This window comes from Acinetobacter sp. NIPH 542 (assembly GCF_000369825.1).
Taxonomy (GTDB): domain Bacteria; phylum Pseudomonadota; class Gammaproteobacteria; order Pseudomonadales; family Moraxellaceae; genus Acinetobacter; species Acinetobacter oleivorans.
In genome coordinates, this window is the sequence record NZ_KB850206.1 from 154,693 (window position 1) to 211,900 (window position 57,208).

The following is a 57,208-nucleotide window of genomic DNA, read 5'->3' on the forward strand; positions in this document are numbered from 1 at the left end:
TATTAGAAGGTTTACAAATGCTTGAACAATTAAATCTGGTAAGTAACGTAAAAAACTATCTGGGACCACAGCTTCATCTGTTTGCCGAGCAAGATAATGTCATTCCTTGCAAAATTATGGAAAATTTTAAAGATATAGCGACAAAAAACATGAGTTACAAGCTTCTAAAAGATGCTACACATGCTTTTCCCTACCTACAGGTCGAAAGAACAATTGAAGAAATCTGCCAATTTTTAACAATTCATCAGCAAAGTTAATAAGCTTTGATTGATATCGCAATTTTCTTTCATTCTTAACAGGTTTAACATGTGTTCAATGAAAGATTTGAACGCTGTAAAAGGGTAAATAGGATGACCGATAATTTTGATTTAGAACATATTTGGCATCCTTATACTTCAATGACCCAACCCTTACCCACATTTAAAGTGAAACGTGCCTATGGGGCAACGATTGAACTCGACGATGGTAAAACTTTAATTGATGGTATGTCGTCTTGGTGGTGTGCAATTCACGGCTATAACCACCCTGAACTCAATCAGGCAGTGACAGATCAACTACAGAACATGTCACATATCATGTTTGGCGGGCTAACCCATGATCCTGCGATTGAACTTGGTAAAATTCTTTTAAAAATTACACCGCCAAGTCTCGATAAAATTTTTTATGCAGATTCAGGATCGGTTGCCGTTGAAGTTGCTTTGAAAATGGCTGTGCAATTTTGGACAGCACAAGGCCAACCACAAAAAACAAATTTTATTACTACGCGTTCTGGTTATCACGGTGATACATGGAATGCGATGTCTGTCTGTGATCCTGTTACAGGTATGCATCAGATTTTTGGTACCAGCTTACCAAACCGCCTTTTTGTGGCGGCACCACAAACCAAATTCCATGAAGAATGGAATCCTCAAGATATTGCCGAGTTAGAACAAGCCATCCAGCAAAATCATGAAAAACTTGCCGCACTCATTATTGAACCAATTGTTCAAGGTGCAGGGGGCATGCGTTTTTATCATCCTGAATATTTACGTCAGGCTAAAGCGCTTTGTGAGAAATATCATCTGTTATTAATTTTTGATGAAATCGCTACTGGTTTTGGCCGTACAGGTAAGCTCTTTGCGTGGGAACATGCACAAGTTGAGCCAGACATTATGTGCATAGGTAAAGGATTAACAGGCGGCTATATGACTTTGTCTGCGACTTTAACTACAAAGCATGTTGCAGAAACGATTAGTCGCGGTGAGGCTGGGGTATTTATGCACGGTCCAACCTTTATGGCCAATCCACTTGCTTGTGCTGTTGCCTTGAGAAGTACGCAATTGCTAATTGAACAAGATTGGCAAGCCAATATTAAGCGAATTGAACAACAGCTTAGCCAATATTTAACGCCTTTAAGTCAGCTTGATTATGTTGCTGATGTACGAGTGCTGGGTGCAATTGGTGTCGTAGAACTTACCTTTAATGTCGATATGAAAACTTTACAGCAACAATTTGTAGACCGTGGAATCTGGATTCGTCCTTTTGGCAAACTGGTTTATGTGATGCCACCGTATGTCATCACTCAACAAGAGCTAAGCGATTTGCTTGAACAATTGGTTGACGTTGTTAAAACGTTACAGGGAGCACATTAAGATGTCATTGCTTGATCATTTTGCTAACGAGCTAGATGAGTTAAAACAACAAGGTAATTTCAGACAATTTACCCAAAATGTGCAACATGGCCGTTTTATTACAATTCAAAATAAAACAATGCTCAACTTAGCTTCAAATGATTATCTTGGACTGGCGGCTGATCTAAATCTTCGCCAAGAGTTTTTAGATAGCTTGCCGTTAGAGCGGAGCTATTTTAGTTCTTCATCGGCCCGTTTATTGACGGGTAATTTTGATGAATATGAACAGTTGGAAAATAGCCTAAGTAATGCATTTGGTGGTCGGTCGGCTCTACTATTTAATAGTGGCTATCACATGAATATTGGCATTTTGCCTGCTGTTGCTGATAGTAAAACTTTAATTTTGGCAGATAAGTTAGTCCATGCGAGCATGATTGACGGTATACGTTTATCTGGTGCGCAGTATGTGCGTTATCGACATAATGATTTACAGCACTTAGAACAACTTCTGCAAAAGTATCATGATGATGACAAGATTGAACGAATCATTGTGGTCACAGAAAGTATTTTTAGTATGGATGGTGATGAAACGGATTTAGCTGCATTAGTCCAGCTTAAAAAACGTTTTGCTAAAACCATGCTATATGTCGATGAAGCACACTCAATTGGTGCTCGTGGTCAGCAAGGCTTAGGATGTGCTGAACAATATAATGTCATTCAAGAAATTGATTTTCTAGTTGGTACCTTCGGTAAAGCATTAGCAGCAGTCGGTGGTTACATTATTTGCGATCCAATTCTTAAAGACTATCTTATTAATAAAATGCGCCCGCTTATTTTTACGACCTCTCAACCTCCTATTATTGTAGCTTGGGTAAACTTTATATTCCAAAAAGTATTGGTTGCTCAACCTCAGCGTGAACACCTAAAAAATATTAGCCAATATCTTCAACAAGCCATTGTACAAAAGGGTTATGTAAGCCCGTCGACTAGTCATATTGTTCCAGTTATTGTTGGAGAAAGTCAGGCTGCGATCGATAAGGCAAAACACGTTCAAGAAAGCGGTTTTTATGCCATGCCTGTACGCCCACCAACAGTACCTAAAAATAGTGCACGTTTGCGTATTTCTTTAACGTCAATGGTGCAGCAACATGAGCTTGAAGAACTGGTGAGTTTTCTGTGAGTTTGAATAAAAACTTGGTTGCCCAGCGTTTTGCCAAAGCTGGGCAAAGCTATTCAGAGCATGCAATAGTTCAAAAACAAATTTGCCAAAATTTAGCGGGCTTACTAAAGCAGTTTTGCCCAAGTACGATGTCACGTGTCTTTGAAATCGGTTGTGGTTCTGGCAATTTAACACGTCTTATTACCGCATCTTTTCAGATTGAAGACTTAATTTTGAATGATCTGTATGCAGATGTGCAGCAGCACTTCAATCATCAAGAAAATTTGAAATGGTTGATTGGGGACATTGAAAATTTAGAGTTTCCCCAGCAGCTCAATATGATTGTTTCAGGTTCTGCTTTGCAATGGATGCAGGATTTGCCGCTTTTGCTTAAGCGTTGTAATGAGGCTTTAGTTGATCAAGGCTGGTTATGCTTTTCAACATTTGGCTCTCAGAATTTAAGAGAAATTAAAGAGCTAACCGGACAAGGTTTAAGTTATTGGTCAGTTGAAAATTGGAATAGTGCCTTAACTCAGGCTGGTTTTGAGATTTTGCATTTGTCAGAGTCAGAAACTCAGCTCTATTTTGATTCGCCTAAAGCCGTGTTACAGCATTTAAAAGCAACAGGAGTAACGGCAACTGCTCAGCACCGTTGGACTAAGCAAGCTTTACAACAGTTTTATCAAGATTATGATCGGTTTAAGTACGCTGAGGGGTATTCCTTAACATATCATCCGATTTATTGTATTGCCCGGAGAGTGAAGTAAATGAGTGGCCAGATCTATTTTGTGAGTGGGATTGATACCGACATTGGTAAAACCTACGCTACAGGCTTTTTAGCAAAATTATGGACTGAGCAGGGTAAAAAAGTAATTACCCAAAAACTCATTCAGACGGGTAATGCTGATATTTCTGAAGATATTGAAAAGCATCGTGAAATTATGGGGCAGGGCTGGTTTCAAGAAGATCATGATAAGCTCACCATGCCTGAAATTTTTAGCTATCCTGCTTCGCCTCATCTTGCAACACGCCTAGATAACCGAGAAATTGATTTTCAAAAAATTGAAAATGCGACGCAAACATTGGCAGAGCGTTTTGAAATTGTATTGTTAGAAGGTGCGGGCGGCTTAATGGTGCCACTAACCACCAGTCTGCTTAGCATTGATTATGTTGCTCAGCACCAGTTTCCAGTTATTTTAGTAACATCAGGTCGTTTAGGAAGTATTAACCATACTTTACTTAGTCTTGAAGCACTTAAGTCTCGTGGACTGAAATTAAAAGCTTTGGTTTATAACTTAAAAGATGAATCAAAAGATCCATTAATTTCTCAAGATACTTCAAATTATCTGAAAGACTATTTAGCCGTTCATTTCCCTGAAGCTGAATGGATTGAACTGGAAAAAATGAATTAAGTTAAAAAGCTATAAAAAACCGCTCTGATTTGAGCGGTTTTTATATCATTAAATCTTAGAATTTCTTTGAGCCACGGTTAAAACCAGTCGATTTACGTTGGTTACCCGTGTTAGCCGGAGCTTCTTTTTCTTCATCACGACGTTGTTGGCGTAAGTAACCACCACGACGAGCAGCCATTGGCTTTTCAGTCATACGGTCAGTACGACGTTTTGCCATACCAAATAAACCTGTACCTTGACGTGGTTTTAACTCAACAGATTTTGCTAGATTATCGATGTCAGTTTTATCGAGTTCCATCCAGCGGCCAGTACGTAATTCACGTGGTAAAATAACTGTACCGTAGCGCGTACGCAATAAGCGACTTACTTTAAGTTCTTGTGATTCAAAAATACGACGAACCTCACGGTTACGGCCTTCTTTCACCACAACTTGGTACCAGCGGTTAATACCTTCGCCACCAATTTCTGAGAAAGACTCAAATTTAGCAGGGCCATCTTCAAGTTCTACGCCATTTATCATGTTTTGGCGTATTTTAGGTGTTACTTCACCCATAACTCGAACAGCATATTCACGTTCAACTTCATTTGATGGGTGCATTAAGCGGTTAGCAAGCTCACCATCATTTGTAAATAGTAATAAACCAGTACTGTTAATATCTAGACGACCTACCATTACCCAGCGGTCATTCGCAATTTGTGGCAAATGATCAAATACAGTCGGGCGTTTTTCAGGATCATTACGTGAACAGATTTCGCCTTCTGGCTTATAGTAAATCAATACACGGCGACGAATTTCGTCTTCAATTTGAAACTGAACTTTACGGCCATCAATGCGTAATTCATCGCCTGGTTCAATGCGCTCACCCACTTGGGCAACACGACCGTTTACACTCACGCGTCCTGCGGCAATAACCTCTTCCATATATCGGCGGGAACCTAATCCGATTCGCGCTAATACTTTTTGCAATTTTTCACTCATGACAGCACAACCTTAGACATAATGATCAACAGTCCACCTCTTTATGATTTCGGTGCATTTGCATCGAGAGCCATAAAGGCTTCCTTGGCGTTCTGTAGGGGAGGCAATTGGCCTAGCGATGCTAGACCAAAAGCATTCAGAAACTGAGGCGTTGTAATTAGCAACGCGGGTCTTCCGGGTAAATCTCTAAAACCGGCTTCTTTAATCCAGTTCCAGTCAAATAGTGTTCTAAGAATCTGACTATTATTAGACACACCACGAATTTGTTCAATATCAGCGCGGGTAACCGGTTGATGATAAGCAATGACAGCCAGGGTTTCTAGTAATGAAGGCGACAGTTTTGTTGGTCGCTCTGGCCAAATTTGAGCAATAATACTACGATATTTAGATCGTACCTGAAAGCGAAACCCTTGCGCTGTTTCAATCAATTCAATAGATCGGCCATGTTGTAATAGCGCGAGCTGTTGTAAAAGTTGACGAAGCTGTTGTTTATTATATTGATTATTAAATGCTTCTTTTAAACGGGCAATTGAAACGGGCGCTTCACTAGCAAAAATAATAGCTTCAAGTTGTAATAAGACTTCGTGGTGAATGTCAGCTAATGACAAATCCGTATTATTTTGTTCAAAGCTCATATTGAAGATCCTTGAATTGCTAACGGAGCTTCAATACCTGAGGCAATAATTTTAATTCGCTGTTGTCGGGTTAACTCTAAAACAGCCATAAATGTCACAACCATTCCCATGCGACCTTGCAGAGGATTGAGTAATTCTTTAAAACTTAACACGTCACCAGACTCTAATTTCTCTTCAATATATGCAATGCGTTCTTCGAGTAAGACAGGCTCTTGAGCCACAACATGTGTAATAGGTTCTGGACGGTTAAACACACAGAACAATGCGTCATGCAATGCTGAAATATCATAGCCTTCATAAACAGGAGCAATATGACCTAAGCTCACATTTGCACTGAATGTATCACGCTCAAGAATTGGCATTTGACCCAAACGTTCAGCCGCTTGCTTGATACGTAGATAGGTTTCAAGTCGATCAATAAGTTCTTGTTTAGGGTCTTTTTCAATACTGATGATTGTTGGCTTTGGTAAAAGTAGGCGAGACTTTAAATCTGCCAATAAAGCGGCCATCACCATATAATCAGCGGTTAGCTCAATATTTAAGGATTTCATACTATCCATATAAGTTAAATATTGAGTTGCGATAGGCGCAATATCGACGTGAATTAAATCAAAACCGTTTTTTTGAATCAGATAAATTAAAAAATCTAGTGGACCTTCAAACTGTTCGAGCAAAATCTCAAATGCAGCAGGAGGGATATAGAGATCTTCAGGAATCTTATCATGCCACTCATCTAAAACACGGATGTGTGGAGCGTCTTCCATGGATTGATGAAGTGATTGATTCATTACGATTATAAGCCACGCGAATTTTCAAAAGCATGAGACTTGTTATTCAAGTCAAAGAGAGCTGTAAACAGAAGAACAGCAGATAGTGAAAATCATTCTAAATGAATTGTGCCTTTTAATAAATTACTTAACGACTAAAGTGTAAAAAAAATCCAAAATAAATAAAGAGTATTTTTTTGAGTGATAATACTTTTTTTTAAACTATTGGTAAAAATTGTAAGTGCTTATTCAAAAGCACTTACATCGCCAATACCACGACGGATAATTTCAGGATGTTCACCCGATAAGTCGACAATACTTGTGCTTGTTAAAGTACCGAAACCACCGTCAATAAATACATCGATTCGTTTATCCAGCTGATTTTCTATATCATAAGGATCATCTAGAGGGTCTTCTTGGCCCGGTAAAATTAATGTACTCGTAAGTAGGGGCTCACCAAGCTCTTGTAATAAAGCCTGACAAATTGGATTACTTGGAATACGTAAGCCAATCGTTTTCTTTTTAGGATGCATTAACCTACGAGGAACTTCACTTGTTGCAGGTAAAATGAATGTCGTTATAGCAGGGGTATTCGCTTTCAATAAACGATATGTTGCATTATCAACTTTTGCATACGTTGCAATATCTGATAAGTCACAGCACATAATGGCATATTGATGTTTAGGTCCTAAACCGCGAATCTGTGCAATACGTTCCATGGCATTTTTATTACCGATTTGGCAGCCAATTGCGTAGGCTGCATCGGTAGGATAAACCACAACATCTCCGGCACGAATGCGTTCAACCGCTTGGCTAATAAGGCGTTGCTGTGGATTTTCAGGATGTACATGTAAATGCATCATATTTTAGAGACTCCATCACGCCAGTGTTAAAATAATTATTAGGCTTTTTAAATAACCTATGCAAGTAATTAACGTGGTTTTTTTGTCAATTAATCAAGGAGTTCACGTTTAAATTCATTTAATTGTAATGCTAGGCCTGAACGTGTACATTGGCAAATAAAACCAATAAATGCTGCTGCATCACGTGGCAACTTGGCTTCACCTGAAAAGTAACGTTGTACTTGAGCATAGACATTATCTTTAAATATTTTGCCATCTCCACTATCACCTGTCAGATTATCAAGCGAGACTCTAAATTTTCTACCAAAAGACTGTGCAAACAACCATTCAATTGCCTGAGGCTTAACTTCGACTTGTTCAAATAGACTTTGTTGTTCTTGCGTACGGCCATCGGGAGCGTACCAATATCCTAGATCAGGTAATAGGCGGCGTTTTTCGCCTGCAATAGACCAATGACTAATTTCATGCAAGGCACTATTAAAGAAACCATGGGCAAATTGAATCTTGGCAGGTTCTATATTTGTTGCAGGGAAATATTCTGGTTCAAAATCTCCACGAACTAATGTCACATTATGGTGGGAAAACCAGTGATTAAAGTGTAAAATAAGCCAATCGACTTGCTCAGACTCCGGTTTTGAGCTTGACCATGGTGAGAGTTGCACTATGTCAGGTACAAGAGTGTTCTGATGAGTTGAATGGGTGCAAACGAGTAATGAAGTGTTAACTTCAGGTTGCGGCTGCAACAGGTGCATTGCTTAATTTACCCCGAGTTCTGTCTAAAGAAGTGCAAAATTGTATCTTAATCTTTGACAGAGTACCGATGAATTTGTAGAATTGCCGCCTTAATTATGTCAGCAAATACCTTTCCGGCACAGATTGAGCCGTTTAAATGGGCTGAACAAGGCTTTACATGGTCAGGTCAACTGCCCTTGTCTCGCTTTGCTCGTATCGCTCGTGAAGCTGTTGGATCAATTGATAATCAATTGATCAACATAGACTGTAAGCTATCAATGGATGCATATCATCGCATTGTGTGGATGGATGGTCATATGGACACGATAGTTCCAATGGAGTGCCAACGTTGTTTGGAACCTGTTGAAATGCCTCTTGTCTTAGACTTTCATATTGCATTAGTGGATGATGAGTCACTGATAGAGCGCTTGGATGAGGATGCTGATTTCATCGTTTTAGGTGAAAGTGAGTCTTCGACGAAAGGCGATTATGATACGCCAGCCTCGATTAACTTGCTCGCATTACTAGAAGATGAACTGTTATTGTTGATGCCTTTATCTCCCAAGCATGATGCTTGTGAAAATAAACATCAACCTACCATTCAAAATGTTGTTGAAGAAAAACGGGATAACCCGTTTGATGTTTTGGCAGGTTTGAAGGGTAAACTTAACTCATAATTTGTGATATAATTGTGAGATAAGACAACTGAATTTGTTCTGATCCATTTTTTCGATCTTTGTAAGGAGCCATCATGGCCGTTCAGCAAAACCGTAAAAGTCGCTCTCGCCGTGACATGCGCCGTTCACATGACGCTTTAACCGAGAATGCATTAACAGTAGACCAAGCAACTGGTGAAACTCATCGTCGTCACCACGTGACTAAAGACGGTTTCTACCGTGGTCGTCAATTATTCGCTAAAGCAGCTGATGCTGAATAATTGTATGATATGCATTAAGCGTGATGCTTAAGTATAGAAAAAATGGGAGCGAAAGCTCCCTTTTTTTGTTGTTTTTCGCAATTATAAAAATATAAATAACATGTTAAATTTCCGCTCCAGAAATGAGTGAAAACCCAAAAAAGGATTTCTTATGTCTGCTAAACGTCTTGAACAAGTAGCTTTAGCCACAAAAACTGCGTTTGTGTTTCCAGGTCAAGGTTCACAAAAAGTCGGTATGCTTGCTGAACTAGCAGAACAGTTTAGTGGGGTTGGGCAAACCTTTGCGGAAGCTTCAGATGCGCTTGGATTTGATCTGTGGCATATTGCGCAAAGTGGTGAAGGTCTCAACCAAACAGAAAATACCCAACCTGTGTTATTAACTGCCAGTATCGCTTTATGGCGTGTATGGCTTGATTTAGGTGGTCTGGCACCTAAGTACCTTGCAGGACATTCTCTAGGTGAATACAGCGCTTTGGTTGCTGCAGGATCTATGAGTTTGGCAGATGCAGTGAAACTCGTGAATTTGCGTGGCAAACTCATGCAAAGCGCTGTTCCTCAAGGGGAAGGAGCTATGGCTGCAATCCTTGGTTTGGCTGATGAAAAAGTGGTTGAACTTTGCCAAATCGTGAATGCAGAAGGTCAAGGCTCAGTAGAAGCTGCAAACTATAATTCACAAGGCCAAGTCGTAATTGCCGGAAGTACAGCATCTGTACAACAAGTAATGGCTTTGGCAAAAGAGCAATCTGCTAAGGCAATTGCTTTACCTGTGTCAGTTCCTTCACATTGTTCATTGATGAAGCCTGCTGCTGAAAAATTTGCAGAAGCTTTGGAACAAACTGCCATTGAGCTGCCTACCATACCTGTAATACAAAATGTCAACGCGGGAATAGCTACCGATGTTGCTCAATTGCGTCAGGCGTTGACTGCTCAATTGTACCAATCTGTACAATGGACAGACACGATGCAGTTCTTACAAGACCAAGGTATTCACTACGTTGTTGAGTGTGGCCCTGGTACAGTATTGAGTAATCTCGCGAAGCGTTTACCAAATATAGAAAAAGCTTTTGCGATTGATAGCAAGAGTAAAATGGAAGATGCCCTAAATGCTGTTTTAGTGGCAGAAGGAAAAATTGCATGACACAAGAACGCAAAGTTGCATTAGTAACGGGCGCGAGTCGGGGCATTGGCGCTGCAATTGCCCAGCAACTTATTCAAGACGGTTATTTTGTTGTAGGTACTGCGACATCTGAATCTGGTGCACAAAAGTTAAGTGAAAGCTTTGGTGAGCAAGGTGCAGGTTTAGCTCTCGATGTGCGTAATCTCGATGAGATTGAAGCAGTCGTTTCTCATATTGAACAGAACTATGGCCCTGTGCTTGTTTTGGTTAATAATGCGGGTATCACGAAAGACAATCTATTGCTACGCATGTCAGAAGATGATTGGGATGACATTCTCAACATTCACCTTAAAGCTGTATATCGTTTATCTAAACGTGTGCTTAAAGGTATGACAAAAGCGCGCTTTGGCCGCATTATTAATATTAGTTCTGTTGTTGCGCACTTTGCAAACCCAGGCCAAGCGAACTACTCTGCTGCAAAAGCAGGTATTGAAGCTTTTAGCCGTAGTCTTGCAAAAGAGATGGGTAGCCGTCAAATCACTGTGAACAGTGTGGCACCAGGTTTCATCGCAACAGAAATGACAGATGCACTTAGTGAAGACATTCGCAAAAAAATGAGTGATCAAGTGGCTTTAAATCGCTTAGGTGAGCCACAAGATATCGCAAATGCGGTGAGTTTCCTTGCAAGTGATAAAGCAGGTTACATTACCGGTACGGTATTACATGTAAATGGTGGTTTATACATGGCCTAAGGCTGATGTATAAACTTTTAAAAATTTTTATATTCAATTAAACTAGTGGCAAATCAAACGCCACAAGCAATGAGGAGAATTCCTGTGAGCGATATCGAACTACGCGTTAAACAAGCGGTTGCAGAACAACTTGGTCTTAAAGCTGAAGAGATTAAAAACGAAGCATCTTTTATGGATGACTTAGGTGCTGACTCTTTAGATTTAGTTGAGCTTGTAATGTCTTTCGAAAATGACTTCGACATCACTATCCCTGATGAAGATTCTAACGAAATCACTACAGTTCAATCTGCAATTGACTATGTAACTAAAAAACTTGGTTAATTCGCATATTGCTGAATAAAAAGAAGGCCACCGTAAGGTGGCTTTTTTTATTTGATAAAAAAATTAAGAGATACATATTTTTACAAGATCAACCTCAATTGATAGCAGAGGCATAACTTTTTTGAAGTATAACAATAAAGGTCAGTTTAATGACTTTACTATAAACAATAATATGAGGACTAAAAGATGGGTCTTTTTGATTTTGTAAAAGGTATTGGTAAGAAAAATACCGCTCCTGCAGAACCACAACCAGCTCCGGCAACACCAGCAGAACCTTCTGCACAAGAAGTTGCAAATAAATTATTAGGTTTAATTAAAAGTTTAGGCTTAGGGGTAGAGGGCTTATCTGTAACCTATAATGGTGCTACAGATACTGCAATTATTAAAGGACAGGTAAAAAGCCAAGCAGATAAAGAGAAAATTATTCTTATTGTTGGAAACATTGATCATGTGGCGCAAGTAGATGACCAGATGACTGTTGCGACTCCTGAACCAGAAAGTAAGTTTTATACAGTGAAATCTGGTGACAACCTTTCAAAAATTGCGAAAGAGTTTTACGGTGATGCAAATCAGTATCCAAAAATCTTTGAAGCAAATAAACCAATGCTAAAAGATCCAGATGAGATCTTCCCTGGACAGGTTTTACGTATTCCTCAATAATTGAGGGTAATAAAAAAGGCGCTTTTGGCGCCTTTTTTTCTTTTTAAAATCTTTTTGGTATTTTTTGCCCATTTGGCACTGGAGTGTCAGCATTCTTTAAAACACCGAATAACCATGTTTCAGCATGCTGAACTGCAATTTTCAAAGAATCACCTAAAGCTAAACGACCAGCAATAAAACTAGCTAAAGAACAACCTGATCCATGATATTCGCCTTCAAGACGGGGACAGCTACTACTCGCTGCAAGTTCACCATTAATATATAAACTATTTTTAATATGATCTGGTGTATCTTCGTGTCCACCTTTAACTAATACAGCTTTAGCACCCATTTCAAAAAGTTTTTTGGTTGCTTGGTCTAAGTCATCAGTACCTGTTAATGCACGTAATTCGACCGTGTTGGGAGTAATAATGGTGGCTAGGGGAATAAGCTCAACAAATGCTTTAACAAGAGTCGCTTGATCACCTAAAGAACCACCGCTGTTTGCCACTAAAACAGGATCAAGTACATATTGATAGTCAGGGTGCGCGCGAAGAAATTCAGCTAGAGCAGCAATATTATCTGTAGTGCCAAGCATGCCTGACTTAACGCATTTAATTGGTAAATCACCAACAACGGCATTGGCTTGAGCTAATAATAATTCTTTTGAGGTTGCTTCGAAGCCAAATACTTGTTGTGAGTTCTGAATGGTAAGTGCTGTACATGCAATTGCTGCATGAGAACCACTTTGTCCAATCGCTTCAATATCAGCTTGTAAACCTGCACCACCTGAAGGGTCTAAACCCGAGAAACAAAGTACGGTTGGACGCACGGTTATTTCCTTTTCAATTTAAATTTACGTTAGTATAAGAGAGTTTGATTAAACTCTCGACCAATTGAATTAAATACTTTACTGGGTTAGTGATTGAATGGCTATAAAACATATTTTGATTGATTTAGATGGAACCCTAACAGACCCAAAGGTTGGTATCCATACTTCAATTCGCTATGCAATGGAAAAACTAGGCTATCCATTGGCTGCCGATTTAAATATTGACTGGACCATTGGCCCGCCCTTAAAACCTTCACTCGCAAAATTGTTGGCTACCCAAGATGATGCGTTAGCGGAACAAGCTTTAATGGCTTATCGTGAGCGTTTCTCAGTAATTGGTTTATTTGAAAATGAAGTATATCCTTCTGTTGTGCAGACACTTAAAGCGTTAAAAGAAGAAGGGTATCGTTTATTTGTTGCCACTGCCAAACCAACGATTTATGCAAAACGTATTTTAGATCATTTTGAATTAAGCCAATATTTTGTGCATATTTATGGTAGTGAATTGACAGGTGAGCGCACCAATAAAGCTGAACTCATTCATTATATTCTTGAACATGAGCAACTAAGCCCAGAAGAATGCTTAATGGTAGGTGACCGTCAATATGATGTTTTAGGTGCACGTCATAACGGTATTGAGGCAGTCGCAGTAACTTATGGCTATGGAACAGCAGAGGAACTTGCTCAAGCACAACCAAAAGTAATGATTAATCAATTCTCTGAACTCTTGGACTATGTTGAAGAAGTGGCAGCACAAAAGAAAGTTTCTTAAATATAAATAAGTTTTAATTTAAAGGTTTGGCTTTGATATAAAGCCAAACCTTTTTTTATTTAAACACCGTGTTGTTGACGGTATTGAACAAGTTCTTCAATTGTAATCACAGTTAAGTGATGCGTTTGGGCATATGCTAAAACTTGAATGCCTGATGCCATAGTGCCATCTGGGTTAGTCAATTCACATAACACACCAGCAGGTTTTAAACCGGCTAGTCGTGCGAGATCAATTGTTCCTTCAGTATGACCACGTCGAGTAAGCACGCCACCATTACGTGCACGTAATGGAAAAACGTGGCCTGGACGATTAAGATCGCTTGGGACAGCACCATCTTTAATTGCAGTTTGAATGGTAGTAACACGGTCTTTAGCAGAAACACCTGTAGTAACACCTTGAGCAGCTTCAATGGTTACTGTGAAAGCGGTATGAAACTGGCTTGAGTTTTGAGAAACCATTGGTGGTAGTTCTAGATGATCTGCTAGCTCTTCTGTAAGGCATAAACATACGATACCCGAGCCATCACGAATCATGCGTGCCATTGTTTCTACCGTTAACGTTTCGGCTGCAACAATGAGATCAGCTTCATTTTCACGGTCAAAGTCATCCATAACCAAGACAGGTTTGCCTTTACGGATATCTTCTAATGCTTGTTGAATGCGTTGCTCAGCAGGAGAGAGGGCTGAGAAAAAAAGTTCTGGTTGAATTAAGCTAGACATAATGAAACGCTCTCGTAAAAATACGGTTGAACATTTCAGGACTGATGTAAAAACAGGCTGGCACTGAAATAAAACGGATTTATCCCAGTTCGTCGTCTTCTTTCATCCGGACTATACCGTCGGCTTTGGAGTTTCACCAAATCTGCTCAAATTACACAATTTAAGCTCGTGGGCTTGTTAATCTAATCATAAAAATTAACTTTACCACCGGTGGGGAATTACACCCCGCCCTGAAGCGATGGGTTTTATTATAGCGCGCTTGATAAAATTGGCTAGATGCTTTTATAGAATGCTAAGTCTCTTTATGAATAAGTATTTTCATAAACAGAATTAGGCTTTTTAACAAGAGCTTACTTGTTGATATGAAAATGGAATGCTATGTTTTTTATAGAGAATTATAAATAAAATAGGTGTTTCATGCAGATAAGAGACTATTATCCTCTAACAAATAGCTCATTTATTCAGCATCTCCATATTTTCAGTTATGTATTTATGGCGGTAAGTATTCTTTATTTAATTGCTGCTAATTGGTTGATGCTTCCAGATAGCATTCAACTCGCTATCCCGCCCCTTATATTACTTGTGACAGCATGGTTCAGTGTAAAAGATACCTTAACTGAAGGTGTTAGGCAGACCTTACATAGTATTTGTGGCTTGATGATAGGTTTAAGCTTGGCCGTTATCGGACAGGTTTATCAAACTGGTGCAGATAGCTATTTGCTTTTTTTAATTTGGACATTGCTTTTACTACCGTGGCTATATCGACCGAATATTGGAATTTTTAGTCTAATTTGTATTACCAGCCAGCTCACACTTTTTTTATTTTTTAAACAAACTTTTTGGTCAGAAAAATTTCCTTATTTATATCTATTCGCTCTAAATTTATTAAGCCTTATCGAGTTTTGGGTATGTATAAAGAAGTATCGTGCTTTAAGATTTGTTTTTATCGCTTGGTTTGCCGTTATTTCAATCATTGGAATGATCCAATATTTATCGAATGAAAATATTCCTTATCTGATCTCGGCTTTCTTTTCAGGACTCATCGCTTTTTATTATTTCTTCAAAAAAGATGATCAGTTACGTGCCAGTTTAATGGCTGCTGTTCTCGGTGTAACCGCAACAATATGGCTTGTAGATGGGATTAATAACTTATTTAAAGATTCTAATGAGTTCATCTTTTTATTGATTGCGGGCATTATTTTTATTTGGTTTGCACTCATTAGTTATCTTTTAATAAAAATTTTTCGTCAAAGCCGTTTTTATGTCATTCCATTGGCAATTGGTGCTTGGCTTGCAGGTCTAGCACTTGCAGCTTTTACACTAGTGTTTTGGGAGGCTATTTCTTTAGTTATTGGAATTATTTTTGTTGGATTAGCTTTTATTCTTTTAAAGAAATCACAAAGCTATTTCTTTCGACAATTTGCTTATTGTTTATTTATCAGTGGACAGACTGCTTTCTTATTTCATCTTGGTTCAGAAACAGATCAAATTCTATGGGTTTTAATTGCACAGATTTTTATCCTATGTATCAGTTATTTCCTTAAACCGCATTGGTTCTTCATTTTAATTCAAATGCTTGCTACATATGGCATCGCATTTGTCTATTTGCTACAACTAGACCATTCATTGTGGTCAATACATTCTACTCAGACTTATTTAAATTTAACTTTGCTCAGTTACTTAGTTTTTAGTTTGGTGCTGTTGCCTAAGTGCAAATCAATAGCGCTATATGAGCGTAGTATTTTTTTATGTGTGCTTGTCGTAATTTTAGTAGCTTCTTTTTTTGATGCTTTTATGGGTTTAATTCCAGAGAGTCCGATAGATCAGCAGCTATGGGTTTTATATTTGCTACCTAGCATATGGTTGCTATGTTTTAGTATTTTTCATTTATATAGACAACTTCATGGAGTCACTTTTTTTGCCTTTTTAATTTTTGGCATATTGCTTATTACACTTGGTTATTTTGAAATTTTTATCCTGTTCATTATTTTGACGTGGGCATTAAAAAAGAAAGATTATATTGTTTATGGAGTTAGCTTGGCTGTATTAGTTTTAGTGTTCTGGCAGCTCTATTACAACTTACAAATAACTTTTCTATCCAAGAGTGCCTCAATTTTTATTTCTGGTGTTGTTCTCTTGGCTCTGTCATGGTTACTTCATCGTGAAAATAAAGGTGATCTTGTTGAAGGAGAGAAAGAATGAAAAAGTATTTTTCTCTTATTCTTGCATTAGTCACCATATTATTCTTTTTAGGATTAGTGGCAAAAAACGAATCGCATCTGCATCATAGTAAAAGTATTTTTATTGAGCTTAGACCAGTTGATCCTCGTTCAATTTTACAAGGTGACTATATGGCACTGGCTTATGAGTTAAATTTACAATCTCTTAAAGCTCTTGCAGGAAGTGAGAGTGAGGCTCTAGATCCGGTAATTTTTAATCATTCTTCTGTTCCAGCAAAAGTTATTTTGGATTCACAAAATCGAGTAGTTCGTACAATTTTAGATAGTAACAATTCAGTTGCTGGGCAAAGTTTAATTTTAAAAAATCCTGAAAATCGTTTACAGGCTTTATATCCTGCTTCACGAAGTTTCTTGTTTGCTGAAGGTCTAGCTCAATGCTATCAGAAAGCAAAGTATGCTGAATTTAAGGTAAATACAAAAGGAGAGGCGATTCTGTTTGATTTGCGAGGAGAAGGGCTTCAAGCATTAAATTGCAAACAGCACAAAAACTGGTTGAAAGGAACTATTTAGGATATATAAAATTATAAAAGCCCGTCAATGCGGGCTTTTTTATTCTTAGAATAAATTAGGCAACTTGAACAGGAATACAATTCGCTGTGTGGTTGACTGTATTATTTGGATTTGCATAGACCAAACGTGGTTTATGAATATTTGCTTCAGCTTCAGTAAAATCGCCAAATGTAGCAATAATGACTAAATCACCAACGTCTGCTTGATGCGCAGCACCGCCGTTTACTGAAATAATTCCAGAGTTATCTTCACCACGAATAGCATAAGTCGTGAAGCGTTTGCCATTGGTTACATTCCAAACATGAATTTCTTCATATTCACGAATACCAGCTAAGTCCATCAATACGCCATCAATTGCACAAGAACCTTCATAGTGAAGTTCAGCATGGGTTACAACTGCACGGTGAATTTTGCATTTTAATAAACGAGATAGCATGGCTAGCGTCTCCTGAGTAGACCTAAGATGTAGATCTTATGGTGAAATCTTTAGCTTTTGCGGTTGGCAAAGTGGCTGATGCGCATTTTGCTCCTAAAAAAGCAAGATAGCAAGCATGATTGTTCAACAATTTAATTGGGTTTATAAGCATTAATTTGATTCATGGCCTGTGGAACTTGTCCTTGAACAAGTAGTTTCACTTTAGAAAGGGCATGATCAATTGCTGCATCCATCAGACTTTGTTCACTACTTGGTGCTTTTCCAAGTACGTGACCTGAAACTCTTTCTTTTGAGCCAGGATGTCCGATACCAATACGTAAACGATGAAAATTTGGACCAATATGAGGGACAATGTCACGTAAACCGTTATGACCACCATGTCCACCGCCTGTTTTAAGACGAATTACACCAGGGTTCATATCAAGTTCATCATGAGCAATTAAAATTGCTTCGGGAGCAATTTGATAAAATTTTGCAAATGGAACTACACTTTGTCCAGAACGGTTCATAAATGTAGTGGGTAGAAGTAGACGGACATCGTGTCCTTCTATATTACCACGTCCACTGATTCCGTGAAATTTCGGATCATTTTTTAATGTAATGCCATATTTATTAGCAAGCTGTTCAATGAACCAAAAGCCTGCATTATGGCGGGTTTGGGCATATTCTGAACCAGGATTGCCCAAACCAACAATTAGCGAAATATTTGACACTAATCTACGCCTTTCAACACTTATGCGCGTTTGAAGTCAGCGTGCATAGGAGTGTTTTTAGATGGGTGACGTTGTAACGCTTGGATTTTAACGTTTTCAACTTTGTCGCCCACTTTGATTTCTACAACTTCTTCAAAGAAAGCATTGTTTTCTAAAGCTTTTACAAGCTCGCGAAGTTCTAAAGTAATAGCTACAGGCTCAGCATTGCCACCATAAATGATAGCTGGAATTAATGCTTCGTGACGAAGGCGGCGGCTCGCACCTTTCCCTTGTTTGTCTTCAGCACGCGCTTGAGCGTTTAATACGAAGTTTGCCATGAGTAAATCCTCATTAAAGTTTAAATATACTAAACTTGCGACCAGTTTAGTGATAGAAAACCCCAGCCAAGGCCAGGGTTCATAAAAGCTGCGGTATTATAAACTATCGAACATCGCACTGATAGATTCTTCGTTATTAATACGACGAATCGTTTCAGCAACCATGCTAGCAACAGAAACCTGACGGATTTTGCCCAAGGTTAATGCTTCATCAGAAAGAGGAATGGTGTCAGTGACAACCAATTCATCAATAACTGAATTACGTAAGTTTTCAATAGCCTTGCCAGAAAGTACAGGGTGAGTTGCGTATGCAACTACACGACGTGCACCAAATTGCTTAAGCGCATCAGCTGCTTTGCACAATGTACCGGCAGTATCAACCATGTCATCTACGATAACGCAATCACGATCTTTTACGTCACCAATTAAGTGCATAACTTGCGACTCATTGGCTTTTTGACGACGTTTGTCAATAATTGCTAAATCGATGTCACCCATCTGTTTGGCAACGGCACGAGCACGTACTACACCACCAACGTCAGGAGAAACCACCATAAGGTTGTCATGCTGTTGTTGACGTAAGTCAGCAAGCAAAGCAGGAGTACCGTAGATGTTGTCGACTGGAATATCGAAGAAACCCTGAATTTGGTCAGCATGTAAGTCAATCATTACGACACGATCAATACCAACAGTGGTAAGCATGTCTGCAACAACTTTAGCTGTAATCGGTACACGTGCAGAACGTGGACGACGGTCTTGGCGAGCATAACCAAAATAAGGGATAACAGCGGTAATACGACCAGCACTTGCACGACGCAAAGCGTCTGCCATAACCAAGATTTCCATAAGGTTATCATTGGTAGGGGCACAAGTAGGCTGAACGATAAATACGTCTTTACCACGAACATTTTCAGTAATTTCTACTGAAATTTCTCCATCAGAAAAGTGACCGACTGATGCAGCACCTAGAGGGATATGTAAGTGACTTACGACTTTTTGAGCGAACTGTGGATGAGCATTTCCACTAAAAACGACAAGATTGGGCATGAAGCACCCTTGGCGGTTGGTATGTAATTAAATAGATGGCAGGGGCGGCTGGATTCGAACCAACGGATGCCGAGATCAAAACCCGGTGCCTTACCACTTGGCGACGCCCCTAATGCGGCAGAACTTTAATATTTTTGCAATGCAATGTCAAGATTAATCAACAAAAAGCATAGCAATTAAGTCTGTCTTTAAAATAAGAGAATGGCAGGGGCGGCTGGATTCGAACCAACGGATGCCGAGATCAAAACCCGGTGCCTTACCACTTGGCGACGCCCCTAAATTCGATGATATATATGATGGCAGGGGCGGCTGGATTCGAACCAACGGATGCCGAGATCAAAACCCGGTGCCTTACCACTTGGCGACGCCCCTAATATAATCATCATTACAGGTGAGGTTGGCAGGGGCGGCTGGATTCGAACCAACGGATGCCGAGATCAAAACCCGGTGCCTTACCACTTGGCGACGCCCCTAACGTGTAACCTTAAAATGATTAAGAGGAGATTCTTTTAAACTATTTACCAAGTAAGATTTACAAGGCGAATGGTTAAGAATTTCATCAATATCCATTTCATTTGTTACTTCAATAAAAACACAAGCACCTGTACCTGTAAGCTTTGCTTGACCAAACTGGTCTAAAAATCGCATTGCTTCTTCTACTTCAGGGTATAACTGTCGAGCTAATGGCTCAAAGTTATTTCCAAAATTAGAAGGTTCTAACTGATAGGCGCAAAATTTAGTAGTCTTAGAGTCTCTTGTCAATGTTTTTTGTGAAAAAAGCAATTGAGTGCTGATAAAACAATCAGGTTTTAAAATAATGAACTGTTTTTGATCTAAGTCTATGAATGATAAATGTTCACCAATACCTTCAGCCCATGCATTTTTACCATAAATAAAAATAGGAACATCGGCACCAAGCTTCACGCCATAGTCCGCAAGTTGTTCTTGATTTAGTCCACATTCCCATAATTGATTTAACACAATCAGGGTTGTGGCAGCATTGGATGAACCTCCACCCAGACCTGCACCCATTGGAATATTTTTTTCAATTTTGATGTGTAAACCGCAGAATTTTTTTGCATGCGGTCTTAGTATTTGAGCAGCCCGATAAATCAGGTTTTCTTCAGATTTGACTTCACTCAATCCATCAATTTCGATTTGTTCATCCAAAGTCGGCTTAAATACCATCCAGTCATATAAATCAATAAGTTGGAAAATGGTTTGTAACTCATGATAACCATTTTTGCGTCGGCCTGTAATATGCAAAAACAGGTTGAGCTTAGCTGGAGAAGGAACTCGAATCATAGATTTATATAATTAGACTTAGCGGTTTTGGATGACCATTGTAATACGGTTTTCTTTATCTTCAGCAAGAGCTTGCTTTAAAACCAGTTTGTTTGGCAAAGTTTGTTCGCCATCATAGCTAAAATTAACCGTCCAGCCATCTTCAATCAGTTGGTTTACACGATTTTCATTATCTTTACTGATCTGAGCACTTAGAGTTGCGGGTTTGGCCAAAATCCAACTCGTTAAATGAGTAATTGGAGCTTGCCAACCCGTTGCACGCTCTAAAAGCTCTTCTGGAGAGGCAGCAGTAATTAAACCAGTTTTCGCACTATTTAACTTCACTTCACCGGGTTTACCCTGAATTTGGGTTTTTCCTACACCTAAAATACCGCTTAATTCAATATCAAAATTATCTTGTTGTTGAACCCATGTGAAAAAAGCACTACCAGTTTGCTGTGGTGTGCGAACCCCGATTTTACCTTGTAAATTAAAGTGTTTTTCATCTTGAACTTGCTGGGTAACCGCAGGTTTTGGTTGAGTAAAATGCTGACAACCGGTTAGAAATAATACACTTGATCCACAGATCGCTGTGCACAGTTGGGCAAATTTGCTCATATATTTAACTCTTTTTTGCAGATGTAGGTAAAATTAACGCATCAAGCTGTTGTAATTGTGGATCATTGGCATGTTTTTGTTTCAGTTGTTGTAACACAGCGCTAAATTGAGTTAATGATCCTTGCATATACAATGCTTTAGCATAGCGAACGCCAATATTTATATTGTGACTAAGTTCATAGGCTTTGCCTAAAGCCTCTGCCGCAGCTTCATAATCATTCTGCAAAAATGCGATATAGCCCAGCGTATCAAGAATCGAGGCCTGTTCCGGCGCATATTCTAAAGCTTGCTCTGCATATTGACGTGCTTCTTTTAGCCGACGGTTTTGCAGGGCTAATGTATAAGCATATGCATTGAGGTAAGTTGGACTGTTAGGCTCAAGTTGTAATAATTGCTTTAATGTTTTGTCGAGTTTATCTCGGTCAGTATACGGATCAAGTAATAAAACTTCTGCGTAAATGAGTTCCGGATCATCGGGTAAATTCTTTATCGCTTCATCTAATAAATTTAATGCAGCTTTTTTATTGCCCATTTTCTTTAAGATTTCAGCTTGAGCTTGATATAAGAAACTCGCATGTTGGGGATAATTTACGCGTTCTTGCGTGAGGAACCGTAAAGCATCATGTAAATTTTCTTGTTTATCATATATTGCAATTAGATTGCGTCTGGAAACGACGTATAAGCTACCGTCAACTAAACGATAATAGGCTTTTGCAGTTTCATAATGTTGTTTGCGTTCTGCATTAATGGCTAAATAATAATAAGCTTCATTTTGATATTTTGCAGAGTTTCGTAGATCAACAAGATATTGTTCTGCTTTGTCATATTGCTTTAAATCGATACTGGTTAAGCCTGCAATAAATAATGCTTCTTCAGCTTTAGGATTAGCTTCTATAACGTTTTCGAGCTTTTCTAACGCGAGTTGAGATTGATTAATTTGAATGAGATAGCGGATTTCAGCTAAACGAATATCTAAATTTTTCTTATATTTACGGCTGGACTTTGCGTACCATTTAAGTGCACCTTCTTGATCGCTAAGAGCAATGAGTAGGTTAGCTTTCATTAAAATAAAGCTCGTCACTTTAGGACGTCGGCGTAATGCCTTGTTGATGTTGGTTAGAGCTGATTCTAATTGGTCATTTTGGGCTTCTAAGTTGGCGATGAGTGCTAAAATAGAAGGATTATCTTTTTCAGCACTAGAGCGTAAAGCTGTTAATAGTACATCTCGATCTTGAGCATTTTCTGGAGCAATGCTTGCTAAAATTTGTTCTAAATCAGCAGTCGGATCTATTTTTAAAATTTTATCTAATGTTTCAGCGGCAAGCTGGTATTCATGTGTTTTTAAAGCAATATGTGACAAATAGAATAAAGCAGGCACATCTTTGGGCTCTTGAGCTACCCAATGTGTAGCAATATTTAAAGCGGCTTGTAAGTCATTATATTCAAGAGCAACGTCTAAAGCGCGTTGTTTAATTGAGGTAGAGTTGCTTTTAATTGCGAGCACTGTGTAATTGTGCAAAGCGTTAGGAATATCATCATAAGCCAGAGCAAATTCAGCGACCATAGTTTGTTCTAAGGCCTGATCAAATGAATGCACGGTATAGGTCTCTTGCACAGGACGTGCATAGACATGCGAGGACATGCTACCTAACAATAAGAATGTGGTAGAATACTGTCTTATCGAAGCACCGTTAAAATTAATACGGCTATTCATTTGACGCAATTTTTATTGATCCAAAGTAATGCTTTTTATGACACCGATGTTGCACAATAGCATAAATTTAGCGAAATGATGATCTGATATGTCTTTCTTTGCATTGGGTGTCAACCATCAAACAGCTTCTGTCGAACTCCGCGAAAAAATTGCTTTCAATGCAGAGCGATTAAGTCGTTTGCTTGCCGAACAAAACCATCACCAGAACTTAAAGGATTTGGTGGTCGTTTCGACGTGTAACCGCACAGAAGTGTATGCCATGGCAGAAAATGCCGAAAGCCTTCTGAAATGGTTAGCCGATGCCAATAATATTGATGTACAGCACTTAATTCATCATGTTTATCGTTACGAGAACACGCAGGCTATTACACATTTAATGCGAGTAGCGAGTGGTCTTGACTCTCTCATGCTGGGGGAGCCGCAAATTTTAGGGCAGGTTAAAAGTGCTTTAGCATTGTCTAAAGAAGCTCAAACGGTCTCTCCTGAATTAAACAGTGTTTTTGAATATGCTTTTTATGCTGCTAAGCGTGTACGTTCCGAAACTGCGGTAGGAAGTCATGCCGTTTCGATGGGATATGCCGTTGCTCAATTAGCTTTACAGGTCTTTAGTAAGCCCGAAAAACTTACTGTAATGGTTGTTGCAGCAGGTGAAATGAATAGTTTGGTTGCTAAGCACTTGGCTGAAATGGGTGTTGCCAAAATTATTATTTGTAACCGTAGTCGTGAGCGTGCTGACCAATTGGCTCAAGAGATTTCACATCAAGTTGAAGCTGAAATTATTGATTTTTCAGCATTAGCTGAAAATTTATATCGTGCTGATGTTGTGTCGAGTTGTACTGGTAGCTTATATCAAGTTATTGCTTATCCAGATGTTAAGGCTGCATTAAAGAAACGTCGTTATCAACAAATGTTAATGGTTGATTTAGCTGTGCCTCGTGATATAGATCCTAAAGTTGAAGCGCTTGATGGGGTCTATTTGTATGGTGTTGATGATTTACAAAGCGTGATTGATGAAAACCTTGCTCAACGACGTCAGGCCGCTGTTGAAGCAGAAGTCATGGTTAATCAGTTAGCTACCCAGCTTATTACGCATCAAAAAGTTAAAGAGGCTGGCAGCACAATTCATGCTTACCGCCAACATAGTGAAGAAATTAGCCAACAAGAGCTTACGCACGCATTAGAGGCTTTGCATCATGGTGAAAATGCTGAACAAGTATTACAGCAATTCGCACATCGTTTGACGCAAAAGCTTATGCATCCGACATCTATTTTGCTACGCGAAGCTGCCAAGGCAGAAAATCCTGATTATTTAGAATGGCTACAACAGCATTTACAGGACGTCTTTGATCATGAGCGTAAGCCAAAACATTAAGACAACAGTCTTAAGCTAATTTGTTTTGTTAGTTCATTGAGTTGCTGTCTTAGATTTCTTGATTCAATCAGAGAAATCGGTGACTTAAGCTTTTGACGTAAATATCTTTCTTTTAAGCCTAATGCATATTCTTGAGCTAACTTGTCAGCCACTTCAGGTGCTTGAGTTAATGCCTGGATATTGGTTCTTTGCATAATATCTGCAATTTCATGGCAATAACTGCTACATGCACCTAAAACATAATAAGTCGCTAGCTCTTGGTCATCAGGCAACTCATCAAATATACGATTTAAAGTTGCTAATATTTTAGCCAATAACTCATCTTGGGGAATATAAGCACGTAATCCTTCAAAATGAATATAAAGGAATGGATGGTGCATCAAAATTGCGACAGCAAAGTCTTCATCTTTCGTTTGAATATTAAATGATAACGATGCATCGTGACTAATTTGTGGGGTAAAACGCTTACCTAAACCTAATTTTTCACGGAAAGATTGATTAAGTAAATAGCGGAAAGAGCCCTGTTTGGGTAGTAGTTCAGTCAGTTCTCTGAGTTCACCCATGACCAAGCTTTTGCCTTCAGGGGTGCTAATATCGTGTTGACCTGTTAAATGGGCAAACACAAAATCAGACAAAAGAGGGGCCTGTTGTAATAGTTTCTGGAAATTTTCAAGCCCTTCACGACGGATAAGAGAGTCCGGATCGTGGTCATTTGGTAGAACGAAAAATTTGAGTTCACGGCCATCATTGAGAAGTGGTAAAGCAATTTCTAGCGTTCTTCGTGCTGCTTTTTGACCTGCAGCATCGCCGTCAAAAGCAATGGTAATTCGGCTATTTTGTTTAAATAAAATATTAAGATGTTCTGTATTGCTTGCAGTCCCTAATGTTGCGACAGCCCCTGTAATGCCATATTGCTGAAGCGCAATGACATCCATGTAACCTTCAACCATTAACCAGTCGCTAGACTTAAGTTTTCTGCCTTCATAAAGTCCGTAAAGTAGCTGATTCTTGTGAAAGACCTCTGAGTCAGGTGAGTTGATGTATTTAGGTTTGATTTCATCATTTAAGGCACGTCCACCAAAACCAACGACGCGGCCTTTAGGATCTCGAATCGGGAAAATGACACGGTCACGTAATAAGTCAAAATCACGACCACTATCGCTTGAACGAATAAGTCCAAGCTGTTTTAAACCATCAATATCATAAGGAAAAGCTTTTTCTAAGTGTTGCCAGTCTTCTGGTGCATAACCCAAGCGCCAAAACTGAATAGTCTGATTAGTTAAGCCACGTTGTTTAAAGTAGTTTTTTGCCTTTTGACTATTAGGTAATTGGTGCTCATAGAACTGAGCAACATTTTCCAGTAAGTCATATAAATTACCTTCTTGAACTGGTTCATCAAAACTAAAAGGCTGCTCAAATTGAGCAAATGGATCATCAAAAAATACAGGTTCAAGCGTGTTATAACTTTCATCAGTTGGTTGTTGTGGAGTTGGAGTTACAGGCTCCGCCGTATTTGCTTTAGCAACTGGTGGTTTCGTAACCTGACGGGTATAAGACAGCTTTTTATTTTCAGTATTATCTTTCGGTAGTTCGACTCCAGCGCTACTCGATAGCTCCTTCATGACATCTATAAAATTTCGGTTATCAATGTCCATAAGAAAACGGATCGCGTTCCCGTTAGCCTGACAACCAAAGCAGTGATAATACTGCTTGTCGCGATAGACATGGAACGATGGCGTTTTTTCTTGATGAAAAGGGCAACAGCCGGAATATGTACGTCCCGTCTTTTTCAGTTTCACACGTTGACCAATCAGATCGACAATATCTGTTCGATCTAAAATCTGATCAATCGTATGTTGTGGAATTGCCATAATTCAGATAACCGTATTAAAACTGATGAGAGAGTGAGTCAGAATATTCTGACATGATGAGGCAAGATCTACACAATAAATATTTTAATATTTTATAAAAACAAACAGGCAAGTGGTATCACTTGCCTGTTTATTGGTGCTTTTTAAAATTTGTAACTTATTGAGCAGCGTCGCTAGTACCTTGCGTTGCATCATCTGACTGAGTGTCAGTCGATACATCTGTAGAGCTAACAGCAGCTGGAGCAACAGTTGTATTTTCTGCGGGTTGTGGCTCAGGTTTATCTAATAAACCGAAGCTTAAACGATTTGTCCAACTACGCTCTGACTTTGGCGCTTCAACAGTTGTTTTTTCTGGTTCTTCAGTTTCTTCTTTATCTGAATTACCAATTAAACCAAAGCTTACGCGATTGAGGAAACCACGTTTTGGAGCTTCTGCTTCAGCTGTGCTTTCTGGAGTTGCAGCCGTAGATTCACGACCAAAAATACCTAAGGTCGCACGGTTAATCCAGTTACCTTCTTTACGTGCAGCACGCATGTTAACTGTGCCGTCTTTTTTCACCAAGTTAGGGTAATTAAGCTTTAAAACTTCAATATATTGTTGTGAAGTCGCTTTATCGCCTAATTGGTTATAGCTATATGCCAAAGTCGCTAATGCTTCTGGAACTTGAGGAGTTTGTGGATAGTGTTCAATTACCCATTGCGAACGTTCGGCAGCTGCTATCCAAGCTTTACGTTTAACGTTAAAACGCGCAGCAGTCATTTCATTTTCAGCAAGTTCTTGCCCAATGAACTTCATACGCTGAGCAGCATCAACAGAGTATTGGCTACTTGGGAAACGACGAATTAAATCAACAAAGTTCTGATAAGCAACTTTTAAATAACTCACATCACGATGAGATTGTTGCAGAGATGTATAGCGCATCAAACTGTCGTAGTTTTGCTCCATATTCGATACAGCACGAACATAGTAAGCATAATCTACATTTGGATGTTGAGGATTTAAACGAATAAAACGTTCTGCTAAGGCAATCGCGCCTTCATAATCTTTTTGTTTAAATTTTGAATATAGAAGTTCAAGTTGTGCTTGTTGTGCGTATTGGCCAGTCGGATAATAAGTATCGATTGCTTCTAAAGACTTGGTCGCATCAAGATATTGACCACGGTCAAGCGACTTTTGGGCCTTTTCGAAGTAAGCTTGTTCACTAGATTGTGGGCCACTATCGACCACTTCTTTTTTACTTGGATTGCTGCTACAGCCCACAAATGCAGACGCTACACCTAAAGATAAGGCAAGCATCGTAATTTTATAACGTGGTAGCGACATAAAAACTCCTCTGTTATGTTGGGCAATGAGCTACAATTGCGCTATTAAACCACTTTTATCTCAATGATCAAATGACTTCAGCACAATCTTCAAACACAAACTTATCTGAAACCGACTTCAATTTACTTGAAGATTCTGAGGATGCAGATAACCATACTTCTGATACAACTGCAACACGTTTATCGTTGCAAGTTCAGTTAGATGAAACCTATCTGGGACAACGTATCGATCAGGTTGCGGCCTTGGTGTGGAATGAGTTTTCACGTGAAAAGCTTAAACAATGGTTGAAGGATGGCCATCTGTTGGTGAATGGTAACATTGTCAAGCCGAAGCACCGTTGTGAAGGGACAGAGCTGCTTACACTCGAAGTTGAGCTCGAAGCACAGACCACAAGCCAACCTGAAAATATTCCACTTAATATTGTTTATGAAGATGACGATATTTTAGTCATTAATAAACCAGTAGGCATGGTAGTACATCCAGGGGCAGGCAATAGTTCTGGAACTTTAGTGAATGCCTTGCTTTATCATTTCCCAAAATTGTCGGAACTTTCTCGCGCAGGTTTAGTGCATCGTATTGATAAAGATACAAGCGGTTTGTTAGTCGTTGCCAAGAGCCTTGAAGCGCAGTTTTCTTTAAGTAAACAGTTAGCAAATAAATCGGTTTACCGTGTATATGACCTAGTTGTTTATGGAAATATTATTGCTGGCGGTACGATTGATGAACCGATCAAACGTCATCCAGTTGACCGTGTGAAAATGGCGATTTTACCGGGCGGGCGTGATGCTGTGACCCATTACAATGTAAAAGAACGCTTTAAAGATTTTACTCGTGTACAAGCTCGTCTTGAAACAGGCCGAACTCATCAGATTCGTGTCCATTTTAGTTATATCGGCTATGGACTGATCGGTGATCAGATTTATATGAACCGTGTACGTGTACCAGCAGGCGCGTCTGAATTACTCATTGATACTTTGCGTGGTTTTAAGCGCCAAGCATTGCATGCAGCTAAATTGGGCTTAAAACACCCTCGTACTGGTGAAGAAATGCTATTTGAAGCACCGTGGCCTGAAGATTTTACACATTTAGTGGATGTGTTACGTTCAGAAAACGCTGCATATTAAGGACGCGTATATGGAATTTGTTCAAGGTTTACCTCAAGGCGTATGTGTAGGACAGACACGTGTTCAACATCCTTTAGCATTAGCAACGGATCAACATGAGCTGTCTGGCTTTAATCTGGCTTTACATGTTAATGATGAGGCAAAACGTGTTCAGCAACATCGCATGATATTGCTAGATGAGTTTGCCCAGTTTGGTGTTAAAAAAATGACATGGATGACTCAAACACATAGTACGATTTGCCACACAGTAAATGAACAAATTCCTTTTAAGGCTTTAATTGGTGATGGTTTGGTCACTCAAACCAAAGGCCATGCTTTAATGATGATGACTGCTGATTGCTTACCTGTCGTGTTAGGTAACGCCGAAGGTACCGAAGTCGCAAACTTACATGCGGGTTGGCGTGGTTTAGCTGGTGGGATTGTTGAAAACACGATTGCTGCTATGCAGAACCCTCCAGCTTGGGCATGGTTAGGAGCAGCGATTAGCCAACCATGTTTTGAAATTGGGGCTGAAGTAAAAGCTGCTTTTTGTGATAAATATCCTGAGTTGAAAACAGCTTTTGTTGAAGGGGGGGCTCCAAATAAATTTCATGCAGATTTATATGCAATTGCACGTTTTATTTTGCAGAGCCTAGGTGTGAAGCAGGTTTTAGGCGGAGACCAATGTTCATATCAACAGAGCGATGAATATTTTTCTTATCGTCGTGATGCGAAGACTGGGCGTATGGCTACCTTTGTTTTTATCTAAGCTTTATAAACATCATTAAATTCACTCTCTTATTTTGTAGTCATTAAATAAAGTAAGAGAGCGTCTATTTAGCTTAAAAATATTACGATAGTGAATTGTATTGAAACGCTTCTATTTCATATTTATAGATGTAGGTTTAGCAAGCGTTAATAAAATGATAAAATAGAAAAAATCGCTCAAAATTTTAATCTTATGTCTTTGCCTGAAAAACATCTCTCAATTGTTTACCACAGTCCATATGGTCATACCGCCAAGGTGGCCTCTGCTATTGCTGCTGGTGCAGAGGTGATGGGGGTGAAAGTACACTTAATGAATATTGAGCATATTGATTGGGATGCGCTTGATGCATCACAAGGCATTATTTTCGGATCACCTACCTATATGGGAAGTATGACTGCCGATTTTAAAAAATTTATGGACAGTACTTCTAAACGTTGGAAAGAACGTGTGTGGCAAGGCAAACTTGCGGCTGGCTTTGCAAATTCGGGTGGATTAAGTGGCGATAAACTCGCGGTATTACAACAATTAAATATTTTTGCCATGCAACATGGCATGCTTTGGTCAGGTTTGCCTTTAATGACGACAGGGCATAGTGAAAAAGATTTAAACCGATTATCGAGTTGCTTAGGTTTGATGACACAGTCAGATAATGCGCCTGTTGAAATTACTCCTCCACAAGGTGATTTAGATACAGCTAAATGGTTTGGTGAATATATTGCTGGACTTTTATACAGATTAAACTAATGAAATTCACGACATAAAAAAGCCTCTGAAAAGAGGCTTTTATTTTATTACTTATGAAATATACGAGCTTTATCACGTTGCCAGTCACGATCTTTTTCGGTTGCACGTTTGTCATGAAGCTGTTTACCCTTCACAAGTGCAATCTCTAGTTTGACTAAATGACCTTTCCAATAACACGCTAGAGGAACGCATGAGTAGCCTTTTTGGTTAACTGCACCCATTAAGTGTTCAAGCTGACGTCGGGAGAGCAAGAGTTTACGGGTACGTGTTGCCTCAGGTACAACATGGGTCGAAGCCGATAATAAAGGCTGAATTTGTGAACCAAGTAAAAATGCTTCGCCATTTTTGAAAATGACATAACTTTCCGTCAAAGTCATACGCCCAGCACGTAAGGATTTTACTTCCCAACCTTGAAGTGACATGCCTGCTTCAAATTTTTCTTCGATAAAATAATCATGACGGGCACGCTTATTTTGTGCGATTGTTCCGCCATTATGTTTCGTTACTACTGTTGCTTTCGCCATAATTCAAACTTCCACAATTATGCCTATTGTGCCGTAAACTGATGCTAAGGTGAAGTTTTTCCTGCACATGAATATTTCGCCTCATGTATAACTTTTGCTAAAATAGGTTCACAATATAATTAGAGTACTAGCGGATGTCTAAAACGCGTGTAATTTATCCTGGAACATTTGACCCCATCACGAATGGACACGTTGATTTAGTTACTAGAGCATCAAGAATGTTTGATGAGGTTGTAGTAGCAATTGCAATTGGACATCATAAAAACCCTTTGTTCAGTCTAGAAGAAAGAGTTGAACTGGCCCAAAGATCACTAAGCCACCTATCAAATGTTGAATTTGTCGGCTTTGATGGTTTACTGGTTAATTTTTTCAGAGAGCAGAAGGCAACAGCAGTACTTCGTGGTTTAAGAGCGGTTTCTGATTTTGAATATGAATTTCAATTGGCTAATATGAACCGTCAACTTGATCCACATTTTGAAGCGGTGTTTTTAACACCATCTGAGCAGTATTCATTTATTTCTTCGACATTGATTCGGGAAATTGCTCGTTTAAAAGGGGATGTAACCAAGTTTGTTCCGCAAGCTGTGGTTGAGGCCTTTGAACGTAAACATCAACAAGGTTGGTAACGTGTCGTTATATATCACCGATGAATGCATAAACTGTGATGTTTGTGAACCAGTTTGCCCGAATGAAGCAATTTTTATGGGTGAGGTGATTTATGAAATTCATCCAGATTTGTGTACTGAGTGCGTTGGTCATCATGACCAACCGCAATGTCAGTTGTTTTGTCCTGTAGATTGTATTCCTAAAGATCCGCAGCATGAGGAAACAGAAGAACAGCTCTTCGACAAATATAAAAAATTAATTGCTCAAAAAAGCACGAGCAATTAGTAAATAAATTTGTTAATATGCGCCCCTGAGGTGAGCTGGATGGTCGCTGCTGTGGAGGTCTTCGTGACTGAAGCAGGGGAGGAAAGTCCGGGCTTCATAGGGCAGGGTGCCAGGTAACGCCTGGGCGGTGAAAGCCGACGGAAAGTGCAGCAGAGAGTAGACCGCCTCATTCGTGAGGTAAGGGTGAAAGGGTGCGGTAAGAGCGCACCGCGTGTCTGGTAACAGTTCACGGCATGGTAAACCCCACCAGAAGCAAGACCAAATAGGAATCCTGAGGTACGGCCCGTACTGGATTCGGGTAGGTCGCTTGAGCGTATGAGTGATTGTACGCCTAGAGGAATGACCATCCTCGACAGAACCCGGCTTATAGGCTCACTTCACCTAATTTATTTAAAATTTTTCTTGACGTGCATTAAAGAAACTAAGATAATGCGCGCACAGTTTTCGGCTATGTAGCTCAGTTGGTTAGAGCACCGCACTCATAATGCGGGGGTCACAAGTTCAAGTCTCGTCATAGCCACCATTTTATAGACCACGCTCCTGCGTGGTCTTTTTTTATGCTCATTTTTGATTAAACACAGTTTGTAAAGACCGACTTTATAGTTATGGCATTGTTTGTCTACGTCAATTTCTTCATGTTCTTATAACACTTAACAAGGATGTTGAAGACATGAAAAGGTCATTATTATTTTTAGGGATTTTAAGTTTAACAGCGGGAGTTCAAGTTTCTGCGGCTGATTTGAGTTGGGGAGATCCAACTTTAGACTCGGGTCAATTTAAAATTTCTGGTGCGGTACGCTCCCGATATTTGCATAAAGATTATGTGGTTGATGCAAATGAAGGTTCTCAAAATGATGACTGGCGACTAACCGATATTAAATTAGTGTTAGGTTATGAAAATCCAGATTGGATTGCGGGGGCGGATGCCCGTTGTTATCAATATGATCGTTTATGCGATGCAATTTTTCTAAAAAAGGCATGGGTAGGTTATAAGGTATCTGACCAGCAGAGAATCACGGCAGGTTTGCAACCCGTTGATTTTGGTTTTGGCGAATTTTGGGGAAGTAGTTATTACGAAACACTTTTAAATACAGTGGGTTTAGAAGATATCGATAATTTGGGTATCAAATATAAATTTGCAGATGATAAATATAATTTGACCTTGGGTTTCTATCCAACTGATGGTGGAAATTATAAGGGAACTTCAAAAGACTCGAGCCGTTACAGTGGTAATTTTGTTGAAGCTGATGATTTAAGTACAGGTACCCATATTGAAGAAAAAAATATGTGGATTGCGAGAGCATCTAGAAAATTTGAGATTGATGAGATTCAAAAACTTTCGACTGAGTTAGGTGGGTCAGCTTGGTATTCTGATTTAGAAAATAAAAGAACAGATGTGGATGGACACCGTAAATCTTGGAACGTTTTTGCTCAAACGCAATATCAAGCTTGGCAATGGATGTTCTTGGCAGGTAAGCAAGATGTCACCAATAGCGACGATTTATTCCCTAATAGTTCAACGATTGGTGCGTTCGACTATCCATATCAAGTCGCCAATAAAGGTAAGTATTTAGTCAATGAAATTAACTATACCTTTGCTCAGCCATTCCATCAGATTGAAAACATTAAACCTTATATCTCTCATAGTCGCTTTTTTAAAGACGAGGATGGCTATAAAGACTCTGAACGTTTAATTGCAGGAGTTTATTTTAATTACAAAGCCATAGGTATTCAGGGTGAATACATTATGAGTAAAAATGATCCAATGGTGGGCGGTGGGGCCGATGGTCTTGCACAAGGTAGCAGTAATGATTGGGATAAATTATTTTATCTCTCAATTGGATATTATTTCTAAAATTTAAGAGCAATTTATTGCCCTAAGTGAATAGGCTTCACTTAGGGCTTTTTTATAGAAAGACTTTTTCAGGCGGAGGTTCACGTTTGACTGCGGGTGAAATGAGTTGTCCTCGGCTTAAGTTTTGTACATGTTGCAATCGATTAAGTAATTCATTTTGAATGAACAAAATGCAAGTTTGTAATTTAGACGAGCTTTTGAGTCGCGATGGATAAACTGCCCAAACATCCGCGTCTTGCCAATATTCAGGCAAAATATGCTGAAGTTGGCCAGTAATCAATTCGTCTGCAACGTCCCAAATTGATCGGAAAATAATACCGTGGCCTTCTATGGCAAGCTGATGAATAATTTCGCCGTTATTAGAAACAAAGCGTGGTTTGACATGAACCGAGACATCTTCAGAAGTATGTCGAAATTTCCATAGCACAGACGATTGATCACGTTCACTAATGGTCAGACAATCATGTGTTTGCAAGTCTTCAATGCTGTCTGGTACGCCGTGTTTAAGTAAATAGCTCGGTGCTGCACATAAAATTCGAAAATTAGAAGCTAACTTCTTCGCAATCATGTTTGGCGCAATTTCATTACCAATTCTAATATCCAAATCAATACTGTGTTGAATCAAGTCCTTGGTATTGTCGATGGTGTCAAAATGAATCTGAAGCTTTGGATAAAGCATCATTAATTTAGACAGAATTGGTGCGATATGCTTTCTGCCAAAACCAAAACTACTAATAATATCCATACGACCTGTGGGCGTACTAAGCGGGTTATTGACCAGTTCACAGACTTCATCAAATTCTTCAAGAATATTCGAAACTCTTTCAAGAATAAGTTTGCCATCTTCCGTCAGGCTGACATGACGCGTGCTGCGATGAAAAAGTTTGCAGCTCAACGTGTTTTCTAAAATATTAATTCGCTTGCTAATAAAAGCTGGCGATGTCCCAAGTTCCTCAGCAGATTCAACAAAACTTTTTAGTTTGGCGACTGTGCAAAAAACCTTTAAATCCGATAGGTTAGGTAGATTATTCACGATCCGTGTCCATTGGAGTGATAGTTCCGTTATTGATCATTTTTGCTTAAAACATCATGTTTAAGCCATACAAGGATATTAGTTGAAGGTGTGAAGGAAGCTTATGGCAAAAAGATATAAAGTTGCCACGATTGCAGGCGATGGCATTGGTTTAGAAGTTCTACCAGAAGGCATTAAGGTTGTAAAGGCAGCGGCAGAGAAGCATGGCATTGAGCTTCAACTCGATGCTTTCGATTGGGCAAGCTGCGATTACTACCTTGAGCACGGCAAAATGATGCCAGATGACTGGTTTGAAACTTTGCAAGGTTACGATGCAATTTATTTTGGTGCTGTAGGCTGGCCAGATAAAGTGCCCGACCATATTTCACTTTGGGGCTCGCTACTTCAGTTCCGTCGTCGCTTTGACCAATATGTGAACTTACGCCCAGTGCGTTTAATGCCGGGTGTTAAATGTCCCTTAGTAGGTAAAAAACCGGGCGACATCGACTTTTACGTGGTCCGTGAAAACAGTGAAGGTGAATATTCAGCTATTGGTGGTAAAGCTTTTGAGGGAACAGATCGAGAATTTGTTTTACAAGAAGCCGTATTTACGCGTCATGGTGTAGATCGAATTTTGCGTTATGCATTTGAGTTTGCAAATCAGCGTGATGCGAAAAAAATTACTGCAGCGACTAAATCAAATGGTATTGCTGTCAGCATGCCGTACTGGGATGAGCGCGTTGATGCGATGGCAAAACAATATCCACAAATTCAAGCTGATAAACAGCACGTTGATATTTTAGCGGCTCGTTTTGTGTTGCAACCTGAGCGTTTTGATGTGGTTGTGGCATCGAATTTATTTGGCGATATTCTTTCCGATTTAGGCCCTGCATGTACGGGAACCATTGGTTTGGCTGCTTCAGCAAATTTAAACCCAGAAAGAAAATTTCCATCGTTGTTTGAACCTGTACATGGTTCAGCACCAGATATTTACGGTAAACAAATTGCCAATCCAATCGCTGCGATTTGGTCAGGTGCCATGATGTTCGAGTTCTTTGGTGAAGAAGATGAGCGTTGCATTCAAGCAGGTCAGGACATTATGCAGGCGATTGAGAATGTCTTAATTAATGGGCCAAAAACAGCTGATATTGGCGGTCAGGCAAAAACTTATGAGGTAGGAGATGCAATTGCATCGTGTGTAGCCCAAATTAAAATGGACGTGTTCGCTATGGAATAACGCCATCCAAAAATGGATGTATGGATATGGATAATCAAAACACAAAAATTTATACGGATAAAGTTCTTGCCGTAACCAGTTTACTGTTTGTATTTATTTCAGTTGCTGGTTTGGCGATTTATTCGCAAGAGTCGATCAAGATTGCTGCAACATGGATGCAGTGGACGACATCGGTATTTACAACCCCAGTATTACTGTTTGCTTTTTTAGCTATCATTTTTACTTTTGGTCTGGCCTTTAGTAAATACGGCAAAATCAAACTAGGTGAAGGAAAGCCTCAATACACCACGATGTCATGGATTTTTATGTTCATCTTGTCTGGTATTGGATCTTCTACAATGTACTGGGGCTTCTTGGACTGGGCTTACTATTATCAAACTCCGGGTTTGAGCTTACCGCCTGAGTCAGCAGAAGCTTTGAAATATAGCGTGGCTTACTCATTTTTTCATTCTGGTTTAAGTGCTTGGGCAATTTATGCATTGGCATCAATTTCTTTGTGCTACAGCTACCATGTGAGAAAAAACAAAGGTTTAAGTTTGGCTTCTGTGATTGAGGCTGTGACGGGCTTTAAATCAACTGGCGTGGTTGGACGTTTAGTTGACCTTATGTTCTTGCTTTGCATGTTTGGTGCATTGACGATTTCATTAGTACTCACCGCCGTGACATTTACCAATATTTTGTCTCAGCTTACAGGTATTCCAAATACCTTTATGACTAAGGTCATCATTATTTTAGGTGTTTCGGTTCTGTTCGCACTCAGTTCTTATGTGGGCATGGATAAAGGCATGCAGCGTTTAAGTCACATGGTGTGCTTGGGCGTGGTGTTATTTGCGATTTATGTACTTTGCTTTGGTCCAACACAATTCATTTTGAATAATTCATTAATGAGTTTTGGATTAATGGCAACCAACTTTGTTGATATGAGTCTGTTTACCGACCCAATGGGTGATGGCAAATTTACTCGTGAATGGACTGTATTTTACTGGTTGTGGTGGATTTCATATGCACCGGGTGTGGCACTGTTCGTAACGCGTGTTTCGAAAGGCCGTACCATTAAAGAAGTGATCTTTGCCATGGTGATTGGTGGCAGTGTCGGCCTTTGGTTCATCTTTGGTGTGTTTGAAAACTATAGCGTTTATAGCTTTATTCATGGAGCTGTAAATGTACCGCAAATCTTAAGCCAACAAGGTGGTGAGGTTGCGATTGGTCAATTGCTCAGTCTGTTACCTGCCGGAAAACTCATGATGTGGATTTTCCTCGGCATTATGGTGGTGTTCTTAGCTGCACATATGGATGCGGTAGGCTATGCAGTTTCGGCAACATGTACACGTGGTTTAAGTGAAGGACAAGATCCATCGCCAAATGCTCGTTTGTTCTGGTGTGTCATGCTGACTTTAGTTCCAATTGCCATGATCTTTAGTAAGGCACCTTTAGACACCATGAAAACAGCAACCATTGTGACGGCTTTACCATTCATTGTGATTATTCTGATTCAAACCTATGGCTTAGTGAAATGGTTGATTCAGGATTATGCCAAAGTCCCATCGCATTTAATTGAGCAACAAGGTTATGATGAGCAAGAAATTGGTTTAAACCAGTCTCAAGATGAACATGCAAAACGGATGCAGCTTGAGCTTGCAAGCTCAATCAAACTGGACAGAAAAACCAGCTAGAGGGAACGGTAATGACTACACATGAACAGACCACTTATGCCTTAAGTGAAGAAATGCAAAGCCTAGTGTACTGGAGCAGCATTTATTCACCAGCAGATGCAGATATTGAATCAGTCCGTGCGGCCTATGACGCGATGTGTCGACACTACACTTTGCCACGTGATGGCAAGATTGAAGTAGAAGATCGCTTTGTTGCAAATGATGAGCATCAAGTTCCTGTTCGTGTGTATTTACCAAAAACTGATCGACCTGAGTCTGGTTGGCCTTGTGTGTTGTATTTACATGGCGGCGGTTGGATGGTTGGTGGGCTCGATTCACATGAATTTATTACCAGCTATTTGTGTCAGGACTTAAATGCAGTTGTCATTAGCGTAGATTACCGCATGGCACCAGAGCATCGCTTTCCGGCAGCTTATGAAGATTGTTTAGCAGTTTATCAATGGCTTAAAAAGCATGGTTCAACTTGGCAGATCGATAGCGAAAATATCGTTCTAGCAGGGGATAGCGCTGGGGGTAATTTAGCAGCAGCCCTTGCAGTGCATCTACAGCATAGTGGTATGCAAGCTCAAGGACTGGCTTTGGTTTATCCGTGTTTAACTACAGCGCTTGATACACCAGCCGCACAAAAGCATGCCCATGCGCCGTTGTTAACAACGGAAGATATGCATTTTTATTTAAAGGAATATGCTCCTAACTCACAAGATTGGCAGGATTTACGTCTAGCGCCTTTATTGGCAACTGATTTTTCAGATATGCCTACAAGTTTTGTGGCAGTTGCAGAATATGACCCTTTAAGTGATGACGGTTATCTCCTTACTCAAAAATTGGAACAAGCAGGAATTTCGAGTGAGTTCCATTTAGGCAAAGGTTTATTACATGGCAGTTTACGTCTTATGCGTGATTGCCCAGAAGTTCAACAGTTATATCAAAACATGCTGAGTGCGATACGCCGCATGTCGAGCAGTGTCGAAAAGACATCAATTTAATATCGAGTCATTTGGACGAAAAGAATTTAATGGAGTAATAACATGAATGCAGTTGAAAAATTACCTGAAGATTTTTGTGCAAACCCAGATGTTGCATGGACTTTTCCTAAAGTTTTCTATACTTCATCGCAAGTTTTTGAGCATGAGAAAGAAGCAATCTTTGCTAAAAGCTGGATTTGTGTTGCACATGGCAGTGAATTGGCACAACCAAATGACTATATTACCCGTAAAGTAATTGGTGAAAATATTGTCATCATTCGCGGTAAAGATAGCGTTTTACGTGCGTTTTATAATGTCTGTCCGCATCGTGGTCACGAGCTTTTAAGTGGTAGTGGTAAAGCAAAAAATGTAATTACTTGCCCATATCATGCTTGGACTTTTAAGCTAGACGGTAGCTTAGCCTTGGCGCGTAACTGTGACCATGTCGAATCTTTTGACAAAGAAAATTCAAGCATGGTGCCTTTAAAGGTTGAGGAATATGCAGGCTTTGTTTTCATTAATATGGATGAAAATGCGACATGCGTAGAAGACCAACTTCCTGAATTTGCTGAGCGTTTAAATCAAGCATGTAGTGTAATTAAAGATTTAAAATTGGCAGCACGCTTTGTGACAGAAACTCCAGCAAACTGGAAAGTTATTGTCGATAACTACTTAGAATGTTATCACTGTGGGCCTGCACATCCGGGCTTTGCTGACTCTGTACAAGTTGATAAATATTGGCACACAACACATCAAAACTGGACATTACAGTACGGTTTCGCGCGTTCGTCAGAGAAATCATTCAAGCTTGATCCATCAATAACAGATCCTGAGTTTCATGGTTTCTGGACTTGGCCTTGTACTATGTTCAACGTACCACCAGGCAGCAATTTCATGACGGTGATCTATGAGTTCCCCGTGGATGCAGAAACGACTTTGCAGCACTACGATATTTACTTCACGAACGAAGAACTCACTCAAGATCAGAAAGACTTAATTGAGTGGTATCGCAATGTATTCCGCCCTGAAGATTTGAACTTGGTCGAAAGCGTACAACGTGGTTTGAAATCACGTGGTTATCGTGGTCAAGGCCGTATCATGACTGACAAACAACGCTCAGGAATTAGTGAGCATGGTATTGCTTACTTCCAACATCTGGTGGCGCAGCATCACAAATAAAACAAATGGATTTATTCAGGTGTAAAGATGACTTACACCTGATTCTTCAGTTAGGAAGATGATATGTCGAGTTTACAAAGCACAGAATTATTTCAGCAACAAGCCTATATTAACGGGCAATGGTTAGCTGCACAGTCAAATGCATCGGTTCCAGTGACTAACCCAGCAACAGGCGAAGAAATTGGCACAATTCCAAATATGGGAGCGGCTGAGGCGACTCAAGCAGTTGAGGCTGCTTATACGGCTTTACAAAGTTGGAAAGCTTTAACTGCCCAAAACCGTGCAGATATTTTATTGGTTTGGTACAAACTGGTTCTAGAACATACCGATGAACTTGCTTTAATCATGACTATTGAACAAGGTAAACCTTTGGCAGAGGCGAAAGGCGAGGTGCGTTATGCTGCATCATTTATTCAATGGTTTGCCGAAGAAGGTAAGCGTATTTATGGTGATGTGATTCCAACCGTCAATAACCAGCAGCGTTTTATTATTAGTAAAGAACCTGTGGGTGTGGTGGCTGCCATTACGCCGTGGAATTTCCCAATCGCCATGATTACTCGTAAAGCAGCACCAGCTTTAGCAGCTGGATGTACGGTCGTGATTAAGCCAGCGAATGAAACGCCTTATTGTGCTTTAGCGATTGCGAAGCTTGCAGAAAAAGCAGGTATTCCGGCTGGTGTGATTAACGTCGTTACAGGTAAATCACAAGAAATTGGTTCGGTATTTACTTCACATGAAAAAGTGAAAAAATTGACCTTTACTGGCTCAACTCCAGTAGGGCGTTTATTGATGCAGCAGTGCTCAAGTACCATTAAAAAATTAGCGCTTGAGTTGGGCGGAAATGCTCCTCTGATTGTGTTTGATGATGCCGATTTAGATAAAGCTGTACAAGGTGCGATTTTTGCTAAGTTCCGTAATGCAGGCCAGACCTGTGTTTGTGCTAACCGCATTTATGTACACGACAATATTTATCAAGCTTTTGCCGAGAAGTTTGTACAAGAAGTACAAAAGTTTAAAGTTGGTAATGGGCTTGAAGATGGCGTGCAAATTGGCCCATTAATTAATGAAAAAGCTGTGTTAAAAGCACAGCAGTTGATTGATGATGCGGTAAGTAAAGGAGCTAAAGTTGCTTGTGGTGGTAAACAACATGCTTTAGGACAAACCTTTTATGAGCCATCGGTTTTAACTAATGTTGACCGTACGATGGAAATTGTCCAAGAAGAAATTTTTGGTCCCGTTGCACCACTCATTCGCTTTACAGATGAAGCAGACGTCGTGGCTCAGGCAAATGACACCATTTTCGGTTTGGCTGCTTATGTTTATAGCGAAAATATTTCACGTTTATGGCGAGTATCAGAACAGCTTGAATATGGAATGGTCGGTATGAATGCAACAGCAATTTCAAATGAAGTTGTACCATTTGGTGGTGTGAAGCAATCAGGTGTTGGGCGTGAAGGCTCAAAGTATGGTCTTGAAGAGTTCATGACCATTAAATACATGTGTTTAGGGCTTTAAGGATAAGCCCTAGCAATAAGAAAATGCGGTAAAAGAAGGATTCTAATATGGCTAGTCATTATGAAATGTTCCCGGCAGTTGTTACTCATGTGGAGCAGCTTACCCCTTTAATCAAACGGTTTACGTTCAAACGTCAAGATGGGCAGAACTTTCCTCGATTTAGTGGGGGAAGCCATATTATTGTCAAAATGAATGAACAGCTTTCAAATGCCTATTCATTAATGAGCTGTACGCAAGATCTATCGACTTACCAAGTCTGTGTTCGTAAAGACGTGGAAGGTAAGGGCGGTTCGGTTTTTATGCATGATCAATGTAATGAAGGCTGTGAAATTCAGATTTCAGAACCAAAAAATTTATTTCCATTAGCTGAGACAGGCAATAAACATATCTTAATTGCAGGTGGTATTGGCATTACACCATTCTTGCCACAAATGGATGAGCTTGCAGCACGCGGTGCTGAGTTTGAGCTACATTATGCTTATCGTTCACCTGAACACGCTGCTTTGTTAGATGATTTAAAACAGAAACATGCTGAGCATGTGTTTAGTTATGTTGACTCAGAAGGTTGCGCATTAAATTTGGATGAACTGATTTCATCACAACCTAAAGGTACACATGTCTATGTTTGTGGACCGAAACCCATGATTGATGCTGTGATTGATTGCTGTAATAAGCATCGTTACCGCGATGAATATATCCACTGGGAACAATTTGCTTCAACAGTTCCTGAAGATGGTGAAGCGTTTACGGTGGTACTTGCTAAGTCTAATCAGGAAATTGAAGTACAAAGTAATCAAACAATTTTACAAGCCATCGAAACATTAAATATTGATGTGGAATGTTTGTGTCGAGAAGGGGTTTGCGGTACATGTGAAACTGCTATTTTAGAAGGTGAAGCAGAGCATTTCGATCAATACTTAACTGATGCAGAAAAGGCTTCACAAAAGAGCATGATGATTTGTGTATCAAGAGCAAAAGGAAAAAAACTAGTATTAGATCTCTAATATATTTCTTTGGTTGATCAACTGTTTAAAGTGAAAATTTGCTAAAAAATGAACAAATAATGATGATCTGAATCTTATTTGTTCATTTGATGGAATTTAGTGGTTTTGAACTCTTGACCTGCTATACAGAACTATAGATAATGCGCACACAGTTTACGGCTATGTAGCTCAGTTGGTTAGAGCACCGCACTCATAATGCGGGGGTCACAAGTTCAAGTCTCGTCATAGCCACCATTTTAAAAACCATGCTCATGCATGGTTTCTTTTTATCTGCTTTTTACATATTAAAATGTTTTTCAATCGTATCGAGTGTTTTTGAGCTTTGATAAAAAGGAGCTAAAAGCGCTTGTAATAATGGTTCTAAAATACCGTGTTCATTAAAGGCATTCATAACCTTCGGATAAAAACGTAAAGCTTCAGTTTGTAAGTCGCTTTCGGTTAAACCAATCTCACTTAATACTTCAAATAAACTCTGGTCTTTATAAAAGTCATAAAAAACTTCGACACCATACAAAATCAGATCTTGCATAAATTGCGATTGGCGTAATTCTTTCCAGTATTCGTAAATTAAAACAAAAAACTCTTCAACATCGAGAGGAGTGAGCTGCTTCATAAACTCATACATTTTTTTATGTCTAATATCTTCCCACACATGACGCACTAGGCTTTCTAAATCTTCACTCGATAAAAGACTTAATTCTGTGAGTTGTTCATGAATAAAGCTGGCAATCCAGGTTTCAAGTTTATGCTCAAGACGTTGTTGCTGTAGAAAGGAGAATTTTTTGAGTTTGTGTTGCCATTCAAAGTGATAGTCATCAACTCTAGATGTGCTTAGAAATTTTGGTAATTTTTGTTCTAAGGTTGAGGTTGCAATATATTGGCAAAGTTGTTGTACAGAAGGACTACTTCTTAAAAACTGATTGAGATAAAGAGGAATATGTTCCATTTCTAAAAATTTGGAGAGCCACATTTCAAATTGGTGGTCAGATACCAAATCTTGTAGCTGGATTGGAGACTTCATGGCAGATAAATAAATACGCTGCGCAATTTCCCCAATAAACTCAAGTAAACCAGCACCTAACTGCATTTCAAAAGCATAACGTTTCACAACGGCTTGTAGTTGCTCTAAATCAACAACTTCATGAAGTTTTATTTCGTCAGCATGTTGCATAAACAGTTGGATGAACTGCTGGAAATAAATAGGCGAGTTTTCTATAGATAATTGTTTTTTGAAAAATTCCACTTGCTCAAGCAAAAGTGCTCGAGCAAGTGCTGTAGTTTTTGATGAGTTTTCCTGCTCAGTCATTCGCTGTCCAACCGTTGACAATCGGATAACGTCGTTCACGACTAAATGCACGAGAAGTAATTCTCGGCCCAATCGCGCCTTGACGACGTTTATATTCATTACGATCAACTAAACGGATAACTTTTTCAACTACTTCTTTATCAAAACCTTTGGCAATAATATCTGCCTGACTTAAATCTTCTTCAATGTATGCATAAAGAATGGCATCTAATACATCATATGCTGGTAAAGAGTCTTGGTCTTTTTGGTCTGGGCGAAGTTCTGCTGAAGGTGGACGAGTAATAACACGTTCAGGAATAACAGGAGTTTCACTTAAGCTATTACGGTATTTTGCTAATTCAAATACGATAGTTTTATAAACATCTTTTAGAACTGCAAAGCCACCAACCATATCACCGTAAAGTGTACAGTAGCCAACTGAAAGCTCAGACTTGTTGCCAGTAGCGAGTACTAAATTACCAAATTTATTTGATAAGCCCATGAGTAATGTGCCGCGTGCGCGCGCTTGTAAGTTCTCTTCGGTCGCATCTGCTGGTGAGTTGCCAAAGAAAGGATACAAGGTTTGCATAAAGCTATTTACAACTGAATGTATTTCAGCAATACCGAAAGTTACACCCATACGACGAGCCTGTTCTGCTGCATCTTCCACACTAATTTGAGACGTATAAGTATAAGGCATCATTACGGCTTGTACTTTTTCTGCACCAATTGCATCAACAGCAATAGCAAGTGTAAGGGCAGAATCAATACCACCAGATAAACCTAAAATTACACCAGGAAAACCTGAACGCTCTACATAGTCACGTGTTGCCAGAACTAAACCTTGATAGATCTCTGCAAATGTTTCTAAAGGAGGTGCTGATTCCGTGACTTTAAACGCTTTGTTTTTTGGGTCAAATTCAGCGATGTAGAGGTCTTCTTTAAAGCTTGGTGCTTGTAAAGCAATTCCACCATCTTTATTGCTTACAAAACTTGTGCCATCAAAAATTAAATCATCTTGTCCGCCCACTTGGTTAACATACACAATGTTGAGGTGAAGTTGTTTTGCAAGTTCACTTAAGGTTTGTGTACGGTGCTGTGGTTTACCGACTTCGTATGGTGATGCATTTAATACAAGAACAGTATCAACATTTAATTGGCTTAGCTGTTTTACGGTATTAATTGACCAGATATCTTCGCAAATCAATACGCCAAACTTATGTCCAAGATATTCAAACACCAAATGCTGGTGTCCTTTTTGGAAATAACGTTTTTCATCAAAGACGCCATAGTTTGGTAAATTGTGTTTGTTAAAAACACCCAAAACTTGACCGTCTTTCATGACAGCAGCAGAATTATAACGTTGACCATCTTCTGTCTGGTTCACAAATCCGAAAACCATGACAATATCTTTAACTTCGGCAAGTTGAGCAAAAGCCTTTTGCATACGTTTATTTAAATTTGGACGTAGCAATAAGTCTTCAGCTGGATAACCAATAACAGAAAGCTCGGGAAAAATAATCAGGTCAGCGTTTTGTTTTTTCGCCTGATTTACTTGCTCAATCATCTTTTTGGTGTTTGAGTCAATATTGCCAATATGCGGAGAAAACTGAGCAAGGGCAACTTTAAAACTTTTCATTCAAACCTAATCCTAGATCATAACGAATATAGATACACATAGTGTTGATTTTTATAGATATAATTTTTCAACGATGTGTATGATACGATATTAAACAATTAAAATAGTAAACAAAAATGTCAAGATCAATAATATATACCAATCACATATTTTCTGCGTAAAAATAACGAGATTTTCTGTATAGAATAGAAACAGGCTTCATTATTTTTATTGTTTGTATACTGCCTTATCACAAGCCAATTTGGAATAAGGGCGTTATATTTTTTTCAATAATTTGAATTAAATAAGAGTGATTTTATAGCTTAGGTAAGTATTTCTGATTTATAAGAATTCTCATTTACACGAAGCAAGAAATGTTACGTTCAAAGAAGGATTGATTATTTAGTTACAAATGAAGTTGAGGTGAACAGATAATATTTGGGATTTTACCAGAGCAAATGTCACGGGCAATTTCACCTTGTTGTTCAATGTTATAAGAGCTAAAAGCCTTGTGGGGAGAGTAGGTGTATTTATAGGGGTTGTAACTTTTAAAGCTCAGATAATAAGCCGATTGCAGTAAGGCGCCTTTAAGTAGTACATGAATACCTTTTTGATACTGCATGACATGAGTGAGTTCGTGAATAAAAATACCCTGCATAAATTTAGATTCTAGAGCATAATTTTCACTGTAATCGGAAAGATTGACATAAATATTTCCGTTTGGAGCCATAAAAATACCGTAAGACTGCCAGGGAAGGTAGCGAGTAGCAATAATTTTAGGTTGTTCACAATTGAGCATGTCGCCGAAGACCATTTGTGCTAATACTTTTTCTTGAGCAGTCAAATGCCTAATTGGGTAGTTTTTTAAGTGGCGGAAAATAAAAAGCGTAAAAAGAATAAATTGTGTGCGAATTAAGCGTTTAAAGGCATTAAAAAGTAGCATAGCTTTGCCATTAAATGAGTTCATCTATGTCTTTAGCATACTATAGGTTAGATATCGCGAAATAAAGAGGTGTGGTTATTCATTAGTTTTATCGTTCTGTTTTAAAAATATAAAGCTTTAAATAGATCTAGTTTTCTTATTGCTCTGAATAAAAGAGTTCTTGGATAAGAAAAGCAAAAGCCCCAGTTAAAACTGAGGCTTTACGACAACTAAAATCACAACAGCAAATAAAATTAAGGTCGGCATTTCATTAAAGAAGCGCCAGAACTTATGTGATTTATAGTGAGCATTTCCGATAAGTTTTTTACGATAGTAGCCACATACCAAATGGTAGATAACTAATAAAGCAACTAATCCAACTTTAAGGTAAAACCATGTTGCCTGATGATAATGTCGAGTTGCATCGCCCCAATCTACAAGAAAATGAGCAGTAATTAATGTGGCAATCATAGAAGGCCACATAATTCCACGATACAACTTACGTTCCATTACTTCAAAGCGTTGATGACTAGCAGCATCTTTACTCATAGCATGATAAACATATAGACGTGGTAAGTAGAACAAAGCAGCGAACCAACAAACCACGGCAATAATATGTAATGCTTTTACCCACAAAAAAGCATCAGAAGGTGCATCCATCGATAATCCTAGGTGAGATTATGCATCCCACTTCTTGAAAATAAGGCAAGCGTTAACACCGCCAAAGCCAAAACTGTTACTCATTACAGTATTCAATTTTGCATCACGTTTTTCAAGTACGATATCAAAAGGTTTTGCGCCTTCATCAAGTTCAGTTACATTGATGTTTGGTGCAATAAAGTCGTTTTGCATCATTAGAACAGAGTAAATAGCTTCTTGTACACCAGCTGCACCTAAGCTATGACCTGTCATAGATTTAGTTGAGCTAAGAGGAGGCACATTGCCTTCGCCAAATGCACGTTCCATTGCTTTAAGTTCTGTAATGTCACCAGCTGGAGTGGATGTACCATGTGTATTTACATAGTCAATTTTGTCTACGCCATGTTGCTTAGCTTCTTCAAGTGCCATTAACACACAACGTGTAGCACCTTCACCGCTTGGAGCAACCATGTCTGCGCCATCGCTGTTTGCAGCATAACCAACAACTTCAGCTAAAATGTTGGCACCACGTGCTTGAGCGTGTTCAAGTGATTCAAGTACTACGAAACCGCCACCGCCAGCAATAACAAAGCCATCACGGTCTGCTGAATATGGACGAGATGCTGTTTCTGGAGTTTCATTATATTTTGAGCAAAGTGCACCCATTGCATCAAACAATAAACTTTGAGACCAATGATCTTCTTCGCCACCACCAGCAAGCATAAGGTCTTGTTTGCCGAGTTGAATAAGGTTGTACGCATAACCAATTGCGTCAGCAGAAGTTGCGCAAGCACTTGTAATTGTATGAGCAATACCTTGCAGTTTGAATGCAACACCTACGTTTGCAGTAATAGTGTTTGACATGTTACGTGGTACGAAGAAAGGTCCTACTTTACGTGCACCTTTAGTTTCTAAAAGCTCTGTCATTTCAACAACAGATGCAGTTGAACCACCCCCTGAACCGCCTGCGATACCGTAACGTGGATTACCACCGATTTGCTCAGCAGTAAGACCTGCATGTTCAACAGCAGCTACAGCAGCATTGTAAGCGTACATTGCACATACGCCCATAAAGCGTTTTAACTTACGATCAATATGATCAAAATCTTGTTCTGCAGCAGCGCTCACATGACTTTTAAAATTGAGTTCAGCATAAGTTGGGTTAAAACGTGTCCCGGAGATTCCATTTTGAAGTGAATGAGTAACTGCTTCTAAAGAGTTACCGATACATGAGTTAATACCCATACCAGTGATTACAACACGTTTCATCTACAGGTCCCTTTATGGTGATATTAAGAGTCTATGGTGATCAACAGCTACTAAAACGAATAGGAGAATATAGCTGTAAGAAAACAAGACTCATGTTTTTTCGTTGTTAACATGATAGCAGAAAGGATTTTTATTTCTTATGGCAAATCTTTATGACAATTTTACATTTAAAAAAAATAACTAAATACATGGTATGTTGCATTTAGGGTTAACTAAAATACACACATTCAAGTTGAGATAAATCCACATTCCACCTAGTATTTATGTCTAATTAGATAAATTAAAAAATCGAGGTACTTGATGACAAAATTTAATAATAATCAATCTGACAATTTGTTTTCTCAGGTCTTCGGAGTGGCTAAAAAGCTCAGTTCTACAGGATTGAGTATCTTGCAACAGAACCAATCAGGTGACGTTAGTAAGGTAATTGAACCAATTCCAACTGGGAAAACAGTTGAAGGAAAATCGAGAACAAAAAGCCCATTTGAAGTTGAGCAATATGAAAGTCCTCAACAAATGCTACGTGAACAATTGCCGAAAGTAACTCGTCAGGTCTTTGGACGACATTTTACAAAAGTAAATGGTGTAGCTACATTTCTTTCCCCAGATTGGGATGAAAAAATCTCAGGTTATTTATTTGATTGGTTGAATGACTTTAGTTCAAAAAGCACCTTAACTGAAAAAATCCTAGAAGAAGCGGGTGCTAAAGATTTATTTGAGCTCACTAAAGATACGGGCCGTTCTCAACGTTTAAGTCAGGCGCTTATCGAACAAAATAAATTAATTGCAACTGTACAAGGTGCAATTACAGGCGTGTCGGGTGTGGTTGGTGCTGCTGTAGATATTCCTGTTTCACTTGTCTTGGTTTTAAGAACGATTTATCAGACAGGAAGATCACATGGTTTTGATCTTCTGGAAGTTACAGATCAAGACGTTGTCGAGTTTATCTTTAAAGAAGTTGATATTAGTCTGATTGCTGAAAAGCAAACTTTATTGATAGCTTTAAAAACATTACGAAATATGTTGGAAACGCAAGATATTCACCAATTTCAGCAAGTGTTAGGTTCAGCTACCGATTTTGATACTTTAAAGAACTGGCTAGTTGATGAGGATGGAGAGTTTAAATGGGGTTGGTTAAATCGTATTCCTAAACTTTCAGCTTTTGGCAAAGTTACACCTGTTGCTGGTGCTGTTTTAAGCGCCGTATATAGTTGGAAACTACAAGAAGATGTTGGTCATAAAGCACAAGCTATTTTTGGCGCTGCAAGACATTATTTAAATGAACATCCAAGTGAGCATTTATCTCCGCTACAGGCCTATTATGCTGCGGTTACGCTCATCCAGAAGGCGAGTCCTCGTCTTTTAAATGTGGGTGAAGATGGCAATATTCATGCAGCACATCATCATAAAGTAGAAAACCATGATGTCATTTCAAAAGTATCTATTGTCTTAAAGCCTACAGAAAGTAAAAAGAGTGAAGAAAAAATTCAGGAAAATGTTCATCAAGGTATCGAGCAACTTGTTGATAAACATGTAGAGCAACATGAGCATACTGAGCAAAAACCTGCTTTAACTCCTGAGGTAGATGAAGAGGACTTGAATGATAAAAAATACTCTTAACAATACGCTTACAAATAAGAGGTTTAAAAATAAAATTTGAACTCTATTTAGATTTGTAAGTTATCCTGTCAAAGATTGATATGGTCAACATTTGGTAAGTATTGCCGTGTTGACCATTTTTGCATCTTAGCTTACAATTATGTGCCCTTAAAAAGAGGTATTTTCTTTTTAAGGTTTTTTAATAACGGGAGAATTGCCATATGGCAACAACGAATCAGTTGATCCGTAAGGGTCGTACGACTTTGGTTGAAAAATCCAAAGTTCCTGCGTTGAAGGCTTGTCCACAACGTCGTGGTGTTTGTACACGTGTTTATACAACTACACCTAAAAAACCTAACTCAGCTATGCGTAAGGTTTGCCGTGTTCGCTTAACTTCAGGTTTTGAAGTATCTAGCTACATCGGTGGTGAAGGTCATAACCTACAAGAGCACAGTGTTGTTCTTATCCGTGGTGGTCGTGTTAAAGACTTACCAGGTGTACGTTACCATACCGTTCGTGGTTCATTAGACTGTGCTGGTGTTAAAGATCGTAATCAATCACGTTCTAAATACGGTACTAAGCGTCCTAAGAAGTAATTCTAGGAAACTAGTCCAATAAGCCCTTTAGCGTTTCGCTTGTTTGAATTCTTCATAGATTTGTAATTCAAGCGACGTATAGTAAGGCCAGCGTCGTGTACATGACACTTGTACAAACTGCTGGATTATCCTGAAGTGTCATATTATTAGGTGTATTAAAATGCCAAGACGTCGCGTAGTCGCTGCTCGTGAGATCCTTCCAGATCCAAAATTTAGCAGCCAAACAATCGCTAAATTCATGAACCACGTAATGCAAGATGGTAAAAAATCTGTTGCTGAAGGTATCGTTTACGGTGCTTTAGAACGTGTTCAAGAAAAAAACAAAGTAGACCCAGTTGAATTTTTCGAGACTACTCTTGAAAAAGTTCGTCCTATGGTTGAAGTAAAAGCACGCCGTGTTGGTGGTGCTACTTATCAAGTACCTATGGAAGTACGCCCATCCCGTCGTACTGCCTTAGCTATGCGTTGGTTAGTAGATGCTGCTGCTAAGCGTTCTGAAAAAACGATGGCTTTACGTCTTGCTGGTGAGTTGCTTGATGCAGCTGAAGGTAAAGGTGCAGCAATCAAAAAACGTGAAGATGTGCACCGTATGGCTGAAGCTAACAAAGCCTTCTCTCACTACCGTTTCTAAGCGGATAAAACAGGCCTTATTCAGGAGAATATTCATGCGTACAGCAGCTCGATTCAACATTGCTCTTTATCAAAGTGGGAGCTTTGCAGGTATTTAAGTTGCCTGTTTGGATATTCGCGCGCATCAATTTAATTGGTGCGTCCTGTTTTAAATATAACATTTAGGAATGTAGACATCATGGCTCGCCAAACCCCAATTACTCGTTACCGTAACATCGGTATTTCTGCGCACATTGACGCAGGTAAAACAACTACAACTGAACGTATTTTGTTCTACACAGGTGTATCTCACAAAATTGGTGAAGTACACGACGGTGCAGCAACAATGGACTGGATGGAACAAGAGCAAGAGCGTGGTATTACAATTACCTCTGCTGCTACAACTTGTTTCTGGTCTGGTATGGGTAACCAATTCGAACAACACCGTATCAACGTAATTGACACCCCGGGACACGTAGACTTCACAATCGAAGTTGAACGTTCTATGCGTGTTCTTGACGGTGCGTGCATGGTTTACTGTGCTGTAGGTGGTGTACAACCTCAGTCTGAAACTGTATGGCGTCAAGCGAACAAATATAAAGTGCCTCGTTTAGCATTCGTGAACAAGATGGACCGTACTGGTGCAAACTTCTTCCGTGCTGTTGAGCAAGTTAAAACTCGTTTAGGTGGTAATCCTGTTCCTATCGTTGTGCCAATTGGTGCGGAAGATACATTCCAGGGTGTTGTTGACCTTATCGAAATGAAAGCGATTATCTGGGATGAAGCATCTCAAGGTATGAAGTTTGAATATGCTGATATCCCAGCTGACCTAGTTGATACGTCTAACGAATGGCGTACAAAAATGGTTGAAGCTGCGGCTGAAGCTTCTGAAGAATTAATGGACAAGTACCTTGAAGAAGGTGATCTTTCTAAAGAAGAGATCATTGCAGGTTTACGTGCTCGTACATTAGCTTCTGAAATTCAAGTAATGCTTTGTGGTTCAGCGTTCAAAAACAAAGGTGTTCAACGTATGTTGGATGCTGTAATTGAATTCTTACCATCACCTACAGAAGTTAAAGCGATCGAAGGTATCCTTGACGACAAAGACGAAACTAAAGCGTCTCGTGAAGCATCTGACGAAGCTCCGTTCTCTGCACTTGCGTTCAAAATCATGAACGACAAATTCGTAGGTAACTTAACATTCGTACGTGTTTACTCTGGTGTTCTTAAACAAGGTGATCCGGTTTATAACCCAGTTAAATCTAAGCGTGAACGTATCGGTCGTATCGTGCAAATGCATGCGAACGAACGTCAAGATCTTGATGAAATCCGTGCAGGTGATATCGCAGCGTGTGTAGGTCTTAAAGACGTTACTACTGGTGATACATTATGTGATGAGAAAAACATCATTACTCTTGAGCGTATGGAATTCCCAGAGCCAGTAATTTCATTGGCTGTTGAACCAAAAACTAAAGCAGACCAAGAAAAAATGTCTATCGCTTTAGGTCGTTTGGCTAAAGAAGATCCATCGTTCCGCGTTCGTACAGACGAAGAATCTGGTCAAACAATTATTGCTGGTATGGGTGAGCTTCACCTTGACATCATCGTTGACCGTATGAAGCGTGAATTCGGTGTTGAAGCGAACATTGGTAAACCAATGGTTGCTTACCGTGAAACGATCAAAAAGTCTGTTGAACAAGAAGGTAAGTTCGTACGTCAAACTGGTGGTAAAGGTAAGTTTGGTCACGTATATGTACGTCTTGAACCGCTTGATGTTGAAGAAGCTGGTAAAGAATACCAATTCGTTGAAGAAGTTGTTGGTGGTGTAGTACCTAAAGAATTCTTTGGCGCGGTTGACAAAGGTATTCAAGAACGTATGAAGAATGGTGTATTGGCTGGTTACCCTGTTGTGGGTATCAAAGCGACATTATTCGATGGTTCTTACCATGATGTCGACTCTGATGAATTGTCGTTCAAAATGGCTGGTTCATACGCTTTCCGTGACGGTTTCATGAAAGCTGATCCTATCCTTCTTGAACCAATCATGAAAGTTGAAGTAGAAACTCCAGAAGACTACATGGGCGATATCATGGGTGACTTAAACCGTCGTCGTGGTATGGTTCAAGGTATGGATGATCTTCCTGGTGGAACTAAAGCAATTAAAGCAGAAGTTCCATTGGCTGAGATGTTTGGTTACGCGACTCAAATGCGTTCTATGTCTCAAGGTCGTGCGACTTATTCTATGGAATTCGCTAAATACGCTGAAACTCCACGTAACGTGGCTGAAGGCATCATCGCTAAGTTCCAGACTGGCGGTAAAAAAGGTGACGACGAGTAATCTTTCGATTACTATAAGCCCAAACTAATTCTTAGTTAAAAACCAAGCGCTCGTGCAGTGACCCTGCATGAGCAGTTTATAAAGGAAGATCATCATGGCTAAAGCCAAGTTTGAACGTAATAAGCCACACGTAAACGTGGGCACAATTGGTCACGTTGACCATGGTAAAACAACTTTAACTGCTGCGATTGCAACTATTTGTGCAAAAACTTACGGCGGTGAAGCGAAAGATTACTCACAAATCGACTCAGCACCTGAAGAAAAAGCACGTGGTATTACAATTAATACTTCACACGTAGAATACGATTCTCCAATCCGTCACTACGCTCACGTAGACTGCCCGGGCCACGCCGATTATGTTAAAAACATGATTACTGGTGCTGCTCAGATGGACGGCGCGATCCTTGTATGTGCTGCGACTGATGGTCCAATGCCACAAACTCGTGAACACATCCTTCTTTCTCGTCAGGTTGGTGTACCTTACATCATCGTATTCTTGAACAAGTGTGACCTTGTTGATGATGAAGAATTACTTGAATTAGTAGAAATGGAAGTTCGTGAACTTCTTTCTACTTATGACTTCCCAGGTGATGACACTCCTGTTATCCGTGGTTCAGCTCTTGCTGCTCTTAACGGTGATGCTGGTCAATATGGCGAGTCTTCAGTTCTTGCTCTTGTTGAAGCGCTTGACTCTTACATTCCAGAACCAGAACGTGCTATCGACAAAGCATTCTTAATGCCAATCGAAGACGTATTCTCAATTTCTGGTCGTGGTACTGTAGTAACAGGCCGTGTAGAAGCTGGTATCGTTAAAGTTGGTGAAGAAGTAGAGATCGTTGGTATTAAAGATACAGTTAAAACAACTGTAACTGGCGTAGAAATGTTCCGTAAACTTCTTGACGAAGGTCGTGCAGGCGAGAACTGTGGTGTTCTTTTACGTGGTACTAAGCGTGAAGACGTACAACGTGGTCAAGTACTTGCTAAACCAGGTACAATCAAGCCGCACACTAAATTCGATGCAGAAGTATACGTACTTTCTAAAGAAGAAGGTGGTCGTCATACTCCATTCCTTAACGGTTACCGTCCACAGTTCTACTTCCGTACAACTGACGTAACTGGCGCAATCCAATTACAAGACGGCGTTGAAATGGTTATGCCAGGTGACAACGTTGAAATGTCAGTAGAATTAATCCACCCAATCGCAATGGACCCAGGTCTACGTTTTGCGATCCGTGAAGGTGGTCGTACTGTAGGTGCTGGTGTTGTTGCGAAAGTAACTGCATAATCACTTTCAGTGAAAAAAGCGCTCTTTTTAGAGCGCTTTTTTTATATTTAATTGTCTAACAATCACTATAAAAGCTGGCCTTAACTGATATTTCAATGTCCTTATTTACCCTTAATCCTTTTTATGAAATTTGTATGATAAGAATCAAGAAAACGAACAATAAAGTTTGAGTAATTTGGATTACTTAATAAGGAGCTTTGGGTATGAATGCTAAAGTGAATATTACGAATCGCGCAGGGGCGAGCTTTCCTGTACGTCGTATGAACTTTGACTTTAATGATGTACCAGAATATTGGATGAATGGTTCTGCTGGACTCACACACTTTATGACAGCATTGTCGGCCTTGTTTCCGGCAGGTGAAAAATTCTTCATAGATAGTGTACGTGCTGTACGTTATCACCCATCTATTAAAGATGATGAAGCATTGCAAAAAGAGATTAGTGCCTTCATTGGGCAAGAAGCAATGCATACTCAAGAGCATGTAAATTTTAATGCTTCTGCTCAAAAGTTTGGTCACGATGTAGAAACATTAGAGAAGTTTACTGACACGGCGATTCAAACAGCAATTAAAGCTTTTGTAAAAATTGTTAAACCTTTCGGTATGACCAAAGAAATGGTTGACCTGACAGCTACAACAGCACTTGAACATTTTACCGCTACTATAGCTTCACAGTTATTAGTTAATAAGCACATTCAAGAGTTGATGACAGATGAGACGATGTCAACGATGTGGTATTGGCATGCTATCGAAGAAAATGAGCATAAAGCCGTAGCTTTTGACGTGTACGAAGGTGTATTTGGCAAAGGTGTAAAAGCTTATGCTTTACGTACGAGTTCACTAGTATTTGCGATGACTTTAATCTTTTTGATTCAATCATCTTTTGTACTTCGTTTATTAAAACAAGACAATAAGTTGAATTTAACTGAGCTATCAGTAATTTATAAATATGGATATAGCCCATCTAAAGGTATTATTAGTGGTATGGCTAAAGAAATGCTAGCTTATTTTAAACCTGGTTTTCATCCAAATGATTTAGATACAGTTAGTCTATTGAAAACATGGAAAGCAAAATTAGGTTTGTAATTTAAATCTATGTTGATTTGAAAGGGCTCATGAGTAGCCCTTTTTTCTTTTTAAGTATTATTTGCTAACCATAAGTATAAGTAAGTCTATGCACCTTTATGGGGTTATTAATGACCTCATCTGATATTTCTCTGTCCTCATCTGCACTTAATTGGTACATCGAAAGACGTATGATTATAAATATTAAGAAAATAAATAAAGTTATATGTGAATTAGCTATTCACTTAAAAGGAGTCTGAGATGAATGCTAAGGTAAATATTTCCAATCGTGCTGGTGCTAGTTTCCCTGTGCGTCGTATGGACTTTGAATTTACTCAGGTCCCACGCTATTGGGCAAACTATGATGCGGCATTGACACATTTTATGACAGCATTATCGGCCCTTTTCCCAGAAGGTGAGCAGTTCTTTGTAAATAGTACTCGTGCTGTTCGAAATGATCCAAAGCTTACTGATCCAGATCTTCAAAAAGAAATTAGTGCTTTTATTGGTCAAGAAGCGATGCATTCGAAAGAGCATTTAGCATTTAATGCTTCAGCGCAGGCTTATGGTTATGATGTTCGTCATATGGAAAAGCAAACAGGAAAAGTCATTAAGATGGGTACGGCTGTTGTAACCAAATTAATGAAACCTTTTGGCTACACCAAAGAAATGATTGATTTGACGGGAACATGTGCACTAGAACATTTTACGTCTACGATTGCGGCTGAGCTTTTACAAAACCCTGAAATTCAGGCGATGTTCCAAGATGACACGATGTATCATTTATGGATGTGGCATGCAGTTGAAGAAAATGAACATAAAGCTGTGGCATTTGATGTGTACACAAGCATGTATGGGCAAGGTCCGAAAGCTTATTTTATGCGCTCAGCAGCTTTGATTATTGCAATGGCATTAATCTTTGCAACTCAATCTTATTTTACTGCTAAGTTACTCAAGACTGATGATAAATTAACTTGGAAAGATACGAAGTATATGCTTAAGTTTATGTATGGTCGTAAAGGTTTTATGACGCGTCAAATTCCAGAGTTACTTGATTTCTTAAGACCAAAATTTCATCCAAATGATTCTGATACTACAGCGCTGTTAGCAACTTGGCGTGAAAAACTAGGTCTCTAAAAAGATGGTAAAAAAGGGCAATTTAATTGTCCTTTTTTTTACTCGTTTTTTCTTGTGAAGTTTTTATAATACGCATTACTTTAAAACTTTGATTGTGCTGAACCCCATGATTCGTATTATGCAAAACACTGATGTTGATATTGTTGTACAAATCGAAAAATCAGTGCAAACACACCCATGGTCAAGACAGCAATTTGTAGAATCTTTGAATTCTTATCAATGCACTGTCATTGAGTCACAAAATAGAGTCGTTGGTTTTTGTATTTTACAACCAGTATTAGATGAAGCAAATTTATTGCTCATGGCAATTGATCCTAAAATGCAAGGTCAGGGCTTAGGATATGAATTATTAAATGCCTCAATTGATCAATTAAAAAATCAACCAGTACAAATATTTCTAGAAGTTCGTGAAAGTAATAAAGCTGCTATCGGTTTATATGAAAAAACAGGTTTTCACCAAATTGACCTGCGTCGCAATTATTATCCTACCCCAGAAGGGGGACGGGAACATGCGGTCATTATGGTAAAAACCTGTACAGATGATTTTGCTTCTTTATTCTAAATTTTGATCTGAGTCCTTTTCATAAGAAAGTCAGATCAAAATTATTTAATAATTAAATTATTCCATTCAGAAGGTAATGTTGTCATAAGCGATGTACCTAACTGTTGAATTTCGTCAGGTGA

Annotated in this window: 59 protein-coding genes, 6 tRNA genes, 1 other RNA gene and 1 riboswitch (2 of these 67 running past the window's edge); of the genes, 38 read left to right on the plus strand and 28 right to left on the minus strand. The window is 39.3% G+C overall.

From position 1 onward, the window contains the following. The 5 genes from F886_RS06335 to bioD form a co-directional block, all read left to right on the plus strand. On the plus strand, positions 1–257 hold the 3' end of the coding sequence (locus F886_RS06335; RefSeq protein WP_005303044.1) for an alpha/beta hydrolase family protein. The gene continues 475 nt to the left of window position 1, outside the view; only the last 257 of its 732 coding nucleotides appear in the window; its start codon lies beyond the left edge, outside the window; it ends in the stop codon at positions 255–257. A gap of 93 nt (positions 258–350) precedes the next feature. Next, the gene (gene bioA / locus F886_RS06340) at positions 351–1,631 is read left to right on the plus strand and encodes an adenosylmethionine--8-amino-7-oxononanoate transaminase (RefSeq protein WP_005303047.1); all 1,281 of its coding nucleotides are present in this window, start codon (positions 351–353) and stop codon (positions 1,629–1,631) included. A gap of 1 nt (position 1,632) precedes the next feature. After that, positions 1,633–2,790 carry an 8-amino-7-oxononanoate synthase gene (locus F886_RS06345; RefSeq protein WP_005303049.1) on the plus strand — a complete coding sequence of 386 codons (1,158 nt, stop codon included), beginning with the start codon at positions 1,633–1,635 and terminating at the stop codon, positions 2,788–2,790. Next, a complete protein-coding gene (gene bioC, locus F886_RS06350) occupies positions 2,787–3,536 on the plus strand; it encodes a malonyl-ACP O-methyltransferase BioC (protein ID WP_005303051.1) in 750 nt (249 codons plus the stop codon). The genes F886_RS06345 and bioC overlap by 4 nt, the downstream gene beginning before the upstream one ends. Beyond that, complete coding sequence (gene bioD, locus F886_RS06355) at positions 3,537–4,181, plus strand: dethiobiotin synthase (protein ID WP_005303053.1); 645 nt, start codon at positions 3,537–3,539, stop codon at positions 4,179–4,181. Between the two features lie 55 nt (positions 4,182–4,236). Here bioD and rluB read toward each other — a convergent pair whose 3' ends face one another. From rluB to F886_RS06380, 5 genes are all read right to left on the minus strand, one after another. Beyond that, on the minus strand, positions 4,237–5,160 hold the full coding sequence (rluB, locus tag F886_RS06360; protein ID WP_005303055.1) for a 23S rRNA pseudouridine(2605) synthase RluB: 924 nt from the start codon (positions 5,158–5,160) through the stop codon (positions 4,237–4,239). Between the two features lie 41 nt (positions 5,161–5,201). Then, positions 5,202–5,795 (minus strand): SMC-Scp complex subunit ScpB, encoded by a 594-nt coding sequence (gene scpB, locus F886_RS06365; RefSeq protein ID WP_004794223.1) that lies wholly within the window; start codon positions 5,793–5,795, stop codon positions 5,202–5,204. Then, positions 5,792–6,583, minus strand: a complete 792-nt coding sequence (locus F886_RS06370; protein WP_034590956.1) for a segregation and condensation protein A — start codon at positions 6,581–6,583, stop codon at positions 5,792–5,794. Before F886_RS06370 ends, scpB begins: the two co-directional genes overlap by 4 nt. Positions 6,584–6,807: 224 nt before the next feature. Next, positions 6,808–7,425, minus strand: a complete 618-nt coding sequence (locus F886_RS06375) for an L-threonylcarbamoyladenylate synthase (protein ID WP_004794219.1) — start codon at positions 7,423–7,425, stop codon at positions 6,808–6,810. A gap of 89 nt (positions 7,426–7,514) precedes the next feature. Then, positions 7,515–8,177: an elongation factor P hydroxylase gene (locus F886_RS06380; protein WP_005303060.1), complete on the minus strand. Its 663-nt coding sequence runs from the start codon at positions 8,175–8,177 to the stop codon at positions 7,515–7,517. A 96-nt stretch (positions 8,178–8,273) separates the two neighbouring features. On the opposite strand from F886_RS06380, the gene F886_RS06385 reads away from it, so the two are divergent. The 6 genes from F886_RS06385 to lysM all read left to right on the plus strand — a co-directional run bounded on the left by F886_RS06385 (position 8,274) and on the right by lysM (position 11,944). Next, positions 8,274–8,834, plus strand: coding sequence for a YceD family protein (locus tag F886_RS06385; RefSeq protein ID WP_004794216.1), 561 nt, complete (start codon positions 8,274–8,276; stop codon positions 8,832–8,834). A 74-nt stretch (positions 8,835–8,908) separates the two neighbouring features. Then, on the plus strand, positions 8,909–9,094 hold the full coding sequence (gene rpmF / locus F886_RS06390) for a 50S ribosomal protein L32 (protein ID WP_000290730.1): 186 nt from the start codon (positions 8,909–8,911) through the stop codon (positions 9,092–9,094). A gap of 151 nt (positions 9,095–9,245) precedes the next feature. After that, a complete protein-coding gene (fabD, locus tag F886_RS06395; RefSeq protein WP_005303062.1) occupies positions 9,246–10,232 on the plus strand; it encodes an ACP S-malonyltransferase in 987 nt (328 codons plus the stop codon). Beyond that, positions 10,229–10,963 (plus strand): 3-oxoacyl-ACP reductase FabG, encoded by a 735-nt coding sequence (fabG, locus tag F886_RS06400; protein ID WP_004794212.1) that lies wholly within the window; start codon positions 10,229–10,231, stop codon positions 10,961–10,963. Before fabD ends, fabG begins: the two co-directional genes overlap by 4 nt. Positions 10,964–11,047: 84 nt before the next feature. Then, the gene (acpP, locus tag F886_RS06405) at positions 11,048–11,284 is read left to right on the plus strand and encodes an acyl carrier protein (protein ID WP_004641570.1); all 237 of its coding nucleotides are present in this window, start codon (positions 11,048–11,050) and stop codon (positions 11,282–11,284) included. 186 nt (positions 11,285–11,470) lie between these two features. Beyond that, positions 11,471–11,944 carry a peptidoglycan-binding protein LysM gene (gene lysM, locus F886_RS06410; protein ID WP_005303067.1) on the plus strand — a complete coding sequence of 158 codons (474 nt, stop codon included), beginning with the start codon at positions 11,471–11,473 and terminating at the stop codon, positions 11,942–11,944. A 43-nt stretch (positions 11,945–11,987) separates the two neighbouring features. Here lysM and F886_RS06415 read toward each other — a convergent pair whose 3' ends face one another. Then, positions 11,988–12,755, minus strand: coding sequence for a hydroxymethylpyrimidine/phosphomethylpyrimidine kinase (locus F886_RS06415; protein WP_005303069.1), 768 nt, complete (start codon positions 12,753–12,755; stop codon positions 11,988–11,990). Between the two features lie 97 nt (positions 12,756–12,852). On the opposite strand from F886_RS06415, the gene F886_RS06420 reads away from it, so the two are divergent. Further along, positions 12,853–13,527, plus strand: coding sequence for an HAD-IA family hydrolase (locus F886_RS06420; protein ID WP_005303070.1), 675 nt, complete (start codon positions 12,853–12,855; stop codon positions 13,525–13,527). Positions 13,528–13,586: 59 nt separating this feature from the next. Here F886_RS06420 and ribB read toward each other — a convergent pair whose 3' ends face one another. After that, entirely contained in the window at positions 13,587–14,246 is a 660-nt protein-coding gene (gene ribB / locus F886_RS06425) for a 3,4-dihydroxy-2-butanone-4-phosphate synthase (protein WP_005303071.1), read from the minus strand. Positions 14,247–14,336: 90 nt separating this feature from the next. Next, positions 14,337–14,487, minus strand: a riboswitch (FMN riboswitch). A 176-nt stretch (positions 14,488–14,663) separates the two neighbouring features. On the opposite strand from ribB, the gene F886_RS06430 reads away from it, so the two are divergent. Together F886_RS06430 and F886_RS06435 are read left to right on the plus strand one after the other, a co-directional pair. Beyond that, positions 14,664–16,448, plus strand: a complete 1,785-nt coding sequence (locus F886_RS06430; protein WP_005303073.1) for a DUF2157 domain-containing protein — start codon at positions 14,664–14,666, stop codon at positions 16,446–16,448. Next, positions 16,445–16,996, plus strand: a complete 552-nt coding sequence (locus F886_RS06435) for a GDYXXLXY domain-containing protein (RefSeq protein WP_005303075.1) — start codon at positions 16,445–16,447, stop codon at positions 16,994–16,996. Before F886_RS06430 ends, F886_RS06435 begins: the two co-directional genes overlap by 4 nt. A 55-nt stretch (positions 16,997–17,051) precedes the next feature. On the opposite strand, the gene panD is transcribed toward F886_RS06435, so the two are convergent. The 11 genes from panD to F886_RS06490 form a co-directional block, all read right to left on the minus strand. Continuing rightward, positions 17,052–17,432 (minus strand): aspartate 1-decarboxylase, encoded by a 381-nt coding sequence (gene panD, locus F886_RS06440; protein WP_002120296.1) that lies wholly within the window; start codon positions 17,430–17,432, stop codon positions 17,052–17,054. 131 nt (positions 17,433–17,563) lie between these two features. Further along, positions 17,564–18,145, minus strand: coding sequence for an aminoacyl-tRNA hydrolase (pth, locus tag F886_RS06445; RefSeq protein ID WP_005303077.1), 582 nt, complete (start codon positions 18,143–18,145; stop codon positions 17,564–17,566). 20 nt (positions 18,146–18,165) lie between these two features. Beyond that, positions 18,166–18,462 carry a 50S ribosomal protein L25 gene (rplY, locus tag F886_RS06450; protein ID WP_004794199.1) on the minus strand — a complete coding sequence of 99 codons (297 nt, stop codon included), beginning with the start codon at positions 18,460–18,462 and terminating at the stop codon, positions 18,166–18,168. A gap of 96 nt (positions 18,463–18,558) precedes the next feature. Further along, a complete protein-coding gene (locus F886_RS06455; protein ID WP_005303079.1) occupies positions 18,559–19,509 on the minus strand; it encodes a ribose-phosphate pyrophosphokinase in 951 nt (316 codons plus the stop codon). A gap of 36 nt (positions 19,510–19,545) precedes the next feature. Continuing rightward, positions 19,546–19,620 (minus strand) — tRNA-Gln (locus F886_RS06460). A gap of 91 nt (positions 19,621–19,711) precedes the next feature. After that, positions 19,712–19,786: transfer RNA gene (locus F886_RS06465), tRNA-Gln, on the minus strand. A gap of 20 nt (positions 19,787–19,806) precedes the next feature. Next, a tRNA-Gln gene (locus F886_RS06470) sits at positions 19,807–19,881 on the minus strand. Between the two features lie 26 nt (positions 19,882–19,907). Then, positions 19,908–19,982: transfer RNA gene (locus F886_RS06475), tRNA-Gln, on the minus strand. Continuing rightward, a complete protein-coding gene (gene ispE / locus F886_RS06480; RefSeq protein WP_005303081.1) occupies positions 19,981–20,814 on the minus strand; it encodes a 4-(cytidine 5'-diphospho)-2-C-methyl-D-erythritol kinase in 834 nt (277 codons plus the stop codon). The genes F886_RS06475 and ispE overlap by 2 nt, the downstream gene beginning before the upstream one ends. An 18-nt stretch (positions 20,815–20,832) precedes the next feature. Beyond that, complete coding sequence (lolB, locus tag F886_RS06485; protein WP_003653326.1) at positions 20,833–21,411, minus strand: lipoprotein insertase outer membrane protein LolB; 579 nt, start codon at positions 21,409–21,411, stop codon at positions 20,833–20,835. Between the two features lie 4 nt (positions 21,412–21,415). After that, positions 21,416–23,125 (minus strand): tetratricopeptide repeat protein, encoded by a 1,710-nt coding sequence (locus F886_RS06490; protein WP_005303082.1) that lies wholly within the window; start codon positions 23,123–23,125, stop codon positions 21,416–21,418. 88 nt (positions 23,126–23,213) lie between these two features. Here F886_RS06490 and hemA point away from each other — a divergent pair, with 88 nt between their 5' ends. Then, positions 23,214–24,497, plus strand: a complete 1,284-nt coding sequence (hemA, locus tag F886_RS06495; protein WP_005303084.1) for a glutamyl-tRNA reductase — start codon at positions 23,214–23,216, stop codon at positions 24,495–24,497. Here the strand turns inward: hemA and F886_RS06500 are convergent. Next, positions 24,494–26,368, minus strand: a complete 1,875-nt coding sequence (locus F886_RS06500) for a DNA primase (RefSeq protein ID WP_005303086.1) — start codon at positions 26,366–26,368, stop codon at positions 24,494–24,496. The two genes, hemA and F886_RS06500, sit on opposite strands and share 4 nt — an antisense overlap. 157 nt (positions 26,369–26,525) lie before the next feature. After that, positions 26,526–27,692 carry an outer membrane protein assembly factor BamD gene (locus F886_RS06505; RefSeq protein ID WP_005303087.1) on the minus strand — a complete coding sequence of 389 codons (1,167 nt, stop codon included), beginning with the start codon at positions 27,690–27,692 and terminating at the stop codon, positions 26,526–26,528. Between the two features lie 71 nt (positions 27,693–27,763). On the opposite strand from F886_RS06505, the gene rluD reads away from it, so the two are divergent. The 3 genes from rluD (at position 27,764) to F886_RS06520 (ending at position 30,308) form a co-directional block, all read left to right on the plus strand. Further along, positions 27,764–28,816 (plus strand): 23S rRNA pseudouridine(1911/1915/1917) synthase RluD, encoded by a 1,053-nt coding sequence (rluD, locus tag F886_RS06510; RefSeq protein ID WP_005303089.1) that lies wholly within the window; start codon positions 27,764–27,766, stop codon positions 28,814–28,816. Between the two features lie 10 nt (positions 28,817–28,826). Continuing rightward, positions 28,827–29,564 (plus strand): peptidoglycan editing factor PgeF, encoded by a 738-nt coding sequence (gene pgeF, locus F886_RS06515; protein ID WP_005303091.1) that lies wholly within the window; start codon positions 28,827–28,829, stop codon positions 29,562–29,564. 192 nt (positions 29,565–29,756) lie between these two features. Next, the gene (locus F886_RS06520) at positions 29,757–30,308 is read left to right on the plus strand and encodes a flavodoxin family protein (RefSeq protein WP_005303092.1); all 552 of its coding nucleotides are present in this window, start codon (positions 29,757–29,759) and stop codon (positions 30,306–30,308) included. A gap of 47 nt (positions 30,309–30,355) precedes the next feature. Here F886_RS06520 and smpB read toward each other — a convergent pair whose 3' ends face one another. Beyond that, complete coding sequence (smpB, locus tag F886_RS06525) at positions 30,356–30,832, minus strand: SsrA-binding protein SmpB (protein WP_005303094.1); 477 nt, start codon at positions 30,830–30,832, stop codon at positions 30,356–30,358. 134 nt (positions 30,833–30,966) lie between these two features. Here smpB and coaD point away from each other — a divergent pair, with 134 nt between their 5' ends. The 5 genes from coaD (at position 30,967) to F886_RS06545 (ending at position 33,578) form a co-directional block, all read left to right on the plus strand. Further along, positions 30,967–31,458 (plus strand): pantetheine-phosphate adenylyltransferase, encoded by a 492-nt coding sequence (gene coaD / locus F886_RS06530; RefSeq protein ID WP_005303096.1) that lies wholly within the window; start codon positions 30,967–30,969, stop codon positions 31,456–31,458. A 1-nt stretch (position 31,459) separates the two neighbouring features. Continuing rightward, the gene (locus tag F886_RS06535; protein ID WP_004794186.1) at positions 31,460–31,723 is read left to right on the plus strand and encodes a YfhL family 4Fe-4S dicluster ferredoxin; all 264 of its coding nucleotides are present in this window, start codon (positions 31,460–31,462) and stop codon (positions 31,721–31,723) included. 27 nt (positions 31,724–31,750) lie between these two features. After that, positions 31,751–32,106, plus strand: an RNA gene (rnpB, locus tag F886_RS19525) — RNase P RNA component class A. Between the two features lie 63 nt (positions 32,107–32,169). Continuing rightward, positions 32,170–32,246: transfer RNA gene (locus F886_RS06540), tRNA-Met, on the plus strand. 147 nt (positions 32,247–32,393) lie between these two features. Beyond that, positions 32,394–33,578: a porin gene (locus tag F886_RS06545; RefSeq protein WP_005303098.1), complete on the plus strand. Its 1,185-nt coding sequence runs from the start codon at positions 32,394–32,396 to the stop codon at positions 33,576–33,578. Positions 33,579–33,630: 52 nt separating this feature from the next. On the opposite strand, the gene F886_RS06550 is transcribed toward F886_RS06545, so the two are convergent. Then, a complete protein-coding gene (locus tag F886_RS06550) occupies positions 33,631–34,611 on the minus strand; it encodes a LysR family transcriptional regulator (RefSeq protein ID WP_005303100.1) in 981 nt (326 codons plus the stop codon). 103 nt (positions 34,612–34,714) lie between these two features. Here F886_RS06550 and F886_RS06555 point away from each other — a divergent pair, with 103 nt between their 5' ends. The 7 genes from F886_RS06555 to F886_RS06585 all read left to right on the plus strand — a co-directional run bounded on the left by F886_RS06555 (position 34,715) and on the right by F886_RS06585 (position 42,397). Then, entirely contained in the window at positions 34,715–35,827 is a 1,113-nt protein-coding gene (locus F886_RS06555) for a tartrate dehydrogenase (protein WP_005303103.1), read from the plus strand. 20 nt (positions 35,828–35,847) lie between these two features. Further along, the gene (locus tag F886_RS06560) at positions 35,848–37,500 is read left to right on the plus strand and encodes a BCCT family carnitine transporter (RefSeq protein ID WP_081402117.1); all 1,653 of its coding nucleotides are present in this window, start codon (positions 35,848–35,850) and stop codon (positions 37,498–37,500) included. An 11-nt stretch (positions 37,501–37,511) separates the two neighbouring features. Continuing rightward, a complete protein-coding gene (locus F886_RS06565) occupies positions 37,512–38,486 on the plus strand; it encodes an alpha/beta hydrolase (RefSeq protein ID WP_005303107.1) in 975 nt (324 codons plus the stop codon). A gap of 42 nt (positions 38,487–38,528) precedes the next feature. Next, entirely contained in the window at positions 38,529–39,644 is a 1,116-nt protein-coding gene (cntA, locus tag F886_RS06570; RefSeq protein ID WP_005303109.1) for a carnitine monooxygenase subunit alpha, read from the plus strand. Between the two features lie 63 nt (positions 39,645–39,707). Continuing rightward, on the plus strand, positions 39,708–41,159 hold the full coding sequence (locus F886_RS06575; protein WP_005303111.1) for an NAD-dependent succinate-semialdehyde dehydrogenase: 1,452 nt from the start codon (positions 39,708–39,710) through the stop codon (positions 41,157–41,159). A 47-nt stretch (positions 41,160–41,206) separates the two neighbouring features. Further along, positions 41,207–42,163 carry a carnitine monooxygenase, reductase subunit CntB gene (cntB, locus tag F886_RS06580; protein WP_005303113.1) on the plus strand — a complete coding sequence of 319 codons (957 nt, stop codon included), beginning with the start codon at positions 41,207–41,209 and terminating at the stop codon, positions 42,161–42,163. Between the two features lie 157 nt (positions 42,164–42,320). Further along, positions 42,321–42,397, plus strand: a tRNA-Met gene (locus tag F886_RS06585). A 43-nt stretch (positions 42,398–42,440) separates the two neighbouring features. Here F886_RS06585 and F886_RS06590 read toward each other — a convergent pair. The 5 genes from F886_RS06590 to F886_RS06610 form a co-directional block, all read right to left on the minus strand. Then, positions 42,441–43,469 (minus strand): hypothetical protein, encoded by a 1,029-nt coding sequence (locus F886_RS06590; RefSeq protein WP_005303115.1) that lies wholly within the window; start codon positions 43,467–43,469, stop codon positions 42,441–42,443. After that, positions 43,462–45,087: an NAD+ synthase gene (locus tag F886_RS06595; protein ID WP_005303117.1), complete on the minus strand. Its 1,626-nt coding sequence runs from the start codon at positions 45,085–45,087 to the stop codon at positions 43,462–43,464. The genes F886_RS06590 and F886_RS06595 overlap by 8 nt, the downstream gene beginning before the upstream one ends. Positions 45,088–45,472: 385 nt before the next feature. After that, positions 45,473–46,033 carry a hypothetical protein gene (locus tag F886_RS06600; protein WP_005303119.1) on the minus strand — a complete coding sequence of 187 codons (561 nt, stop codon included), beginning with the start codon at positions 46,031–46,033 and terminating at the stop codon, positions 45,473–45,475. Between the two features lie 162 nt (positions 46,034–46,195). Then, positions 46,196–46,648: a protoporphyrinogen oxidase HemJ gene (hemJ, locus tag F886_RS06605; RefSeq protein WP_005303121.1), complete on the minus strand. Its 453-nt coding sequence runs from the start codon at positions 46,646–46,648 to the stop codon at positions 46,196–46,198. Positions 46,649–46,666: 18 nt separating this feature from the next. Next, positions 46,667–47,896 carry a beta-ketoacyl synthase N-terminal-like domain-containing protein gene (locus F886_RS06610; RefSeq protein WP_004641618.1) on the minus strand — a complete coding sequence of 410 codons (1,230 nt, stop codon included), beginning with the start codon at positions 47,894–47,896 and terminating at the stop codon, positions 46,667–46,669. A 300-nt stretch (positions 47,897–48,196) separates the two neighbouring features. Between F886_RS06610 and F886_RS06615 the strand changes: the two genes are divergently transcribed. The 8 genes from F886_RS06615 to rimI all read left to right on the plus strand — a co-directional run bounded on the left by F886_RS06615 (position 48,197) and on the right by rimI (position 57,086). Beyond that, complete coding sequence (locus F886_RS06615) at positions 48,197–49,516, plus strand: EcsC family protein (RefSeq protein ID WP_005303123.1); 1,320 nt, start codon at positions 48,197–48,199, stop codon at positions 49,514–49,516. Positions 49,517–49,716: 200 nt separating this feature from the next. Continuing rightward, a complete protein-coding gene (gene rpsL, locus F886_RS06620) occupies positions 49,717–50,091 on the plus strand; it encodes a 30S ribosomal protein S12 (RefSeq protein WP_002050319.1) in 375 nt (124 codons plus the stop codon). 160 nt (positions 50,092–50,251) lie between these two features. Beyond that, complete coding sequence (rpsG, locus tag F886_RS06625; protein ID WP_004638185.1) at positions 50,252–50,722, plus strand: 30S ribosomal protein S7; 471 nt, start codon at positions 50,252–50,254, stop codon at positions 50,720–50,722. A 177-nt stretch (positions 50,723–50,899) separates the two neighbouring features. Then, entirely contained in the window at positions 50,900–53,038 is a 2,139-nt protein-coding gene (fusA, locus tag F886_RS06630; RefSeq protein WP_005303124.1) for an elongation factor G, read from the plus strand. A 94-nt stretch (positions 53,039–53,132) separates the two neighbouring features. Beyond that, positions 53,133–54,323 carry an elongation factor Tu gene (gene tuf / locus F886_RS06635; protein WP_004794160.1) on the plus strand — a complete coding sequence of 397 codons (1,191 nt, stop codon included), beginning with the start codon at positions 53,133–53,135 and terminating at the stop codon, positions 54,321–54,323. Between the two features lie 203 nt (positions 54,324–54,526). Next, positions 54,527–55,408, plus strand: coding sequence for a metal-dependent hydrolase (locus F886_RS06640; protein WP_005303125.1), 882 nt, complete (start codon positions 54,527–54,529; stop codon positions 55,406–55,408). Between the two features lie 240 nt (positions 55,409–55,648). After that, positions 55,649–56,524, plus strand: coding sequence for a metal-dependent hydrolase (locus tag F886_RS06645; RefSeq protein ID WP_005303126.1), 876 nt, complete (start codon positions 55,649–55,651; stop codon positions 56,522–56,524). A gap of 106 nt (positions 56,525–56,630) precedes the next feature. Beyond that, positions 56,631–57,086 (plus strand): ribosomal protein S18-alanine N-acetyltransferase, encoded by a 456-nt coding sequence (gene rimI, locus F886_RS06650; RefSeq protein ID WP_005303127.1) that lies wholly within the window; start codon positions 56,631–56,633, stop codon positions 57,084–57,086. A gap of 41 nt (positions 57,087–57,127) precedes the next feature. Here rimI and F886_RS06655 read toward each other — a convergent pair whose 3' ends face one another. After that, positions 57,128–57,208 carry the final stretch of an arginyltransferase gene (locus tag F886_RS06655; RefSeq protein WP_005303129.1) on the minus strand. The gene runs 735 nt beyond the window's last position, so only the last 81 of its 816 coding nucleotides appear in the window; its start codon lies off the right edge, out of view — the gene reads right to left on this strand; the stop codon is at positions 57,128–57,130.

Excerpts from the sequence above, each read along its gene's own strand:
- F886_RS06560 (WP_081402117.1), top strand. The coding sequence starts at position 35,848 with ATGGATATGGATAATCAAAACACAAAAATTTATACGGATAAAGTTCTT.
- F886_RS06520 (WP_005303092.1), top strand. The coding sequence starts at position 29,757 with ATGTCTTTGCCTGAAAAACATCTCTCAATTGTTTACCACAGTCCATAT.
- ispE (WP_005303081.1), bottom strand. The coding sequence starts at position 20,814 with ATGATTCGAGTTCCTTCTCCAGCTAAGCTCAACCTGTTTTTGCATATT.
- F886_RS06640 (WP_005303125.1), top strand. The coding sequence starts at position 54,527 with ATGAATGCTAAAGTGAATATTACGAATCGCGCAGGGGCGAGCTTTCCT.
- rpsL (WP_002050319.1), top strand. The coding sequence starts at position 49,717 with ATGGCAACAACGAATCAGTTGATCCGTAAGGGTCGTACGACTTTGGTT.
- fusA (WP_005303124.1), top strand. The coding sequence starts at position 50,900 with ATGGCTCGCCAAACCCCAATTACTCGTTACCGTAACATCGGTATTTCT.
- rimI (WP_005303127.1), top strand. The coding sequence starts at position 56,631 with ATGATTCGTATTATGCAAAACACTGATGTTGATATTGTTGTACAAATC.
- hemA (WP_005303084.1), top strand. The coding sequence starts at position 23,214 with ATGTCTTTCTTTGCATTGGGTGTCAACCATCAAACAGCTTCTGTCGAA.
- F886_RS06555 (WP_005303103.1), top strand. The coding sequence starts at position 34,715 with ATGGCAAAAAGATATAAAGTTGCCACGATTGCAGGCGATGGCATTGGT.
- F886_RS06490 (WP_005303082.1), bottom strand. The coding sequence starts at position 23,125 with ATGAATAGCCGTATTAATTTTAACGGTGCTTCGATAAGACAGTATTCT.
- cntA (WP_005303109.1), top strand. The coding sequence starts at position 38,529 with ATGAATGCAGTTGAAAAATTACCTGAAGATTTTTGTGCAAACCCAGAT.
- F886_RS06645 (WP_005303126.1), top strand. The coding sequence starts at position 55,649 with ATGAATGCTAAGGTAAATATTTCCAATCGTGCTGGTGCTAGTTTCCCT.
- bioA (WP_005303047.1), top strand. The coding sequence starts at position 351 with ATGACCGATAATTTTGATTTAGAACATATTTGGCATCCTTATACTTCA.
- F886_RS06595 (WP_005303117.1), bottom strand. The coding sequence starts at position 45,087 with ATGAAAAGTTTTAAAGTTGCCCTTGCTCAGTTTTCTCCGCATATTGGC.
- rpmF (WP_000290730.1), top strand. The coding sequence starts at position 8,909 with ATGGCCGTTCAGCAAAACCGTAAAAGTCGCTCTCGCCGTGACATGCGC.
- coaD (WP_005303096.1), top strand. The coding sequence starts at position 30,967 with ATGTCTAAAACGCGTGTAATTTATCCTGGAACATTTGACCCCATCACG.
- bioD (WP_005303053.1), top strand. The coding sequence starts at position 3,537 with ATGAGTGGCCAGATCTATTTTGTGAGTGGGATTGATACCGACATTGGT.
- F886_RS06435 (WP_005303075.1), top strand. The coding sequence starts at position 16,445 with ATGAAAAAGTATTTTTCTCTTATTCTTGCATTAGTCACCATATTATTC.
- F886_RS06345 (WP_005303049.1), top strand. The coding sequence starts at position 1,633 with ATGTCATTGCTTGATCATTTTGCTAACGAGCTAGATGAGTTAAAACAA.
- F886_RS06565 (WP_005303107.1), top strand. The coding sequence starts at position 37,512 with ATGACTACACATGAACAGACCACTTATGCCTTAAGTGAAGAAATGCAA.
- fabD (WP_005303062.1), top strand. The coding sequence starts at position 9,246 with ATGTCTGCTAAACGTCTTGAACAAGTAGCTTTAGCCACAAAAACTGCG.
- panD (WP_002120296.1), bottom strand. The coding sequence starts at position 17,432 with ATGCTATCTCGTTTATTAAAATGCAAAATTCACCGTGCAGTTGTAACC.
- F886_RS06380 (WP_005303060.1), bottom strand. The coding sequence starts at position 8,177 with ATGCACCTGTTGCAGCCGCAACCTGAAGTTAACACTTCATTACTCGTT.
- F886_RS06615 (WP_005303123.1), top strand. The coding sequence starts at position 48,197 with ATGACAAAATTTAATAATAATCAATCTGACAATTTGTTTTCTCAGGTC.
- pgeF (WP_005303091.1), top strand. The coding sequence starts at position 28,827 with ATGGAATTTGTTCAAGGTTTACCTCAAGGCGTATGTGTAGGACAGACA.
- lysM (WP_005303067.1), top strand. The coding sequence starts at position 11,471 with ATGGGTCTTTTTGATTTTGTAAAAGGTATTGGTAAGAAAAATACCGCT.
- lolB (WP_003653326.1), bottom strand. The coding sequence starts at position 21,411 with ATGAGCAAATTTGCCCAACTGTGCACAGCGATCTGTGGATCAAGTGTA.
- F886_RS06505 (WP_005303087.1), bottom strand. The coding sequence starts at position 27,692 with ATGTCGCTACCACGTTATAAAATTACGATGCTTGCCTTATCTTTAGGT.
- rluB (WP_005303055.1), bottom strand. The coding sequence starts at position 5,160 with ATGAGTGAAAAATTGCAAAAAGTATTAGCGCGAATCGGATTAGGTTCC.
- fabG (WP_004794212.1), top strand. The coding sequence starts at position 10,229 with ATGACACAAGAACGCAAAGTTGCATTAGTAACGGGCGCGAGTCGGGGC.
- F886_RS06430 (WP_005303073.1), top strand. The coding sequence starts at position 14,664 with ATGCAGATAAGAGACTATTATCCTCTAACAAATAGCTCATTTATTCAG.
- F886_RS06575 (WP_005303111.1), top strand. The coding sequence starts at position 39,708 with ATGTCGAGTTTACAAAGCACAGAATTATTTCAGCAACAAGCCTATATT.
- rluD (WP_005303089.1), top strand. The coding sequence starts at position 27,764 with ATGACTTCAGCACAATCTTCAAACACAAACTTATCTGAAACCGACTTC.
- scpB (WP_004794223.1), bottom strand. The coding sequence starts at position 5,795 with ATGAGCTTTGAACAAAATAATACGGATTTGTCATTAGCTGACATTCAC.
- ribB (WP_005303071.1), bottom strand. The coding sequence starts at position 14,246 with ATGTCTAGCTTAATTCAACCAGAACTTTTTTTCTCAGCCCTCTCTCCT.
- rpsG (WP_004638185.1), top strand. The coding sequence starts at position 50,252 with ATGCCAAGACGTCGCGTAGTCGCTGCTCGTGAGATCCTTCCAGATCCA.
- F886_RS06455 (WP_005303079.1), bottom strand. The coding sequence starts at position 19,509 with ATGCCCAATCTTGTCGTTTTTAGTGGAAATGCTCATCCACAGTTCGCT.
- rplY (WP_004794199.1), bottom strand. The coding sequence starts at position 18,462 with ATGGCAAACTTCGTATTAAACGCTCAAGCGCGTGCTGAAGACAAACAA.
- F886_RS06590 (WP_005303115.1), bottom strand. The coding sequence starts at position 43,469 with ATGACTGAGCAGGAAAACTCATCAAAAACTACAGCACTTGCTCGAGCA.
- hemJ (WP_005303121.1), bottom strand. The coding sequence starts at position 46,648 with ATGGATGCACCTTCTGATGCTTTTTTGTGGGTAAAAGCATTACATATT.
- F886_RS06610 (WP_004641618.1), bottom strand. The coding sequence starts at position 47,896 with ATGAAACGTGTTGTAATCACTGGTATGGGTATTAACTCATGTATCGGT.
- F886_RS06545 (WP_005303098.1), top strand. The coding sequence starts at position 32,394 with ATGAAAAGGTCATTATTATTTTTAGGGATTTTAAGTTTAACAGCGGGA.
- F886_RS06420 (WP_005303070.1), top strand. The coding sequence starts at position 12,853 with ATGGCTATAAAACATATTTTGATTGATTTAGATGGAACCCTAACAGAC.
- F886_RS06600 (WP_005303119.1), bottom strand. The coding sequence starts at position 46,033 with ATGAACTCATTTAATGGCAAAGCTATGCTACTTTTTAATGCCTTTAAA.
- cntB (WP_005303113.1), top strand. The coding sequence starts at position 41,207 with ATGGCTAGTCATTATGAAATGTTCCCGGCAGTTGTTACTCATGTGGAG.
- F886_RS06385 (WP_004794216.1), top strand. The coding sequence starts at position 8,274 with ATGTCAGCAAATACCTTTCCGGCACAGATTGAGCCGTTTAAATGGGCT.
- F886_RS06370 (WP_034590956.1), bottom strand. The coding sequence starts at position 6,583 with ATGAATCAATCACTTCATCAATCCATGGAAGACGCTCCACACATCCGT.
- F886_RS06375 (WP_004794219.1), bottom strand. The coding sequence starts at position 7,425 with ATGATGCATTTACATGTACATCCTGAAAATCCACAGCAACGCCTTATT.
- smpB (WP_005303094.1), bottom strand. The coding sequence starts at position 30,832 with ATGGCGAAAGCAACAGTAGTAACGAAACATAATGGCGGAACAATCGCA.
- F886_RS06500 (WP_005303086.1), bottom strand. The coding sequence starts at position 26,368 with ATGGCAATTCCACAACATACGATTGATCAGATTTTAGATCGAACAGAT.
- tuf (WP_004794160.1), top strand. The coding sequence starts at position 53,133 with ATGGCTAAAGCCAAGTTTGAACGTAATAAGCCACACGTAAACGTGGGC.